Source organism: Pseudomonas sp. Irchel s3b2, from assembly GCF_900187445.1.
Classification (GTDB): Bacteria; Pseudomonadota; Gammaproteobacteria; order Pseudomonadales; family Pseudomonadaceae; genus Aquipseudomonas.
Window position 1 is genome coordinate 1 of record NZ_FYEB01000006.1, and the last position, 56204, is coordinate 56204.

The 56204-nt window shown below is 58.1% G+C and carries 55 protein-coding genes, 2 tRNA genes and 3 pseudogenes (1 of these 60 running past the window's edge); 32 read left to right on the plus strand and 28 right to left on the minus strand.

Features of this window, described 5'->3' with window-relative positions:
• Positions 1 to 286: 286 nt before the first annotated feature.
• Complete coding sequence (locus CKW20_RS15290) at positions 287 to 811, minus strand: DUF4946 domain-containing protein (protein WP_095053666.1); 525 nt, start codon at positions 809 to 811, stop codon at positions 287 to 289.
• 137 nt (positions 812 to 948) lie between these two features.
• Between CKW20_RS15290 and gloA the strand changes: the two genes are divergently transcribed.
• Complete coding sequence (gene gloA / locus CKW20_RS15295) at positions 949 to 1470, plus strand: lactoylglutathione lyase (protein WP_095053667.1); 522 nt, start codon at positions 949 to 951, stop codon at positions 1468 to 1470.
• A 102-nt stretch (positions 1471 to 1572) separates the two neighbouring features.
• Here gloA and ahpF read toward each other — a convergent pair whose 3' ends face one another.
• From ahpF to CKW20_RS15310, 3 genes are all read right to left on the minus strand, one after another.
• Positions 1573 to 3135: an alkyl hydroperoxide reductase subunit F gene (gene ahpF, locus CKW20_RS15300; protein ID WP_095053668.1), complete on the minus strand. Its 1563-nt coding sequence runs from the start codon at positions 3133 to 3135 to the stop codon at positions 1573 to 1575.
• A 136-nt stretch (positions 3136 to 3271) separates the two neighbouring features.
• Positions 3272 to 3835, minus strand: coding sequence for an alkyl hydroperoxide reductase subunit C (gene ahpC, locus CKW20_RS15305; RefSeq protein ID WP_030131433.1), 564 nt, complete (start codon positions 3833 to 3835; stop codon positions 3272 to 3274).
• A 138-nt stretch (positions 3836 to 3973) separates the two neighbouring features.
• Entirely contained in the window at positions 3974 to 4912 is a 939-nt protein-coding gene (locus tag CKW20_RS15310) for a site-specific integrase (RefSeq protein ID WP_095053669.1), read from the minus strand.
• A 177-nt stretch (positions 4913 to 5089) separates the two neighbouring features.
• Here CKW20_RS15310 and CKW20_RS15315 point away from each other — a divergent pair, with 177 nt between their 5' ends.
• Positions 5090 to 6109 carry a DNA-binding protein gene (locus tag CKW20_RS15315; protein WP_095053670.1) on the plus strand — a complete coding sequence of 340 codons (1020 nt, stop codon included), beginning with the start codon at positions 5090 to 5092 and terminating at the stop codon, positions 6107 to 6109.
• Here the strand turns inward: CKW20_RS15315 and gorA are convergent.
• Both gorA and galU read right to left on the minus strand, forming a co-directional pair.
• Positions 6106 to 7464 carry a glutathione-disulfide reductase gene (gene gorA / locus CKW20_RS15320; protein WP_095053671.1) on the minus strand — a complete coding sequence of 453 codons (1359 nt, stop codon included), beginning with the start codon at positions 7462 to 7464 and terminating at the stop codon, positions 6106 to 6108. The two genes, CKW20_RS15315 and gorA, sit on opposite strands and share 4 nt — an antisense overlap.
• A 129-nt stretch (positions 7465 to 7593) precedes the next feature.
• Complete coding sequence (galU, locus tag CKW20_RS15325; RefSeq protein WP_003182953.1) at positions 7594 to 8433, minus strand: UTP--glucose-1-phosphate uridylyltransferase GalU; 840 nt, start codon at positions 8431 to 8433, stop codon at positions 7594 to 7596.
• 241 nt (positions 8434 to 8674) lie between these two features.
• On the opposite strand from galU, the gene CKW20_RS15330 reads away from it, so the two are divergent.
• On the plus strand, positions 8675 to 8887 hold the full coding sequence (locus CKW20_RS15330) for a hypothetical protein (RefSeq protein WP_050683079.1): 213 nt from the start codon (positions 8675 to 8677) through the stop codon (positions 8885 to 8887).
• A 125-nt stretch (positions 8888 to 9012) separates the two neighbouring features.
• The gene (locus tag CKW20_RS15335; RefSeq protein WP_095053888.1) at positions 9013 to 9294 is read left to right on the plus strand and encodes a hypothetical protein; all 282 of its coding nucleotides are present in this window, start codon (positions 9013 to 9015) and stop codon (positions 9292 to 9294) included.
• Here CKW20_RS15335 and CKW20_RS15340 read toward each other — a convergent pair whose 3' ends face one another.
• Positions 9295 to 9525 (minus strand): hypothetical protein, encoded by a 231-nt coding sequence (locus tag CKW20_RS15340; protein WP_007935641.1) that lies wholly within the window; start codon positions 9523 to 9525, stop codon positions 9295 to 9297. It abuts the gene before it with no gap.
• Positions 9526 to 9597: 72 nt separating this feature from the next.
• The gene (locus CKW20_RS15345; RefSeq protein WP_095053672.1) at positions 9598 to 9954 is read right to left on the minus strand and encodes a hypothetical protein; all 357 of its coding nucleotides are present in this window, start codon (positions 9952 to 9954) and stop codon (positions 9598 to 9600) included.
• Between the two features lie 212 nt (positions 9955 to 10166).
• Here CKW20_RS15345 and CKW20_RS15350 point away from each other — a divergent pair, with 212 nt between their 5' ends.
• The 5 genes from CKW20_RS15350 to ada all read left to right on the plus strand — a co-directional run bounded on the left by CKW20_RS15350 (position 10167) and on the right by ada (position 13338).
• Positions 10167 to 10469 (plus strand): DUF1883 domain-containing protein, encoded by a 303-nt coding sequence (locus tag CKW20_RS15350; RefSeq protein ID WP_007900033.1) that lies wholly within the window; start codon positions 10167 to 10169, stop codon positions 10467 to 10469.
• Between the two features lie 28 nt (positions 10470 to 10497).
• Entirely contained in the window at positions 10498 to 10668 is a 171-nt protein-coding gene (locus CKW20_RS29595) for a hypothetical protein (RefSeq protein WP_176466905.1), read from the plus strand.
• A gap of 137 nt (positions 10669 to 10805) precedes the next feature.
• Positions 10806 to 11516 (plus strand): 2OG-Fe(II) oxygenase, encoded by a 711-nt coding sequence (locus CKW20_RS15360; protein WP_095053674.1) that lies wholly within the window; start codon positions 10806 to 10808, stop codon positions 11514 to 11516.
• On the plus strand, positions 11506 to 12186 hold the full coding sequence (gene alkB / locus CKW20_RS15365; RefSeq protein ID WP_095053675.1) for a DNA oxidative demethylase AlkB: 681 nt from the start codon (positions 11506 to 11508) through the stop codon (positions 12184 to 12186). The genes CKW20_RS15360 and alkB overlap by 11 nt, the downstream gene beginning before the upstream one ends.
• An 87-nt stretch (positions 12187 to 12273) precedes the next feature.
• A complete protein-coding gene (gene ada / locus CKW20_RS15370) occupies positions 12274 to 13338 on the plus strand; it encodes a bifunctional DNA-binding transcriptional regulator/O6-methylguanine-DNA methyltransferase Ada (protein WP_095053889.1) in 1065 nt (354 codons plus the stop codon).
• Here the strand turns inward: ada and CKW20_RS15375 are convergent, their stop codons facing one another.
• Entirely contained in the window at positions 13339 to 14319 is a 981-nt protein-coding gene (locus CKW20_RS15375; RefSeq protein ID WP_095053676.1) for an MDR family oxidoreductase, read from the minus strand.
• Positions 14320 to 14479: 160 nt separating this feature from the next.
• Here CKW20_RS15375 and CKW20_RS15380 point away from each other — a divergent pair, with 160 nt between their 5' ends.
• From CKW20_RS15380 to CKW20_RS15430, 11 genes and pseudogenes are all read left to right on the plus strand, one after another.
• On the plus strand, positions 14480 to 15544 hold the full coding sequence (locus CKW20_RS15380) for a nitronate monooxygenase family protein (protein ID WP_095053677.1): 1065 nt from the start codon (positions 14480 to 14482) through the stop codon (positions 15542 to 15544).
• Between the two features lie 142 nt (positions 15545 to 15686).
• Entirely contained in the window at positions 15687 to 16445 is a 759-nt protein-coding gene (gene modA / locus CKW20_RS15385) for a molybdate ABC transporter substrate-binding protein (protein ID WP_095053678.1), read from the plus strand.
• Positions 16446 to 17126, plus strand: a complete 681-nt coding sequence (gene modB, locus CKW20_RS15390) for a molybdate ABC transporter permease subunit (protein ID WP_095053679.1) — start codon at positions 16446 to 16448, stop codon at positions 17124 to 17126.
• 3 nt (positions 17127 to 17129) lie between these two features.
• Positions 17130 to 18209 (plus strand): molybdenum ABC transporter ATP-binding protein, encoded by a 1080-nt coding sequence (gene modC, locus CKW20_RS15395; protein ID WP_095053680.1) that lies wholly within the window; start codon positions 17130 to 17132, stop codon positions 18207 to 18209.
• An 87-nt stretch (positions 18210 to 18296) separates the two neighbouring features.
• Positions 18297 to 19334 carry a DNA topoisomerase IB gene (locus tag CKW20_RS15400; RefSeq protein WP_095053681.1) on the plus strand — a complete coding sequence of 346 codons (1038 nt, stop codon included), beginning with the start codon at positions 18297 to 18299 and terminating at the stop codon, positions 19332 to 19334.
• A 68-nt stretch (positions 19335 to 19402) separates the two neighbouring features.
• Positions 19403 to 19660, plus strand: coding sequence for a hypothetical protein (locus CKW20_RS15405; protein ID WP_095053682.1), 258 nt, complete (start codon positions 19403 to 19405; stop codon positions 19658 to 19660).
• A 131-nt stretch (positions 19661 to 19791) separates the two neighbouring features.
• Positions 19792 to 20022: a hypothetical protein gene (locus tag CKW20_RS15410; protein WP_008012835.1), complete on the plus strand. Its 231-nt coding sequence runs from the start codon at positions 19792 to 19794 to the stop codon at positions 20020 to 20022.
• A 304-nt stretch (positions 20023 to 20326) separates the two neighbouring features.
• The gene (locus tag CKW20_RS15415) at positions 20327 to 20611 is read left to right on the plus strand and encodes a hypothetical protein (RefSeq protein WP_095053683.1); all 285 of its coding nucleotides are present in this window, start codon (positions 20327 to 20329) and stop codon (positions 20609 to 20611) included.
• Positions 20612 to 20658: 47 nt separating this feature from the next.
• Positions 20659 to 21084, plus strand: coding sequence for a hypothetical protein (locus CKW20_RS15420; RefSeq protein ID WP_095053684.1), 426 nt, complete (start codon positions 20659 to 20661; stop codon positions 21082 to 21084).
• Positions 21085 to 21404: 320 nt separating this feature from the next.
• Positions 21405 to 21527, plus strand: a pseudogene (locus CKW20_RS15425) (LysR family transcriptional regulator); the annotation flags it as partial.
• Positions 21521 to 22888: pseudogene (locus CKW20_RS15430) on the plus strand (tyrosine-type recombinase/integrase); the annotation flags it as partial. The pseudogenes CKW20_RS15425 and CKW20_RS15430, both read left to right, overlap by 7 nt.
• A 324-nt stretch (positions 22889 to 23212) precedes the next feature.
• On the opposite strand, the gene CKW20_RS15435 reads toward CKW20_RS15430, so the two are convergent.
• The 10 genes from CKW20_RS15435 to CKW20_RS15480 form a co-directional block, all read right to left on the minus strand.
• Complete coding sequence (locus CKW20_RS15435; protein ID WP_095053685.1) at positions 23213 to 24586, minus strand: aspartate aminotransferase family protein; 1374 nt, start codon at positions 24584 to 24586, stop codon at positions 23213 to 23215.
• Between the two features lie 262 nt (positions 24587 to 24848).
• The gene (locus CKW20_RS15440) at positions 24849 to 26030 is read right to left on the minus strand and encodes a hypothetical protein (RefSeq protein ID WP_095053686.1); all 1182 of its coding nucleotides are present in this window, start codon (positions 26028 to 26030) and stop codon (positions 24849 to 24851) included.
• Positions 26031 to 26277: 247 nt separating this feature from the next.
• Entirely contained in the window at positions 26278 to 27516 is a 1239-nt protein-coding gene (locus CKW20_RS15445) for a serine hydrolase (RefSeq protein WP_095053687.1), read from the minus strand.
• A gap of 6 nt (positions 27517 to 27522) precedes the next feature.
• Positions 27523 to 28479 carry an ABC transporter ATP-binding protein gene (locus CKW20_RS15450; protein ID WP_095053688.1) on the minus strand — a complete coding sequence of 319 codons (957 nt, stop codon included), beginning with the start codon at positions 28477 to 28479 and terminating at the stop codon, positions 27523 to 27525.
• Positions 28480 to 28503: 24 nt separating this feature from the next.
• Positions 28504 to 29535, minus strand: coding sequence for an ABC transporter ATP-binding protein (locus CKW20_RS15455; RefSeq protein ID WP_095053689.1), 1032 nt, complete (start codon positions 29533 to 29535; stop codon positions 28504 to 28506).
• On the minus strand, positions 29535 to 30419 hold the full coding sequence (locus CKW20_RS15460; protein WP_095053690.1) for an ABC transporter permease: 885 nt from the start codon (positions 30417 to 30419) through the stop codon (positions 29535 to 29537). The genes CKW20_RS15455 and CKW20_RS15460 overlap by 1 nt, the downstream gene beginning before the upstream one ends.
• Complete coding sequence (locus CKW20_RS15465) at positions 30416 to 31432, minus strand: ABC transporter permease (RefSeq protein ID WP_095053691.1); 1017 nt, start codon at positions 31430 to 31432, stop codon at positions 30416 to 30418. The genes CKW20_RS15460 and CKW20_RS15465 overlap by 4 nt, the downstream gene beginning before the upstream one ends.
• 178 nt (positions 31433 to 31610) lie before the next feature.
• Complete coding sequence (locus CKW20_RS15470; RefSeq protein ID WP_095053692.1) at positions 31611 to 33155, minus strand: ABC transporter substrate-binding protein; 1545 nt, start codon at positions 33153 to 33155, stop codon at positions 31611 to 31613.
• Positions 33156 to 33377: 222 nt separating this feature from the next.
• Entirely contained in the window at positions 33378 to 34205 is an 828-nt protein-coding gene (locus CKW20_RS15475) for a helix-turn-helix domain-containing protein (RefSeq protein ID WP_095053693.1), read from the minus strand.
• Positions 34206 to 34907: 702 nt separating this feature from the next.
• A complete protein-coding gene (locus CKW20_RS15480; RefSeq protein ID WP_095053694.1) occupies positions 34908 to 35789 on the minus strand; it encodes a LysR family transcriptional regulator in 882 nt (293 codons plus the stop codon).
• Positions 35790 to 35889: 100 nt separating this feature from the next.
• Between CKW20_RS15480 and CKW20_RS15485 the strand changes: the two genes are divergently transcribed.
• Entirely contained in the window at positions 35890 to 37281 is a 1392-nt protein-coding gene (locus tag CKW20_RS15485; protein ID WP_095053695.1) for an aldehyde dehydrogenase family protein, read from the plus strand.
• Between the two features lie 311 nt (positions 37282 to 37592).
• Here CKW20_RS15485 and CKW20_RS15490 read toward each other — a convergent pair.
• From CKW20_RS15490 to CKW20_RS15505, 4 genes and pseudogenes are all read right to left on the minus strand, one after another.
• A pseudogene (locus CKW20_RS15490) lies at positions 37593 to 37901 on the minus strand (S8 family serine peptidase); the annotation flags it as partial.
• 133 nt (positions 37902 to 38034) lie between these two features.
• A tRNA-Leu gene (locus tag CKW20_RS15495) sits at positions 38035 to 38121 on the minus strand.
• A 195-nt stretch (positions 38122 to 38316) separates the two neighbouring features.
• Positions 38317 to 38390, minus strand: a tRNA-Cys gene (locus CKW20_RS15500).
• Positions 38391 to 38613: 223 nt separating this feature from the next.
• Positions 38614 to 39519, minus strand: a complete 906-nt coding sequence (locus tag CKW20_RS15505; RefSeq protein WP_095053696.1) for an AraC family transcriptional regulator — start codon at positions 39517 to 39519, stop codon at positions 38614 to 38616.
• A 324-nt stretch (positions 39520 to 39843) separates the two neighbouring features.
• Here CKW20_RS15505 and CKW20_RS15510 point away from each other — a divergent pair, with 324 nt between their 5' ends.
• Positions 39844 to 41154: a sugar ABC transporter substrate-binding protein gene (locus CKW20_RS15510; RefSeq protein WP_095053697.1), complete on the plus strand. Its 1311-nt coding sequence runs from the start codon at positions 39844 to 39846 to the stop codon at positions 41152 to 41154.
• Positions 41155 to 41345: 191 nt separating this feature from the next.
• Positions 41346 to 42119 (plus strand): L-iditol 2-dehydrogenase, encoded by a 774-nt coding sequence (locus CKW20_RS15515; RefSeq protein ID WP_095053698.1) that lies wholly within the window; start codon positions 41346 to 41348, stop codon positions 42117 to 42119.
• Between the two features lie 122 nt (positions 42120 to 42241).
• On the opposite strand, the gene CKW20_RS15520 is transcribed toward CKW20_RS15515, so the two are convergent.
• From CKW20_RS15520 to nirB, 3 genes are read right to left on the minus strand one after another with little or no spacing between them, the layout of a single operon-like run.
• Positions 42242 to 42682: a CBS domain-containing protein gene (locus CKW20_RS15520; RefSeq protein ID WP_095053699.1), complete on the minus strand. Its 441-nt coding sequence runs from the start codon at positions 42680 to 42682 to the stop codon at positions 42242 to 42244.
• A 31-nt stretch (positions 42683 to 42713) separates the two neighbouring features.
• Positions 42714 to 43100, minus strand: a complete 387-nt coding sequence (gene nirD, locus CKW20_RS15525; protein WP_030128788.1) for a nitrite reductase small subunit NirD — start codon at positions 43098 to 43100, stop codon at positions 42714 to 42716.
• A complete protein-coding gene (gene nirB, locus CKW20_RS15530; protein WP_095053700.1) occupies positions 43100 to 45661 on the minus strand; it encodes a nitrite reductase large subunit NirB in 2562 nt (853 codons plus the stop codon). Before nirB ends, nirD begins: the two co-directional genes overlap by 1 nt.
• Positions 45662 to 46521: 860 nt before the next feature.
• Between nirB and CKW20_RS15535 the strand changes: the two genes are divergently transcribed.
• The 5 genes from CKW20_RS15535 to CKW20_RS15555 all read left to right on the plus strand — a co-directional run bounded on the left by CKW20_RS15535 (position 46522) and on the right by CKW20_RS15555 (position 50600).
• Positions 46522 to 46908 carry a DUF6124 family protein gene (locus CKW20_RS15535; protein ID WP_095053701.1) on the plus strand — a complete coding sequence of 129 codons (387 nt, stop codon included), beginning with the start codon at positions 46522 to 46524 and terminating at the stop codon, positions 46906 to 46908.
• Between the two features lie 364 nt (positions 46909 to 47272).
• Positions 47273 to 47878, plus strand: coding sequence for an SCO family protein (locus tag CKW20_RS15540; protein WP_095053702.1), 606 nt, complete (start codon positions 47273 to 47275; stop codon positions 47876 to 47878).
• Complete coding sequence (locus CKW20_RS15545) at positions 47878 to 48351, plus strand: copper chaperone PCu(A)C (RefSeq protein WP_095053703.1); 474 nt, start codon at positions 47878 to 47880, stop codon at positions 48349 to 48351. Before CKW20_RS15540 ends, CKW20_RS15545 begins: the two co-directional genes overlap by 1 nt.
• A 138-nt stretch (positions 48352 to 48489) precedes the next feature.
• Positions 48490 to 49473, plus strand: a complete 984-nt coding sequence (locus CKW20_RS15550) for a TerC family protein (protein WP_095053704.1) — start codon at positions 48490 to 48492, stop codon at positions 49471 to 49473.
• Between the two features lie 182 nt (positions 49474 to 49655).
• Positions 49656 to 50600, plus strand: coding sequence for a bifunctional 5,10-methylenetetrahydrofolate dehydrogenase/5,10-methenyltetrahydrofolate cyclohydrolase (locus tag CKW20_RS15555; RefSeq protein ID WP_095053705.1), 945 nt, complete (start codon positions 49656 to 49658; stop codon positions 50598 to 50600).
• A 257-nt stretch (positions 50601 to 50857) separates the two neighbouring features.
• Here CKW20_RS15555 and CKW20_RS15560 read toward each other — a convergent pair whose 3' ends face one another.
• Positions 50858 to 51376: an SgcJ/EcaC family oxidoreductase gene (locus CKW20_RS15560; RefSeq protein WP_095053706.1), complete on the minus strand. Its 519-nt coding sequence runs from the start codon at positions 51374 to 51376 to the stop codon at positions 50858 to 50860.
• Between the two features lie 171 nt (positions 51377 to 51547).
• On the opposite strand from CKW20_RS15560, the gene CKW20_RS15565 reads away from it, so the two are divergent.
• From CKW20_RS15565 to CKW20_RS15580, 4 genes are read left to right on the plus strand one after another with little or no spacing between them, the layout of a single operon-like run.
• Positions 51548 to 52732 carry a sensor histidine kinase gene (locus CKW20_RS15565; RefSeq protein WP_095053707.1) on the plus strand — a complete coding sequence of 395 codons (1185 nt, stop codon included), beginning with the start codon at positions 51548 to 51550 and terminating at the stop codon, positions 52730 to 52732.
• Positions 52729 to 53382 carry a response regulator transcription factor gene (locus CKW20_RS15570; protein WP_095053708.1) on the plus strand — a complete coding sequence of 218 codons (654 nt, stop codon included), beginning with the start codon at positions 52729 to 52731 and terminating at the stop codon, positions 53380 to 53382. Before CKW20_RS15565 ends, CKW20_RS15570 begins: the two co-directional genes overlap by 4 nt.
• Positions 53379 to 55706, plus strand: coding sequence for an ATP-binding protein (locus CKW20_RS15575; RefSeq protein ID WP_095053709.1), 2328 nt, complete (start codon positions 53379 to 53381; stop codon positions 55704 to 55706). The genes CKW20_RS15570 and CKW20_RS15575 overlap by 4 nt, the downstream gene beginning before the upstream one ends.
• A complete protein-coding gene (locus CKW20_RS15580) occupies positions 55703 to 56167 on the plus strand; it encodes a response regulator (RefSeq protein WP_030128799.1) in 465 nt (154 codons plus the stop codon). Before CKW20_RS15575 ends, CKW20_RS15580 begins: the two co-directional genes overlap by 4 nt.
• On the opposite strand, the gene CKW20_RS15585 is transcribed toward CKW20_RS15580, so the two are convergent.
• On the minus strand, positions 56144 to 56204 hold the end of the coding sequence (locus CKW20_RS15585) for an alpha/beta fold hydrolase (protein WP_095053710.1). Its footprint extends 857 nt past the window's final position; 61 of the gene's 918 nt are visible here — the last part of the coding sequence; the start codon falls outside the window, past its right edge; the stop codon is at positions 56144 to 56146. The genes CKW20_RS15580 and CKW20_RS15585 overlap by 24 nt on opposite strands.

A 56204-nucleotide genomic window follows, 5' to 3' on the forward strand; every position in this document is an offset into this window, starting at 1 on the left:
AAAAAGGAAGGAAAGTATTAATATCGCGCATAAGAACGCCGGTTTGTTAGATGTGTTTGCTCGCACGAACATCATCAATCAAATCGGCGTTCTTGTTTCTGTGTTTCCCGGGATTCCGTGAAGAACCTTTTTTATGGACAGCATCTAAATGCAACGAAGGTCGTCGATCAACTCGTTACATGTCGATCAACTTTAGGCTTAATCCCTTTGGCTATCTAAAAAATGCCGAACACGTAAAGCTTCGCGGGCAAGCCTCGCTCCTACAGGGATCGCCGCAAACCATAAACTAAAGTTTCAAGCTGTTTCGAGCAGCCTCTATGTCATCCTGACTTGCCTTATAAACCTCTGCCTGCCCCGCATAGGAAAGAACATAGGCCTTATCGGCATCCACTGCAGCGACCAATGTTTGAGACAGCACATGTCGACCGTTCTGCGTAATCGTGCAGGTAGTTTCCAGCGCCGATAGCCGGCTCAAGGTCGTCGGGTGAATTTTGCTGCAGACGCTCTGATACCCACCCTGAAAAAAGTCCTTCTGCACCGATTTGCGCATTTCCAGCAACACACCTTCCAGATTCACCTGGTGACCGCTTTCCACTTGAGTCATGGTCAATTCCATGACCATCACCGGTGTACCATCCTGGGCGTTTTTTACTGCGCGTTGCCGGGAAACCTGTGGTTTGGCCTCGTCTTGCGGGACAGCTTCGACGGTCCATCCATTTGGCCAGGTGATGACCGGAGCCTCTGCATGAGCACTGGTAACACCTGAAAGCAAACACATCAGGACGAACATCAATTGACAGGATCGGATCATTGCGTTGAACACTCACAGATTGAGGGGCAAAGTCTGAGCCTCACCCGGCTGTCAGGCAAGCCTGCGGTTTTGGTTTGGCGATGCCAGAGCCGTTGCGTATCATTGTGAGCATTCTTAGCTTGTTTTCCGGAGGGCCCATGAGCCTGCACGAACTCAACACCTTTCCCGGTGTGACCGCCCAACCCGACACCGCCACCCAGAAATTCGTCTTCAACCACACCATGTTGCGGGTCAAGAACATCACTCAGTCGCTGGACTTCTACACCCGCGTCCTGGGTTTTTCGTTGGTGGAAAAACGTGATTTCCCGGAAGCCGAGTTCAGCCTGTATTTCCTGGCGCTGGTCGATAAAAACCAGATCCCTGCCGATGCCGCTGCTCGCACCGAGTGGATGAAATCGATCCCCGGCATTCTCGAACTGACCCACAACCACGGCACCGAGAACGACGCGGATTTCGCTTATCATAATGGCAACACAGACCCACGCGGCTTCGGCCATATCTGCATTTCGGTGCCGGACATTCGTGCCGCATGCGAGCGCTTCGAATCGCTGGGCTGCGATTTCCAGAAACGCCTGAACGACGGTCGCATGAAGAGCCTGGCCTTCATCAAGGACCCGGATGGTTACTGGGTCGAAATCATTCAGCCCGCACCGATGTAAGCCCCACCGCAGAACTGATCGTTCCCACGCTCTGCGTGGGAACGATCAGACACAAAAAACCCCATGATCGCTCATGGGTTTTTGTGTTTTCAGCATCGGCGTTTATGCCGGCGCCGAGGTGCGGATCAAGTGATCGAATGCGCTCAGGGAAGCCTTGGCGCCCTCGCCCACCGCAATCACGATTTGCTTGTACGGCACGGTGGTCACGTCACCGGCCGCGAACACGCCGGGCATCGACGTTTCACCGCGAGCATCGACAATGATCTCGCCGCGCGGCGACAGCTCGATGGTGCCTTTGAGCCAATCGGTGTTAGGCAACAGACCGATCTGCACGAAAATCCCTTCCAGCTCGACCGTGCGCAACTCGTCCGACTGGCGATCCTTGTAGCGCAGCCCATTGACCTTTTGGCCGTCGCCAGTCACTTCAGTGGTTTGCGCACTGGTGATCACGGTGACGTTCGGCAGGCTGTGCAACTTGCGCTGCAACACCGCATCGGCGCGCAGTTGTACGTCGAACTCCAGCAGGGTTACATGGGACACGATACCGGCCAGGTCGATGGCCGCTTCAACGCCGGAGTTACCGCCACCAATCACCGCCACACGTTTGCCTTTGAACAGCGGACCGTCACAGTGCGGGCAGTACGCCACGCCTTTGTTGCGATATTGCTGCTCACCCGGAACGTTCATTTCACGCCACCGGGCACCGGTCGCCAAAATCACGGTCCTGGCTTTCAAGAACGCGCCGCTGGCGAAATGGATTTCGTGCAGTTCGCCATTTTTGCCCGGCACCAGCTTGTCGGCGCGTTGCAGGTTCATGATGTCCACGTCGTACTGCTTGACGTGTTCTTCCAGCGCCACGGCCAGTTTCGGCCCTTCGGTTTCCTGCACTGAGATGAAGTTCTCGATGGCCATGGTATCGAGCACCTGACCACCAAAACGTTCCGCCGCCACACCGGTGCGAATGCCTTTACGAGCAGCGTAGATCGCCGCCGAAGCACCGGCCGGGCCACCGCCGACGACCAGCACATCGAAGGCTTCTTTGGCGCTGATTTTCTCGGCCTGACGCTCGATGCCACTGGTATCGATCTTGGCGAGGATCTCTTCCAGGCCCATGCGGCCCTGGCCGAAGCTCACACCGTTCAGGTAAATGCTTGGGACGGCCATGATCTGGCGCTCGTCGACTTCAGCCTGAAACAGCGCGCCGTCGATGGCGACGTGACGGATGCACGGGTTCAGCACAGCCATCAGGTTCAGCGCCTGGACCACGTCCGGGCAGTTCTGGCAGGACAGCGAGAAGTAAGTCTCGAAGTTGAACTCGCCTTTGAGCGAGCGGATTTGTTCGATCACTTCGATACTGGCTTTCGAGGGGTGGCCGCCAACTTGCAGCAGGGCCAGCACCAACGAAGTGAATTCGTGGCCCATCGGGATACCGGCAAAACGAAGGCTGATATCGGCCCCTGGGCGATTGATCGAGAACGATGGTTTGCGTGCATCATCACCGTTGTCGAGCAACGTAATCTGGGTGGAAAGACTGGCAACGTCTTTGAGTAATGCGAGCATTTCCTGGGATTTCGCACCGTCGTCGAGGGAGGCAACGATCTCGATCGGCTGGGTGACCCGTTCCAGGTACGATTTCAACTGGGCTTTAAGATTGGCGTCCAACATACGGGCGATTTCCATGTATTTGATAAAAAGAAGTCGAAAAAAAACGCCCGAGCGAATCTCGCCCGGGCGTTTTTTAAGGGCGGTGCAGCTTACTTAGAAGGTGCGGAGTTCCGCCCTGATGAAGCGCGTCACAGACTTAGATCTTGCCGACCAGGTCCAGGGACGGAGCCAGAGTAGCCTCGCCTTCTTTCCACTTGGCTGGGCAAACCTGGCCTGGGTGAGCAGCAACGTACTGAGCCGCCTTGATTTTGCGCAGCAGCTCGGAAGCGTCACGACCTACACCGCCATCGTTGAGTTCAACGATTTTGATCTGGCCTTCAGGGTTGATCACGAAGGTGCCACGGTCAGCCAGACCAGCTTCCTCGATCAGCACGTCGAAGTTGCGGGAGATGACATGAGTCGGGTCGCCGATCATCGTGTACTGGATTTTGCCGATGGCTGGCGAAGTGTTGTGCCAGGCAGCATGGGCAAAGTGGGTATCGGTGGAAACGCTGTAGATCTCAACGCCCAGTTTCTCGAACTCAGCGTAGTTGTCAGCCAGGTCTTCCAGTTCGGTCGGGCAAACGAAGGTGAAGTCGGCTGGGTAGAAGAACACGACAGACCACTTGCCTTTCAGGTCAGCGTCCGACACTTTTACGAAGTCGCCATTTTTAAAGGCGTCAGCTTTGAACGGTTTAACTTGGCTGTTAATGATAGGCATCGATGACTCTCCGTCAGGGGTTAAGAAGTTGATGGAGTGAATCCTACCCACCCGATCGCCGGTTGGCTCATTGGCAAACCTGATGCTGCTGATTGGTTTTCGCTATTAGCCGACAGTATTAATAGAAGAAAACGTGATCTACGGCGTCAACGGCTTTTCAGCGATTCGAGTCATCCCGATAAACGGGCTGGCTTCAACATAGCGCATGGCGGACTTCATATCCTTCCAGCCCACGTAACTCATCAACGACTTCAAATCCCAACCGCTCTGATGGGCCCAAGTGGCAAAGCCACGACGCAAGGAGTGACTGGTGTAGTGCTCGGCCGAAATGCCCGCACGCTCCAGAGCCTGGCGCAACAACGGGATCACGCTATTGGCGTGCAAGCCCTCCTCGCTCAAATGGCCCCAGCGGTCGATACCCCGGAACACTGGCCCGCGGACCAATGCGGCGTCAGTGATCCATTGGATATAGGCCTGCACCGGACACAAGCGCTGCAAGGCCGGCGTTTGGTACGTCTGGCCGAGGTTTTCTCGGTCGCTCTTGCTGCGAGGCAGGTAGAGGGTGATGCCTGAGCCGGCGTGGGCCTGCACATGTTCAATCTGCACGCGGCACAACTCATCACTACGGAAACCGCGCCAGAAGCCCAGCAGGATCAACGCCATGTCGCGCCTGGCCCGCAGCAATCCCGGTTGATCGCCCTGCGCCTTGGCGGTTTGCGCTTCTTGCTCCAGCCAGGCAACGACTTGCTCCAGATGCTGAAGCTGCAACGGCTCGGCCTGTTTTTCCTGGGCCGGGTGCAGCGCACGAATGCCCTTGAACACTTTGCGCACCACGGGCGCCTTGGTGGGATCGGCGAAACCCTGACTGTTGTGCCACTGCGCCAACGCGGACAAGCGCAACTTCAAGGTGTTGATCGAGAGCACGCCCGCATGAGCCACGAGATAGCGCGCCACGCTATCGCCGGTCGCCGGCAGGAACCCGCCCCAACTGACTTCGAAATGCTCGATGGCCGCGCGATAGCTGCGACGGGTGTTGTCGCGCGTGGCGGCTTGCAGGTAACGATCCAGCTCGGTCATGGGCTCACTTCTCAAAAACGTACCGCTCTGGCGGGTGAAACCCGGATTACAGCTCATCACACGGGGTAATACCAGTATATCCCGCATGATTAAACATAGAATTTTAACTTTGTTCGCATCATGGTACAGTGCGCAAATTGGTGGTACGTACCACAGTATCAAATCGTAGGAGAACACATGGCACGTGGCGGCGTAAACAAGGCACTGGTGCAGGCGGCACGCTTGGCAATCCTCGCCCGGGGCGAACATCCGAGCATCGACGCGGTGCGGATAGAAATGGGCAATACCGGTTCAAAAACTACAATCCATCGCTATATGAAGGAGCTCGATGACGGCGCCGAACCCGAGCAAGCACCTTCCGAACCTATCGATGATGAGCTGACAAGCTTGGTATCACGCCTGGCGCAACGCCTGAAAGAACAGGCGCAAGAGCCCATCGACCAGGCACGCGCACAGTTCGAGCAACAACGAAAAGACTTGGAAACGCAGCTGCATGAGGCCCGCGAGGCCAATACCGAATTGCAGCAGCAATACGAAATTCAAAGCCTGGCGCTGACCCAGGAATCAGCAGAACTGCACGACACCCGCTCCACGCTGCAAACCGAGCAAACACGCAATGCTGGACTGAACCAGGCGCTGGCAGATTTCGAATTACGCTTGCAGGACAAGGACGAGCAGATCCGCTCACTGGAAGAAAAGCACCTGCACGCCCGCGAAGCGCTGGAACACTACCGCAACGCCGTCAAAGACCAACGCGAGCAGGAACAGCGCCGCCACGAAGGTCAGGTGCAACAGATTCAAATGGAGTTGCGTCAGGCGCAGCAAAGCGCACTGGTTCGCCAGGATGAAATCACCCAACTGCATCGCGACAACGAGCGCTTACTGACGGAAAACCGTGGAACGCTGCGGGAGTTGAGCACGCTGCAAGAGCAACTCAAGCACACCAACAGCCGACAGGATCAGCTGCTGGAACAGATCAACCGTATCGACAGCGAACGCACCCTCCTCCAGGAACGCTTGCGCATTGCCTTATTGGAAAGCCAATCACTCAAGCAGGCCAACGAAGAGCAGTTGCACATCAACAAAGCGCTGGAAGTTGAACTGATCAAGCTGCAGGCCAGCCTGGATGAAAGCGTGCGTCTGGCCGCCGTCGTTGCGACAGAGCCAGACGCATCAGCGCCGCGAAAAGACGATTAACCCGCAACCGGCGTACGCATGGTGACGAACTCTTCGGCGGCCGTCGGATGTACGCCGATGGTTTCGTCGAAATCGCGCTTGGTCGCGCCCGCCTTCAGGGCAATCGCCAATCCTTGCACGATCTCGCCGGCCTCCGGGCCGACCATGTGGCACCCCAAGACTTTGTCGGTCTTGGCGTCCACCACCAGCTTCATCAACGTGCGCTCCTGGCATTCGGTCAGAGTCAGCTTCATCGGCCGGAAACGGCTTTCGAAGATCACCACATCGTGTCCGGCCTCTCGCGCCTCTTCTTCGGTCAGGCCGACAGTGCCAATATTCGGCAAGCTGAACACCGCGGTCGGGATCATCTTGTAATCCACCGGGCGATATTGCTCGGGCTTGAACAAACGTCGCGCCACGGCCATGCCTTCGGCCAGCGCGACCGGCGTGAGCTGCACCCGACCGATTACATCGCCAAGCGCCAGGATCGATGGCTCTGCGGTTTGATACTGCTCATCAACCTCGACAAAACCTTTCTTGTCGAGGTTGACGCCGGTGTTTTCCAACCCCAGGTTATCGAGCATCGGACGCCGGCCGGTGGCGTAGAACACGCAGTCCGCCTCCAGTACGCGACCATCCTTGAGCGTGGCTTTCAGGCTGCCATCGGCTTGTTTATCGATGCGCTCGATGTCGGCATTGAACTGCAGGTTCATGCCGCGCTTGGTCAGCTCTTCCTGCAAATGCTTGCGCACCGCACCGTCGAAGCCGCGCAGGAACAGATCACCGCGATACAGCAGCGTGGTCTCGGCACCCAATCCGTGGAAAATCCCGGCAAACTCCACCGCGATGTAACCACCACCGACCACCAGAACGCGCTTCGGCAACTCTTTAAGGAAGAACGCCTGATTGGAACTGATCGCGTGCTCGTGCCCCGGAATCTCCGGAATCTGTGGCCAGCCACCGGTAGCGATCAGAATGTTTTTGGCGGTGTAGCGTTTGCCATCGAACTCGATGGTATGCGGATCGACGATTTTCGCGTGGCCTTCATGCAAGGTCACGCCGCTGTTGACCAGCAGATTGCGATAGATGCCGTTCAGGCGATTGATCTCGCGATCCTTGTTGGCAATCAGCGTCGCCCAGTCGAACTCTGCCTCACCCGGGGTCCAGCCAAAACCTTGCGACTGCTCGAAGTCTTCAGCGAAGTGCGCGCCGTAGACCAGCAATTTTTTCGGCACGCAGCCGACATTCACACACGTACCGCCCAAGTAGCGGCTCTCGGCCACGGCGACTTTCGCACCAAAACCAGCCGCAAATCGCGCAGCGCGCACACCGCCGGAACCGGCGCCAATTACATACAGGTCAAAATCGTAGGCCATTTCAATCTCCTTGGCAGGTGACCAGCATACCTGCGGACGGTCTTTGGGCAAGCGCTGCAGACTATTTGGGGCCAGAAAATGAAAAAGCCACCCGAAGGTGGCTTTTCAGTACAAGCAGCTCAGGCGCTATCAGTAAGCCTTGCCAGTCTTGTAGAAGTTCTCGAAGCAGAAGTTGGTCGCGTCGATGTAGCCTTCGGCGCCACCGCAGTCGAAACGCTTGCCTTTGAACTTGTAGGCCATGACGCAGCCGTTTTGGGCCTGCTTCATCAGGGCGTCGGTGATCTGGATTTCGCCGCCCTTGCCTGGCTCGGTCTGTTCGATCAGGTCGAAGATGTCCGGAGTCAGGATGTAACGGCCGATGATTGCCAGGTTCGACGGCGCATCTTCAGGCTTTGGCTTCTCGACCATGCTGTGAACGCGATAGATGTCGTCGCGAATCATCTCGCCGGCAATCACGCCGTACTTGTTGGTTTCTTGCGGGTCGACTTCCTGGATGGCCACGATCGAGCAGCGGAACTGCTTGTACAGCTTGACCATCTGGGTCAGTACGCCGTCACCTTCGAGGTTGACGCACAAGTCATCCGCCAGTACCACGGCGAACGGTTCGTCACCGATCAACGGGCGGCCCGTCAGAATTGCGTGGCCCAAGCCTTTCATTTCGGTCTGGCGAGTGTAGGAGAACGAGCACTCGTCGAGCAGTTTACGGATACCGACCAGGTATTTTTCCTTGTCGGTGCCCTTGATCTGGTTTTCCAGCTCGTAGCTGATGTCGAAGTGGTCTTCCAGGGCGCGCTTGCCACGACCGGTAACGATCGAGATTTCGGTCAACCCGGCGTCCAGTGCTTCTTCGACGCCGTACTGGATCAGTGGCTTGTTTACCACCGGCAGCATTTCTTTGGGCATGGCTTTAGTCGCTGGCAGGAAGCGAGTACCGTAACCGGCTGCTGGGAACAAGCATTTCTTGATCATATAAGTCCTTGAAAGGGCTGTGTGTACGAGTTTCGGCGCAGTCTAATCAGGCGGCGCGCACCTTACAATGCCCCGCACTGGCTAACCGATGCCATCATAGAGAAATAAACCGGCGAATAGTTCAATCGCCTTCCGGTTCGACGGATCGACGGATCGAGCGGTCCCACTCTACGCCCATGAGCGCCGTTTGCGTGCATTTGACGTATCATGGCCGCCTTGATCCCGCCAACGAGGCAGTTATATGTCGGCAGCACAAAACGCAAACGGTTATTCGGTCAGCCAGGACGAGGACGGTCAGTGGTGGATAGTCAATTACCACGGCGAACAGGTCGCCGGCCCATTGCCCAGCAAGGCGATGGCGGTGGAAGTGGCTGCGGTGTTCCAGGACGACCGCTCTGCCCCGGCCGCACCCCGTGAAGCAGCGCCAGCTCGGAGCCCCCGCCGCAAGAAATGACCAGGACCGGCCCCGGCAAATGCCGTTCGAGCATTGAACGGGGACTCGGTGATGGGTTTATCTGTACCGAAATGGCCATTCGCTATACCCTCGCGCCAGCCCTTCCCCTCCCGATGACTGATTTCATGAAAACGATACTGGCGCTGTTTGCAGTTCTGGCCTTGGCGGGCTGTGCCTCGGCTGAAAAAACCTACCTGGACAATGGTGAACAGGGGCTGACCATCGATTGCTCCGGCGAGGCCAATTCCTGGGCCACCTGCTACGAAAAAGCCGATGCCTCTTGCGCCGGAACCGGCTATCGGATTGTCGGTACCGATGGCACACCGTCGCCCCAGGAAAGCGACAAGACCCTGGGCGTCGACGTCGGCAACTACAAAAATCGCAGCGTGGTGGTGGTCTGCAAGTAGCTACATATGAATTTCGGCGAATTTGATCCCGAGCCCGCGCACAGTCTCGATCAAATCATCGAGGCGACTGAAGGACTCGACTTCATCGTTGTCATCCACCAGGAAAAAACTGCGCCCGGCGCTTTTCTTGAAAAACACGATCCACTCCCCCGGATTCGCCGGGTTCTGAATCACGTGGGTGGCAGAGATATGACCCTCTGCATGGCGCTCCCGCACCTGCTCTCGCTTCATGCTCGACTCCAGAAATGACAATGCCGTCAAAGCGCGACTTTGACGGCATCAATGCTGACTGGGGGTAGTTTATCAGCCGGATATGCACGCGGTGGCGGCGTTGCGTACATCCCATGGGCGCAAGGGCACATTGGAGATGCGTTCATGCAGCTTGATGCTGCTGCCGCCGGAGCGGTCTTCGATGTCAAACACCGCTGCCGGCCCCGATGAGAGCTTCTGCGGCACGATAACCCGCACGCCTTCTTTGTGCGGCTCGACTTGCAAGGCTCCACGGCTAGCGGCCAATTTCTCGACCAGACACTGCGCGTATTCATGGGGCTTCTTGCCTGAAATCACGCTCATGGTGGGCAGTGATTCATTGATGTCCGAGACATTTGCACATCCACTCACTGTCAATGCCAACGGCACGACCAGAACCCCCCACTTCATACAAAACCTCCGATAAAGACCCTCCGACAGCACAAATACTGTTTTTCTCCGAGACTCACTGCTTTTATCGCTCATAGAATTCCGAATAACTGTTTTTAATTGTCAAAGCGGACCCCGACAGCCGGATAATAACCTGTTCGGGCTGATAAACTGCGCCAATCGCCCATGCTATCGTTTTGATTTTGTAGAAAAAGCCCTTCTGGAGGCGCCTCATGAAATTTATCCACCAGCGCGAGCACCTCAACGAAGACGACATCGTCGTCATCCAGTGCTCGCAAATGTGCAACATCCGCTTGATGAACGACGCCAACTTCCGCAGCTTCAAGAATGGCGGCCGTCATACTTACCACGGCGGCGCATTCGACACCTTCCCGGCCCGGATCACTGCGCCAAGCACTGGCTTCTGGAACATCACCATCGACACGGTCAATCGCCGGCCGATCAGCGTGACTCGCAAACCGACCCTGACGCACTCGATCAAAATCATCCGCCGCTCTAGCTCGAAACTGAGCTGAGCCCACACCAAAACAGGCAGGTATGACCGTGGCTCAGACGACCAAGTACGTCATCAAATACAAACTCAACGGCGAGCGCCGCTTCGAATTCGCCCAGCTTGAAAACGGCACCGAAGAAGAAGCCAGGGCTGCACTGGACGTTATTCATGGCCAGACTGAAGATGTCATCAGCGAGATCAGCGTGAGCAAAGCGCTGTAAAGCGATCTGGAGCGATCTGGAGCGACAACATGGACGTCTGCTCCCCTTTCGAATTCGACCGCAAGCGCCGGAGTGTCCACTCCCCAAACACACATTAAACTGGCCGCCTCGACCTTTTGGTCAAGGAGTCAGAACCCTTGTTTACCGACCCGATTCGCAACGATTCCCTCGACTGGGGCCGGCTTGAGCAGCGACTCGATCAGGATGGCTGCGCAGTTATCAGCTCGCTGTTAAGCCCTGAGACCTGCGATGAAATAAGCGCCCTGTACGAGCGGCCCGAACCCTTTCGCTCGAAAGTGGTGATGGCTCGCCACGGTTTTGGCCGTGGCGAGTACAAATACTTCCGATACCCGCTGCCGGATCCGGTGGCCTCGTTGCGTAGCGCGCTTTACCCTCGACTGGTTCCCATTGCCAATCGCTGGTACGAATCCATGGGCCTGCCGACCCGTTTCCCCGAATCGCACGAAGCGTTTTTGCAACGCTGTCATGCCGCCGGTCAGGAACGCCCGACACCTTTGTTGCTGCAATACGGCCCGCAGGATTACAACTGTTTGCACCAGGATCTGTACGGCGAACACGTCTTTCCGCTGCAAGTGGCGATTCTTCTGTCAGAACCGGGTGAGGATTTTACCGGCGGTGAGTTTGTGCTGACCGAACAACGTCCACGGATGCAGTCGCGCCCGCAAGTCATCGGTCTGAAGAAAGGCGACGCGCTGATTTTTGCCGTGAATCAACGCCCGGTAAAAGGCGTTCGTGGCTATTACCGAGTGACCCTGCGTCACGGCGTGAGTCGCCTGCACAGTGGAAAACGGCATACCCTTGGAATCATCTTTCACGATGCGCTATGACCCCATGAGCCCGATCACCCTCGATCTGTTTGCCGACGCTGAACCCGAGCAGCAACCCAGGCGCGAGCAAATCGGCGAACAATCCTGCGTTCTTAGAGGCTTCGCCCTGCCTTGGCTCGAGCGGTTGCTGCCGACGCTGGATGCGGTTCTGGCAGCAGCCCCTTTTCGGCAGATGGTCACACCCGGCGGCTTTACCATGTCGGTGGCCCTGAGCAGTTGCGGCACCTGGGGCTGGACGACTGACCGTAGCGGCTACAAGTACACCCGCAACGATCCGCAGACCGGCCTGCCCTGGCCTGAAATGCCCGAGGTGTTTTTCGAACTCGCACAAGCGGCGGCGCGAGAGGCAGGGTTTATCGATTTCGTGCCTGATTCCTGCCTGATCAACCGCTATATTCCCGGTGCCAGAATGTCGTTGCATCAGGACAAAAACGAAGGTTCCCACACCGCCCCCATCGTGTCGGTGTCCTTGGGGTTGCCGGCGACATTTCTGTTCGGCGGCTTCGAACGCAGCGCCAAAAGCCAGCGGGTGCCGTTATTGCATGGCGATATCGTGGTCTGGGGCGGCGTGGATCGTTTGCGTTATCACGGCATATTGCCGATCAAGGAGGGTTATCACTCTCAGTTGGGCGAACAACGGATCAACTTCACCTTTCGTACTGCTGGATGAAGCCGTCGAATTCGACCGCAAGACCCGGAGTGTGGCGCCCCTGCCGGCTAGTTAATCTGCATGAAACGGGTCAACGGACATGAAGCCATGACAACTCATTCGAAAAACATCGCCACCGAAAACGATCCTCGCTGGGCCGCTGTGGTCGCGCGCGATCCCCGCGCCGACGGGCAGTTTGTATATGCGGTGAAAACCACCGGCATCTACTGCCGTCCCAGCAGTCTGGCGCGCTTGCCGAAGCCGCAGAATGTCGAGTTTTTTGACACGGCCGAGCAAGCTCAGGCGGCAGGGTATCGTCCCAGCAAACGGGCCGCTAAAGATCAAAGCGACGTCGCCGCACAGCATGCCACGACCGTAGCCGCCGCATGCCGTCACATCGAATCCGCCGAGACCTTGCCGGCGCTGAATGAACTGGCGGACGCAGCCGGCCTGAGCAGCTTCCACTTCCATCGCGTATTCAAAGCCGTCACCGGCCTGACGCCCAAGGGCTACGCGACGGCCCACCGCTCGCGCAAGGTTCGCGAACGCCTGGCGGACGGCAGAACGGTCACCGACGCGGTGTATGACGCCGGCTTCAACTCCAACAGCCGTTTCTACGAGGCGGCGGATCAACTGCTGGGCATGAAGCCCGGCGACTACCGCGCGGCCGGGCAGAATAACGACATTCGTTTTGCCGTCGGCCAGTGTTCCCTCGGGGCGATTCTGGTGGCGCAAAGTGAGCGCGGCGTCTGCGCGATTCTGCTGGGGGACGACCCGCATCAATTGGTCTGTGATCTGCAGGACAAGTTTCGGCGCGCCAACCTGATTGGCGCCGATCATGAGTTCGAACAGTTGATCGCCAAAGTGGTGGGTTTTATCGAAGCCCCGGCCCTCGGCCTGGACTTGCCGCTGGATGTACGCGGCACGGCGTTTCAGGAGCGGGTGTGGCAAGCCTTGCGGGAGATTCCCGCCGGCAGCACCGCCAGTTATGCCGATATCGCTCAGCGCATCGGCGCACCGAAAGCCATGCGCGCCGTGGCCCAGGCCTGTGGCGCGAACAGCCTCGCGGTGGCGATCCCTTGCCATCGTGTGGTGCGCAGCGACGGCAATCTGTCGGGCTATCGCTGGGGCGTGGAACGCAAGCGTCAGTTGCTGGAACGCGAGACCCGCTAATCAGCGATTCACATCCACCACCCGACCGCGCAACTGGCCCGCGAGCAAGCGCGGTGCGGCATCGATGGCTTCACTCAAGCCGATTTCGTGACTGATCAGCGGCAGCAAGGCGAAATCCAGATCCTTGGCCAGGCGATTCCAGGCCAGTATCCGCTTGGCTTTGGGTTGGGTCACGCTGTTGATGCCGGCCAAGGTCACACCACGCAAAATGAACGGTGCAACGGAGGCCGGGAAGTCCATGCCTTGGGCCAGACCGCAGGCAGCGACGGTGCCGTTGGCTCGGGTGCTGGCGCAAGCGTTGGCTAGCGTGTGACTGCCGACCGAATCGATCACCGCCGCCCAGCGCTCTTTGGCCAGCGGTTTGCCCGGCTCGGACAATATGGCGCGATCGATGATTTCACAGGCACCCAATTGCTTGAGGTACTCGTGTTCAGAGGTGCGGCCGGTGGAGGCCACCACGCGATAGCCGAGCTTGCTCAGCAACGCGATGGCGAAACTGCCTACGCCACCGTTGGCGCCTGTCACCAGCACTTCGCCTTGCTCGGGATTCACACCGTTGTGTTCCAGCGCCAGGATGCTCAGCATCGCCGTGTAGCCGGCCGTCCCGATAGCCATCGCTTGCGCGGCGGTGAATGCTTCGGGCAACGGGATCAGCCAGTCGCCATTCAGGCGAGCTTTCTGCGCCAGTCCGCCCCAGTGTCCTTCGCCCGCACCCCAACCATTGAGCAGGACTTGATCGCCAACCTTGTAGTCCGGATGACTGCTGACTTCGACAGTGCCGGCCAGATCGATCCCCGGCACCATCGGGAATTTGCGCACCACCGGGCTGGCGCCGGTAATCGCCAGGCCATCCTTGAAGTTCAGCGTGCTGTACGCCACACGCACGGTCACATCGCCTTCAGGCAATTGATCGTCATTGATCTCTTGCAGGGTGGCCCGGTAACCGCTGTCGTCCTTGTCGATCAAAATGCCTTTGAACATCACTGCCTCCCGATGGAATCGCTCAGTTGTCGTGCTGTTGAAATAACACATGAAAACACATCGCCGTAGCCGACTTTAAGCCAATCCTCAAACTCGGCTGGCCTTGTGTCAGTCATTACTGATACAAATTCGCTTCTACCGACGTCGGAGAACACCGCACATGAGTCAATGGCCAGACACCCGCATTCTTGACCTGCTCGGGATCGAACTGCCGATCATCCAGGCCCCGCTGGCTGGCGCGACGACGTCGGCCATGGTGATTGCGGTGAGCAACACTGGCGGCCTGGGCTCGATGCCCGCCGCAATGCTGAGCATCGAGCAGTTGCGCGAGGAGCTGAAGACGATTCGCCAACACACCCAACGCCCGTTCAACGTCAATTTCTTCTGCCATCAGCCTCCTGCGCCCGATGAGCAACGCGCCCGAGACTGGAAGAATCTGCTGGAACCGTACTACCGGGAATTGGGGGTCGATTTCGACGCACCGACGCCGGTGTCCAATCGTGCACCGTTCGATAATGCAGCCTGCGAAGTGCTCGAAGAGTTTCGTCCTGAAGTGGTGAGTTTTCACTTCGGCCTGCCGGAAAAGTCGCTGCTGGATCGGGTAAAAGCCACCGGGGCGAAAGTGCTTTCCTCGGCAACGACAGTCGAAGAAGCCGTCTGGCTGGAGCAGCATGGCTGCGATGCGATTATCGCCATGGGTTACGAGGCTGGCGGCCACCGGGGGATGTTCCTCAGTGATGACTTGAGCAGCCAGGTGGGGACCTTTGCCCTGGTGCCACAAATCGTCGACGCAGTGAACGTGCCGGTGATTGCGGCGGGCGGGATTGGCGATGCGCGGGGCGTTGCGGCGGCATTTCTGCTGGGCGCCTCGGCGGTTCAGGTGGGAACGGCTTATTTGTTCACGCCGGAGGCCAAGGTCAGCGCTTCTCATCGCAAGGCATTGCGCACGGCCAAGGAAAGTGAAACGGCGGTCACCAACATTTTCACCGGGCGCCCGGCACGCGGGATTCTCAATCGGGTGATGCGTGAACTGGGGCCGATGTGCGCCAAAGCGCCAGCCTTCCCCCTGGCCGGCGGTGCGTTGATGCCATTGCGGGCCAAAGGGGAAGCGGATTTCAGCAGCCTTTGGGCCGGGCAGGCGTTCACGTTGGGCGTTGAAATGACTTCGGCAGAGCTGACCCGGCGTTTGGCCGAGGAAGGACTAGCGAAGTTGGTCCGTCAGTAGGAAAGGTCCCTGTAGCAGCCTGCGGAAGCTGCTACAGGAGCGCGCATGATTCAATGTGTGCATCTCATTCATTCCGTTTACAGGCGATTCGCTATATATTCCACTATATAGCGTTTCATCTCGCCTGCCACGGAGCCGTTTCATGATCATTCGTGCCTCACGTATTGCCCCCGCGTGCCTGTTCACCGTGTTCGCTTTCGGGTCCGCCCAGGCGGATGAAGTCCAGGTCGCTGTTGCCGCCAACTTCACCGCGCCGATCCTGGCCATCGCGGCCGATTTCGAGAAAGACACCGGGCACAAATTGGTCACATCCTTTGGTGCAACCGGCCAGTTCTACACCCAAATCAAGAACGGCGCGCCGTTCGAAGTATTCCTCTCGGCAGACGACACCACTCCGAAAAAGCTCGAAACTGAAGGCGACACGGTCAAAGGCTCGCGCTTCACCTACGCCATCGGCACCCTGGCGCTGTGGTCGGCCAAGGACGGTTACGTCGACGCCACGGGCAAAGTGCTGAGCGACAATCAATATCAGCATCTGTCCATCGCCAACCCGAAAGCTGCCCCATATGGCCTGGCCGCCACCCAAGTGCTGGCCAAGCAGAGCCTGACCGACAAGGTCAAAGGCAAGATCGTCGAAGGCCAGAACATCACCCAGGCCTACCAATTCGTCTCCACCGGCAATGCCGAACTCGGTTTTGTGGCCTTGTCGCAGATCTACAAAGACGGCAAAGTCACCAGCGGTTCGGCCTGGATCGTTCCGGCCGACATGCACGACCCGATCAAACAAGACGCGGTGATCCTCAACAAGGGCAAGGACAACCCGGCCGCCAAGGCGCTGGTTGACTACCTCAAAGGTCCGAAAGCCGCCGCTGTTATCAAATCCTACGGTTACCAACTCTAAATGACGCTATCGAGTGCCGATTATTCCGCCATCTGGCTGACCCTCAAACTGGCGTCCCTGACGACCGTGATCCTGTTGGTCATCGGCACTCCGATTGCGTTGTGGCTGTCGCGTACCCAGTCCTGGTTGCGCGGCCCGATCGGGGCGATCGTCGCCCTGCCCCTGGTGCTGCCGCCCACGGTTATTGGTTTTTACTTGTTGCTGGCGCTCGGCCCGAACGGCTGGATCGGTCAGTTCACCCAATCGTTGGGACTTGGCACCTTGACCTTCAGTTTTGCGGGGCTGGTGATTGGCTCGGTGCTGTACTCGATGCCGTTTGTGGTACAACCGCTGCAAAATGCTTTTTCCGCCATCGGCACTCGCCCATTGGAAGTGGCTGCCACCTTGCGCGCCAATCCCTGGGACACGTTCTTCAGCGTGATTGTGCCGCTGGCCCGCCCCGGTTTCATCACGGCGGCTATTCTCGGTTTCGCCCACACCGTCGGCGAGTTCGGGGTGGTGCTGATGATTGGCGGCAACATTCCCGACAAGACCCGCGTGGTCTCGGTGCAGATCTACGATCACGTCGAAGCCATGGAATACGCCCAGGCTCATTGGCTGGCCGGGGTGATGCTGGTGTTCTCCTTTGTGGTATTGCTGGCGCTCTACTCCAGCCGTAAAACCAAAGCGGCCTGGAGCTGATCGATGATTCATACGCGCTTGAAACTGAACTATTCGGGATTCGCCCTGGATATCGATCTGCAACTGCCCGGCCGTGGAGTGACCGCGCTCTACGGCCATTCCGGCTCGGGCAAAACCACATGCCTGCGTTGCATCGCCGGTCTGGAACAGGCCGAGCAGGGTTTTATTCAGGTCAACGATGAAATCTGGCAAGACAGCGACAAACGGATTTTTGTCCCACCGCATAAACGCGCCTTGGGTTACGTCTTCCAGGAAGCCAGCCTGTTCCCGCATTTGTCGGTGCGGGCCAATCTTGAGTTCGGCCTCAGACGTATTCCCCGCCAACAGCGCCGAGTCGACATGGCGCATGCCACTGAGTTACTGGGGATTGGCCATTTGCTGGGCCGTGATCCGCAAAATCTTTCGGGCGGCGAACGCCAGCGGATCGGCATTGCTCGCGCCCTGCTCACCAGCCCGAAACTGTTGCTGATGGACGAACCGCTGGCGGCGCTCGATAGCCAGCGTAAAAACGAAATCCTGCCTTACCTGCAGCGGCTGCACGATGAGCTGGACATCCCCGTGCTGTACGTCAGCCATTCTCAGGATGAAGTCGCGCGGCTCGCCGACCACCTCGTCCTGCTCAGCAACGGCAAGGCTTTGGCCAGCGGCGCCATCGGCGAAACCCTGGCTCGGCTCGATCTTCCGCTGGCGCTGGGCGATGACGCCGGTGTGGTTATCGAAGGGCACGTCAGCGCCTATGACGCTGACTACCAGTTGTTGACCTTGCAACTGCCTAACACCGACCTGAGCATTCGGGTCGCGCATTCGCCGATGGCTGAAGGCCAGGCACTGCGCTGCAAGGTCCAGGCGCGGGATGTGAGCCTGAGCCTGCAAGGCGTTGAGCAAAGCAGCATTCTCAATCGCCTGCCGGTCACGGTGATCAATGAAATCGGTGCTGATAACGCCGCACACGTATTGATCCGCCTGAACGCGGCCGGCACACCGCTGTTGGCGCGGATCACCCGCTATTCCCGGGATCAATTAGGCGTGCATCCCGGACAGCAACTCTGGGCGCAAATCAAAGCGGTGGCGGTGCTGGCCTAAAATCTGTCGGCACTCTCTAGGCACCCCGGCAACAGCGCGCGGTCAATGGCTTAACGTCCCATGATTCGTCGTCCTGGATTGCCCGCCATGCCAGATACCGCGTCGCCCGATGTTCTGCCGCCTGACCTGCATTACGTCGATGACAGCCAGCCCGGCATTACCCGCAAGCTCCTGCGCGGCAAGTTTTGCTACTTCGACCCGGCGGGTCAGCACATTACTGATCCGGATGAAATCAAACGCATCAATGCACTCGCGGTGCCGCCCGCCTACACCGACGTGTGGATTTGCCCCGATCCGCGTGGCCATCTGCAAGCCACCGGCCGCGACGCTCGCGGCCGCAAGCAATACCGTTATCACCCGCGCTGGCGAGAAGTGCGCGATGCCGACAAATATTCGCGCTTGCGGGACTTCGGCCAGGCCCTGCCGAAACTGCGCAAACAGCTTGAAACTCTGTTGGCCGCGCCCGGCTTCAGCCGCGACAAGGTCATGGCCACGGTGATTACCTTGCTCGATGCGACGCTGATCCGGGTCGGCAACACGCAATACGCCCGGGACAATCGCTCCTATGGCCTGACGACCCTGCGCAGCCGTCACGTCGAGGTCAACGGCAGCGCGATTCTGTTTCAGTTTCGCGGCAAGAGCGGCATCGAGCACCAGATCACCGTAAAAGACCGACGCCTGGCGCGGATCATCAAGCGGTGCCTGGAAATCCCCGGGCAAAATCTCTTTCAGTATCTGGACGAAAACGGCGAGCGGCACACCGTCACTTCCTCCGACGTCAACGCCTACTTGCAGACGTTGACCGGCGCCGATTTCACCGCCAAGGATTATCGCACCTGGGCCGGCAGCGCACTGGCGTTGGCGGTATTGCGCGAGCTGCAGTGGGAATCGGAAGCCGATGCAAAGCGGCATGTGGTGGAAATGGTCAAGAACGTCGCCCGGCAGTTGGGCAACACGCCGGCGGTTTGCCGCAAGTGCTACATCCACCCGGCGGTCGTCGATGGATTTATGCAGGGGGCATTGGCCCAATTGCCTCGAACGAGGGGACGCAAGAGGCTCAGGGCCGAAGAAGTCGCGCTGGCTGTGCTTCTGGAGAAGCTTATCGAGACGACCGAGACCCCGTGAGACCTCTTGGAGGTGAACTTAACCGACGAACTGACTAGCCGTTTTTTGCATGATCGCAAGGGGCTTCTATGCTTGATCTGAACACGAATAGCTTCGGTGCCGCCATGGAAGACATTTTCGTCGTGAAACGCTGCAACAAGATCATCGTTCATGGCCGCCGGGCCGGAGAAGCCGATCATTCACCACCCGACGCCGCTGTCTGGTATCGCATCGCCGATACCCGTACTCGCGGCTTCATCGGTGACGGCTTCGATCTTGAAGAGGACGCCGTGCGCGAATGTCGGCGGCTTAACGCGGTCAGCTCGCCGAAGTCCTGGCACGCCTGAAGCCGACCTGTTTTATTTCCGGGTCTATACTTAAAGGAGCTGAAGGATCAGCGACCCATCGGCAGAAAGCTCGCTCCTTCGCGGGCTTTTTGTTGCCCTTTACCCGATTTCTTTGAACGGAGGTGTATGTCATGTCCGAGAAAGAGTCCATCACCACCCTGCTCACCCTGCTTGACTCCCGTCAGGCGCGCCTTGCCGCCGCGTGCAAGGAAATCGCCGATTGGGTTGATAATCAAGGAGGGCATCCGACAGCCCTCAGGATTCGCGATCGTCTGAACGACATCGAGAAAGACACGCCACAGATTCGCAGTGCTCTGTCTTCACTCAAACCTGTCGAGCCGCCGCTGCCTCGGTTCAGATGAGCCGACCAAGGTACTCAAACCAGGGACAGAGCCCGAGTCAGGACGCCTGATCGGTGACATCATCGTCACCAGGCTTATGCCTGTCTGCGTTACACACCAACCCGGCCAAGTTTGCCGGGCTTTTTTTGTTTGTGCCCTTTTCCATTTCACACCGCCTTCACAACTCCCCCTCTACAGTGCATCTACTCCTTTTCAAGAATGCCCATTGGCCCGCCCGCATGCGGGCCTTTTTTTGCCTGTTATATAGCGAACGAACGCCTTCGCCCGCCTGTCGAACGATTACATATCAAGAAGGAGATACCCCATGGTCACTCACTTCAAAATCGGCGGGCACCTGGCCTGCGGACACAAAGGCAGCAACCTGACTTCAAGCAGCATACTGACTCGCGTGAAATGCAGAAGCTGCCGCAACACCGATGCGTTCAAAGAAGCACGCAAAGCCGAACGCAACGCTGCACGTCGGGCCGCACGCAAGGCCAAAGCCACCCACACCGCCAATGACTGGCGCGCAGCCTGGACCCAGCGGCTGATCGAAATGCCCGGTTTACAAAGACTGCCGCGTGGTTTTACCGGCCAGCCATTCGTGTAGCTGACTCCCTGATCCCAACATGGGGCGCTATAGGAGAGGAAATACCGATGAACAGACCTCTTCTGCTTCTGATCGTCTGCCTGTGCCCCACGTGGGTGATGGCGCAAGGGTGCGACGTCAAAACCCGATCCCAAAGCCCTTCAGTTCCCGTGATCGAAACACACTCCTGCTACGAGTACGATGGCATGCCCGTGGACTCTATTGATTGGTCCTGCAGCAACGAGAGCAAGGAAATGCTGACCAGCACCAAGAAAAAAGTCCAACAGTGCGGCGATCGCTATCGGGCCACCTGCCTGGGCACATTGACTGCAGAGGCGCTGGCCAACCCTCTGTCCATCAGCAAGGACAAGAACAGCAAACCGCTGAACATCCCCGACGATGCCCAGGTCATCACGTATTACTACACCGTCGAGAACCTGCCGCAGGCCAAGATCGATTGCGAAACCGGTGGGGGGAAATGGACTGAGAAGTAGTGAATGGTTGTGCAACGAGATCTATCTATCCACGTATTTGGTCAAAAATAGCGGATCAGAAACAAACAAGGGTTTGCATTAGCTTTCGCTTGCAAACCCTTGATTTTAAATGGTGCTGAAGCCGGGGTCGAACAAACAACCTAAAGACCTCTATATTACTGGTTTTCTCTAATATCAGATTCGTCACATATACCTAAACGTATACCTAAAACGGGAAGTACCCTGGTCTTCTTCGTCTCCAGCCGGTCGCCTATCGTGCAGATGCCCTCCCCCGTTTTGCCGTCGCCGGGTGGCGCTTGTGATCATCATTGCTCTCCCCGCTTCCTGTGACTGGCTACGCGCAGGCCAGCGACGGCGAGGCCTTGTGTCACCTGGCACTGGCTGGGCCGGGCTTGGCGCGTCAAGCAGCCTTCCAAGTGCGTGAGGACATTGCCACCGACCGCGAGCCCGCAAGGACGGCGTATCGGTCAGCTTTTTCTATCGCTATCGGTGGGGCGACCAGAACAAAGAGTACGCCTGCGGGTCCTGGCCGCGCAAATCCCTGACCGACATCCGCAAGGCCCGCAACCAGGCCCGAGCGCTCATTGATGAGCAAATCAATCCCAACGAGCAAAAGAAAACCGCCAAGGCACAGGCTCATGCCGCGACGAACGCAGAAGCCGAGCAGGAAAAGTCGACGAAGGTGCAAATACTGACCGTCCAGGATCTGGCCAAGGCCTGGCTGCTGGATGGCGTCGCGCGTAAAGATGGAAATGCCGAGTTGCAACGGCGCTTTAACAAGGACCTTTTGCCAGCACTTGGTAGGACAGCGGTGAACAATGTTTCCGAACACGATGTTCGGGCGCTGATCCGGGCCGTGGTCAACCGAGGTGCTCACCGGCAAGCCATCAGCTTCTTCGCCGACCTCACCCAGATGTTCAGCTAGGCTAGAAAACGCCAACCTTGGCGGGCCTTATTGATCGAGGGTGATCCAACTGAGCTGGTCGACATCTCCCCGTTGATCCCTGCCGACTACGAAGCGGAAAGAAGCCGCATCCTTTCCCCGGCTGAGCTGTTGGAATTGCACAACCGCTTCCAGCAAATGACCGCCGATTACAACGCCCTACCCGCTGGTCAAAAGTACGAGGGTATTCGTCCATTAAAGAAGGAGACTCAACTCGCGCTCTGGATCAGCCTGGGCACCTTGTGCCGGATTGGCGAGTTGCTGCAGGCCGAATGGAAAAATGTCGACCTGGACCAGCAGACTTGGTTTATTTCCAGCGAGAACGTCAAAGGCACCCACGGCAGGAAACAGGACCACCATGTCTTCCTCTCGCCCTTCGCCCTGCATTTCTTTCAGGAACTCAAGACCCTGACGGGAGATTCCCTGTGGTGCTTTCCCAACAAGCAGGATGATGGGCATGTGGACGTGAAAGTGGCGAGCAAACAGGTGGGCGATCGCCAGGCCCGGTTCAAAAACCGCAAGGCCCTCTCCAGACGGCGTCACGACGATACGCTGGTGCTTGCCGACGGCCAAAACGGCGACTGGACACCGCATGACCTGCGCCGCACGGGCGCGACCATGATGCAGGCTTTGGGGGTCAGCCTGGACGTCATCGACCGCTGCCAAAACCATGTGCTGGCAGGCTCGCGGGTGAGGCGCCATTACCTGCATCACGACTATGCCGAAGAGAAGAAGCGCGCCTGGAACCTGTTGGGCGATCGACTCAGTGCCGTATTGTCCTCGACCTACGAGCATCCTCCGGCCGAGTCGATGATGTCTTTTCCAGCGTATACCGCGACTGGATCCCTACCGCCTTCATAAGTCGGCGTCTTTAGTGCTGCGTGTGGGCGCCGATGCGATTTTGACCCAAACCGTCGGAAATCTTTGACCCATTCGAATACTCAGCAATCGATGTCCTTGCGTGGGATTTCAGAAGCTGCACATGGGTCAGCTAAAATCAGCAACCCAGGTCAAAATCGCATCAGCGCCAACACTAATAGGATAAAAAGGTGCTTTGTCCTGATGAGACTCCATCCTGACCAAGGATGCCGTCTTGAGCCTCATTTGGCCAAAGGACAAAGCGAGTATGAAGCTGCTGGCCGGAGGACTCCACATTCCGGCTCTGCCTGTAGTGAGTGGCGTTAACTACTGTGCAGTGTGTTTGAGGTACCAGTGTTGTGTCGCATCCAAAGAAGCCGCAAAAACTCCAAGGATTTCATTGATATCCTTCTCCGTTGAGATCAACGGAGGACAGAATGCCAATGCATCTCCCATGACTCGGTTGATCATTCCACGCTCCTGGGCCTGAGAGGACAGATACCGCCCGAGTCTGCCAACAGCCTCAAAAGGCTCTTTTGTGTGCCGGTCGGCTACCAACTCAACGGCAGCAATCAACCCCACACCACGAACCTCTCCAACCATAGGATGATCAGCAAACTGCTGAAGCCCCTTGCGAAGGATAATCCCCATTTCAGCAGCATGCTGAACCAGGCCCTCCTCTTCGATAATTTTAAGATTCTCCAGGGCGACTGCAGTAGCTACCGGGTGCCCGCTACCAGTGAAGCCATGCCCTAACGTGCCGATCGACTGGCTCTGGTCGGCAATGTCTTGGTAAACAGCGTCGTTAATCAATATGGCTGCAATGGGCTGATAGGAGGACGACAGCTGTTTGGATACCACCATGACGTCTGGTTTGATATCAAAGGTCTCGCAACCGAACATATTGCCGGTTCGACCGAAACCACAGATGACCTCGTCCGCGACAATCAAGACGTCATGCTTGCGGCACACCTTCTGGATCTTTTCCCAGTAGGTCTTCGGCGGAATGATCACCCCCCCCGCTCCCATCAGCGGTTCGCCATAAAACGCTGCGACCGTCTCAGGGCCTTCCTTGATGATCAGATCATCCAGTTCTCGGGCGAGGCGATCGGCGAACTGTTCTTCTGTTTCACCTGCTCGACCATATCGGTAAAAGTGCGGGCAGCTGACATGCAGGAAGCCCGGCAGGGGAACGTCAAAACCGCGCTGATTTGCCGGCAGCCCAGTGAGGCTCGCACTTACGGTAGTGATACCGTGATATGCGTTCTGCCGACTGATGAACTTTTTCTTGGTGGGCTTCCCCAGAGCATTGTTCCGGTACCATAAAAGCTTAACTACTGTGTCGTTTGCCTCAGAGCCGGAGTTGGTGAAAAACACTTTGCTCATCGGCACCGGAGCCATCTTCACCAATTTTTCGGCGAGCTCGATGCTGGGGCGGTGTGCCTTGCTGGAAAACACATGATAGAACGGCAGTGTACGTAGCTGCTTTTCGGCAGCCTCAATCAGCCGCTGGTTGCTGAAACCAAGCGCTACACTCCATAGCCCTGACATCGCCTCGATGTATCGCTTATTTTGATTATCATAAACATGAACTCCTTCTCCACGTTCTATAATGAGGGGGCCATCCGCCTCATGAAGTCGAGCATCCGTATAAGGATGGAGGTGATTTTTAACATCTTTTTGTGCAAGCAAATCCGTCATGATTTTGCCTCGAAGTGAGAGAGGATTCGTTAAACCAAGGGCCGTGTAGAAACCCAAATTAAATACCCAGGCAACCGCACCAGGCTCCACAACTACAACAACTACTTGTCGCCAATAGCCACGGAGCAAAAAGCGGCATAAACACCGTAATCGGTGTCCGGACTTACTTGACCAATTCAGGCTCGCCTACAGGTTATGCGCTAAACCTGTGGGCGAGCCCGCTCGCGAAGAGGACTTTAGGGCTGTTGCCAAAAAATCCGGATCAGAAGTAATAACCGATGTTCATGTACAACTGGTTTTCCCACTGGTTACTACCACCAGCCCCCAGGCTCTGGGTGAGGCTGCCGCCACCGATGACCGGATCATTCTTGCCGTACAACCATTCCGTGGCGATCCACAGCTTGCTGAGGGAGAACGATGTGCCGAATATCATCCGTTGCGAGGTCTTGAAATCGTCAGCAGATTTATCGAAGGCGCTGTAGTTGGCGTACAGCTTCACACCGCTGATCTGATCGAACAGATACTTGCCGCTGACGTCATAGCTCACATCCGCCACGTACAAGTTGCCGCGACTGGCGACGTTGAAGGTGGCGTCGTAACTGCCGAAAGTCACCAGTTCATCGGTGCCGGGGTTGCGCGGGGACATCTGCTGTCGCGCGGCTTGCAGTTGCACGCCCCATGGGCCGTTCTTGCCGATGTAGTGCACCGCCATGGCATTGCGCCGGCCATCGTTGTTGGTGTCGCGGTTCTCCAGGGACGAGGTCAGGCCAGAGATCCCGACTTCGGACTTCCACGGCCCCAGGTCCAGCGCCTTGGCCACCCGCAGGACCACGGTGTTGCGTTCCTGGTTGTTGCTGCCGTCGGTGACATAGCTGTCCGCTTCGGAGACCACGGTGGAGTAGGTTTCACCGTTGCTAGTGCCTTTACCCTGCCAGGCGGGGCGCAGGTAGTAACCGGCCTGAATATTCCAGTCGCCGCTTTGCTGGATGTACTTGGCGCCGACTTCTTCCACGTCTTCCAGTCCTATGACGCTGCCCAGGGTTTGGTAGAACGTGCTGCCGAAGTACGGCTGCAAACCGAACGGCAGCTGGTTCAGGCCGACTTGAACCTGCTGGTCGGGGTTGAACTTGTAGCCGATCCACGCCAATTCGGCGAACTGGACGTCACCGACATTCTCTGTGTACTCGTAAGGGTAGGCTCGACCGTAGAAACGGTATTGGGCCTCGCCGATCCAGGTATCGGAGTTGTACTTGGCGCTGAGGATCGCGGTGTCGAAGTTGAATTTCTGGATGTCGCGATCCGGGTCATAGTCCCAACGCGCCCGGACGGCACCGCCGAGATCGAGGTTGTCGGTGACCTGGATCGCCATCGCAGGGGTGGAAAGGGCCCCCAACAGCGCCAGCGGGGTCAATGAGCGCAAGGCCCGGGTGGTGTTCAAGTTCATGGTCGCTCCGTCTCTTGTTTATTTTATTGTTGGCAACACTCATCCCGGCCACGGCAAAAGCGCGGTCTGGATGAAAGGGGTAGGGCCCACCAGAACGAAGGCTGCAAACAGCGTCCAAGTGAGGGCCGGGAGGTTCAGCCGCCGGCGGCCAGCCGGGTCTGGGTGTAGCTATGCCGAGCCTGCACACCGCACCTCTTCACCAAGGCTGGGAGGTGCCTGACAAGCCGCGGTCATTCACACTCCCGCGTCAGCTGCGTTGCAGTTCTTCAACCACAGCGGCACAAGCACGGAAGGTATTCAACGTCCACTCTGCATTGATAAAGTCCGGCCAACTGGAAAGTTTTACGATTGCCACTTCAGAAGCCGGATCCCAATAGATACTCTGCCCAAATACTCCGCGCGCCGAGTAGGTACCCTGTTCACTGTCCAGCACCCAGCACTGATTGCTATAGGCGCTGTTAGGAAAGTGTTTGACATAGAAGCCATAGAGGACTTCAAAAGCCGGTGTGGAACCACGGCCGCATGCGCGCACAAACTCCTCTGGAACAATCTGTTGGCCGTTGAAACGTCCCCCCTGCAGATACATCTGGGCAAAGCGCCCCAGATCACGCAGCGTGGCGCTCATCCCGCCATCGGCCAATGCAGTTCCAACGCAATCGAGGGTGATATTCGCGTCTTGTTCTGCCCCCAGTCTTGACCAGATCTCCCGGCTCAGTAAAACGGGGAGCCGCTCGCCGCAGGCCCGCTCACAGACCCAGGCCAACACGTCGGTATCCACTGAGCGATACTCAAAGAACTGGCCATGTTCACGGTCTTTACTCAGCGACTTCAACAAACCATAAATGCTGTCAGGCGACTTTAGCTCTCCCCGTTCACGCCAACCGGAGGCGATATCCAACTGGATGAATTCAGCATCCGGATCGGTGTAGTCCTCCCTGAATCTCACTCCCGTGCGCATATCCAGCAGATCCTGTACCCGGGCGTCGCCATAACCGCTTGCCGAAAGTTCGGGCACATAGTCGCTTACAAGCGCTTGGGGATCGATTCTGCCCTGGCCGATCAACCTGCCGACCAGGCTACCGACGACGGTCTTGGATACCGATTGCAACAGATGCAACGTGTGCGGCTGCATACCGTTGAAATATTGCTCCGAAACCACCTTGCCTTGATGAAGCACCAAAAAACCATCGGTGTAGCTATCGGTCAAGAAGCTCGCCAGATCGGTTTGCCCGCCGTCGACCCGCTGGAAACGTACGTCGTCCAGTGAGCGTTCGTTGCGCTCGAGTTCGGTGACCGTCCCGGGACTGCGATGAATAGCGGCCACCGGAAACAGCTGGCTCATGTGCTGAAACGACCAGCGGTTATAGGGCGGACTGTCCCAATTATGCAGGCCAACTTGCTTTTGCCGGGGCGGCGGATAGCCCTGCATTAGCCTTAAGTCCTGATAACCAATGCCGGGGGCGGTCATGTCTTTTTTATTGTACATAGGGGTTCAGCTCTCATCGTTCAGAGGGTGGTGGCAAGAAAAGCGGTGGCCGTGATCCTGGGTCTCGACTGGCACCTCTCGGCGACAACGCTCACTGGCCCGCGGGCAACGAGGCGCGAAGTGGCACCCGGCAGGCCGGTTCAAGGGGCTGGGGATCTCGCCACTCAAGACTTGCAACTGGTCACGGCGTTCCGGGTCGATGGAGGGCACTGAATTGAGCAGCGCACGAGTGTAGGGATGACGCGGTCGGCCAAACACCTGCTCCACAGGCCCGGCCTCGACGATGCGCCCCAAGTACATAACCAGCACCTGCTGCGCCAGATACTCGACCGTCGCAAGGTCGTGGCTGATAAACAGGTAGCTCAGGCCATTGCTGGTCTGCAGCGTCTTGAGCAATTGCAGCACTTGGGCCTGGACCGACACGTCGAGCGCCGCCGTAGGCTCATCGAGGATCAGCAGTTTCGACTCCAGCGCCAGGGCCCGGGCGATAGCGATGCGCTGCAACTGGCCACCGGAGAATTCATGGGGATAGCGCTCCATGTGCTCCTCGCCCATCCCCACATTTCCCAACAGCGTGAGAATGCGCGCGTGCAAGGCGCTACCGCGCAAACCAAAGGCAACCTTCAGCGGCTCGGCAACAATTGCCTTAATCGTCATTTTCGGGTTCAGCGAGGCGTAGGGATTCTGGAACACCATACTCAAGCTCCTGCCCCGCTCCCTGGCATCAGTGGGCAGCGGCCGACCTTCGACCAGAATTTGCCCACTATCGGCTGGCAGCAGACCGAGCAAGGTCGCGGCAACCGTACTTTTGCCACAACCGGATTCCCCCACCAGCGCAACGGTCTCACCGACCTTCACCTCCAGGCTGATGTGGTCAATGGCGGTCACCAGGCCGTCGCGGCTGGCGTAGGTCTTGTGCAGCTGATTGACACTCAGCAGTGCGGGCTGTTTGTTGTTATTCATAGCCGTTTACCTTTCAAAGAAGCCTCACACCTTGACTAACGTGTTGTGGCAAGCTGCCCAGTGTCCCTCGCCGATTTCCACCCTCGGCGCAGCCTGATGGCAGCGTCCGGTGGCGCGTTCACAACGTGGGTTGAAGGCACAGCCAGCCGGGGGAGCCGCCATGTTCGGCACCTGCCCCGGGATGAAGCCCAGGGTCTGGGGTCCCTGCCCCAACTTGGGCACGGTGCCCATCAACTTCAGGGTGTAGGGGTGTGCAGGTCGCTTGAACACCTGGCCCACCGGACCGCTCTCCACCACTTCGCCGGCATACATCACCGCCACCCGGTCACAGAGCGAAGCCACTACCCCAAGGTTGTGGGTGATAAACAGAATCGCCAGGTCCTGCTCCCGTGCCAGCTTGCGCAGCAGGGCGATGATCTGCGCCTGCACTGTGACGTCCAGCGCCGTGGTCGGCTCGTCGGCGATCAGCAGTTTTGGCCGGCAGGCCAGCGCCATCGCAATCACCACTCGCTGCAACTGACCACCAGACATCTGGTGCGGATACTTGGCTAACGCCAGAGGGGGGTCGGGCATGCTCACCGCTTCCAGCGAGCTCAGCGCCTCGGCGCGGATTTGTGCCTTACTCAGTTGCCGATGGCAGCCAATGACATCGAACATCTGCCGCCCGACAGTGAAGAACGGGTTGAGCGCCTTCATCGGATTCTGGAAGATCATCGCCGCGCCACCGCCACGCAAAACCGCCAGCTGCGACGCCGACGCGCCGTTGACCTGCTGTCCGGCGACCCTGACACTGCCTCCCAGCCGGGCGGCCTCAGGCATCAATCCAAGGCAGGACATGGCCGTCATAGACTTGCCCGAGCCCGACTCCCCCACCAACCCGAGGATCTCGCCGCGCCTTACCTTAAGGTCGATGCCGCGTACGGCCTTTACGGTCTTGAACAAACCAGGGAAAGACACCGTCAGCCCTTCCACTTCCAGCACCAGGTCTTGAGCTGCGTCGTTATTCGAAGCGGCGAGACGCTCGATAGCAGAATATTGCAAGGATTCGTCGATCATCAGCGCGTCCCCTTCTTTGGATCGAGCACATCGCGCAGCCCGTCACCCACCAGGTTGACGGCCAGCACCAGGACAAAAATCGCCACTCCGGGAAACAGCACCGTCCAGGGATTCTCGAGCAACTGCGAGCGCGACGCCGCGGCCATCAGCCCCCATTCGATCATGGGCGGCTTGGCCCCCAGCCCGATAAAGCTCAGCGAGGCAGCGGCGAGAATGGTGTAACCAAAGTCCATGGAGCCCTGCACGATCACAGGCGTGGTGGCATTGGGCAGTACATGGCGAAGCAAGATACGGCAGTGACTGACGCCCATGGAACGGGCAGCATGGATATAGGTTTCTGACCGAACCCGCACTACCGCACCGCGCATGATCCTCGCGTACCAGGGAAACCAGGAGACAGCGAGCGCTAACATGGCGTTGGCCAATCCCGATCCCAGCGCAGCGGTGATTGCGATCGGCAACAACAGCGGCGGAAAGGCCAGAAACACATCTGAGAAACGCATCAGCAGCGTATCAACTCGACCACCGAAGTAACCGGAAACAAGCCCAATCGGAATCCCGATCAGCATCGCAATCAGAGTCACGCTCACTCCGATGATCAGCGAGGTGCGTGCGCCATAAAGCACCCGTGAAAGAATGTCGCGACCAAACTCGTCGGTGCCCATCCAGTGTGCCCAGTTGGGTGCCAGCAATTTCTGGGAAAAGACAATCTTGTTCGGTTCATAAGGTGCAAGCCAGGGGGCGAAGACTGCCGCCAGGATGATCAGCAGCAATAACAGCACGCCGAATACAAACAACTTGTTATCGCTGGCAAACGCCAGGGCCTTTATACGCCACGATGGGGCTCGCGAGGGCATGGACAGGGATACGTCTTGGATACTCATTGGACTCGCAACCTCGGATCAACAAGGTGATACAAGAGATCAACGATCAGGTTGATCGACAGATACGTCGTGGCCAGCACCAGGGTGGCTCCCATCACAGCGGGGAAATCATTCTGGGCAATCGAAAACACCACGAAGCCGCCCAGGCCAGGCCAATCGAAAACGAACTCAACGACTACCGCACCACCGAGCAGGTAACCGAAGGTCAGGCCCACCACTGTCAGAAGCGGAATCATTGTCGCCTTCAGGGCATAGGCGTAATGGATACGCCACTTGGGTACACCGTAAGAAACGGCCGTGCGGATGTACTCCTCGGATAGCACCTCCACCATCATGTTGCGGGTGATCCGGGTAACAGTGGCCAAGGTCACAATGACCAGGGTGAGCACGGGTAGCGTCAGGTGTTTGATGGCGCTCCACAGTGCTACGAAATTACCGGCCAGCAGAGTGTCGATCAGGTAAAAGCCTGTCACACGCTCAAAAGGGCTATCGAGAAGAATGGAAGCATCGATACGTCCTTGCAGGGGCAGCCAGTCGAGCTTGCCGTAGAACAGCAACTGCAAGCCCATGGCCAGGATGAAAACTGGAAACGCCGTCCCGGCGATGGACCCCGCTCGTGCCATATTGTCGACCACTGAGTTCTGCCGCGCCGCTGAGATGACACCGATCGGTACCCCTAGCACCACCACCCAGAACATCGCCAGGAATGTCAGTTCAAAAGTCGCGCCAACCCGCCTGACCACCTCCTCCACCACCGGCCGCCCGGTGCGCAGACTAGTGCCAAAATCACCTCGGAGAAGATCGCCGATGTAATTGAAGTATTGGATCGGCAGAGGCTTATCCAACCCCAGATTTTCCCGTGCGACGGCAATCTGCTCCACCGTGGGGTGATTCCCCAGCATCATTTCTACCGGGGAACCCGGAAGAGCTCGGCTCAGAACGAAGGTGATGGTCAACACTCCCAAAAGAATGAAGAACATCACTATCAATCGCTGAGCTATATACTTCGCCATTTGGAATACCCCTTGTGGCTAAAAAACTTGACCCTGACTTCTTACGCCCTACATAAAAACCCCAAAAGCGGATTAACCCTTGAGGGAATAACCAGACAAATTAACTAACTGCCTGGTTATCGATTTACATGGCAAATCAGGTATTACACGTACCACTTGATCAAGGACGACTCAGCATTCAGCGATTCAAGTTGTAGTAGAGAATCGCCTCATAAGCAGGATTCAGGCTCTTTTCCATACCCTTAATGTCTTTGCGGGAGACACGTATCTGCTGCACGTCGGCGTACCAGATCGCAGGAGCGTCCTTGGCCAGTAGCTGCTGGGCCTGCACGTACTTTTCAGTGGATTGGGCCCGATCACTGCCTTCTAGCGCCGCCGCCTCTTCGATCAACTGATCAAAGCTTGGGTTGCTGTAGTGAGACAGATTGAATAGCGTGGTTTTCTCTGTATGGAACTCACTGAAAAGCCAATCGCTGGGTGTCGGATACGTCGGCCACCAAGCCATAGATTGCATGTTGGGAGCGGTATCCAGCTTCTTTGCCTTATCCCAGATCACACCCCACTCGCCGGGGCGTAACTCCACCTCAACGCCAACCTGAGACGCCGTCGCCTGGAATAGTTCAGCAGCGTTTGCATAGATGCCACTGATGTATTGCATCGAGACCTTCCAGTCCTGCTTAGGTACACCGGAGGCTTCCAACAATTGTCGGGCTTTATCCAGATCGTAAGAGGCCATAGGCACGCTGGCATGCCCCCAGATACTGGTGGGCAAAGGCCCCTTGGGAACACTGCCGTAGCCATGCAAAATATCTTTGGTGACACTTTCATAGTCCCAGAGGTACTGCAGCGCCTGACGAAATGCCAGGTTGTTCGTAGGGTACTTCTGGGTATTGATCAAAAATTGGAAGTTCTTCCACGAAGGCGCGGTGCTCACCTTGATGGAGGGGTCCTCTCCCAACACCTTGAGCTGATCAAGAGGGATATCCCAGGCAACACCGGCCTCGCCATTTTTGATCATCTGGGTACGGGTGGAGGCTTCGGACACGACCTTCACGATGACCCGATCAAATTGCCCTTCTTTCCAACCTCCCCAGTAGCCATCGAATCGCTCAAGCACCACTTGCTGGCCCTGTTCGACCTGCCCAAGCTTATAGGGACCGGTACCGATGGCGTTGGGAGCCATCATCCAGTCATGCCCTTTCTCCACCGCCGCCGGGGCAATGATGTAAGCGGCATACTGACCTGCCGCGATCAGATTGGCCGGAGTGGGACTCTTAAACTTGAGCACTACCGTATCGTCAGCGAGGGCCTCGACGGTATCCAGACCGTTCCATACAAATGCAGCGCCCTGTTTCAGCTGCTTGACGTAATCAATGGACTTTTTGACCGCTGCGGCATTAAAGGCCGAACCGTCATGAAATTTAACGCCGTGCCGCAGCTTGAAGGTCCAGGTCTTGCCGTTGTCGCTGCTTTCCCAGGACGTGGCGAGCCCGGGGGAAAACTCCTCAGCACTGCCTGGCGCGTTATATACCACTAGTGTCTCGTAGATATTGCCAAGTACCCGAACTTCCTCCGAAAAAGCCGAGGCAGGATCCCAATCCTTGAAAGAGGCTCGATCAGCGACAACCAAGGTATTGTTTGCCGCATACACCAAACCACTGGTCAATGGCGCAGTAATGGACAGCGCCATCAACCCCGCCATCAATGTTCTTTTTAACTTCATCGGTGTTCCTCTTATTTTTATGGTCGGCGCAGCGGATCACTTGTAGAAACAGGCACTCATTCAACTGAAATGAATGATGTGATTCACCGTTAACGAAACTGACTTCTGAGTGGTGTATGGCATTATCGATCTGCCGCACGGCCAGCTCAATTTCGCGAGCACGAAGAAAAAAACGCTAGGTGACGCCCAGAAGCGTCACCTAGCGTCTATTTCTAAAAAAGACTAAAACAGCGGAGGGACAAGGTTGAACTCACCTTCTGGTGGATGTACCAGCAGCCGCGCCCTCACCTCATTGGGAATCTCAGGGGCATCAATCGGAAAACAGCTGCAACTGGTGAGAGCGTTACGCAGGTCGATCGACTCGCCTAGGTGCTCAAATACAATATGGGCACCAAAAGGACGGCGGAAATTGTCACCCGAAACGCCGAGTACCAAGCCGTTGAGAAAACGAAAACGACTGCGGTAGGAGGGATAAATCGCTGACCAGATATAGCCCCGGGACGAGAGGTACTCGCGCTCGACGATGTAAATCAGATCCGATGAGGCAAAGCAGAACCCACGATATTTATTGATGCCGAAACTCTTCAGCTGGTCATCGCCCAACCTCATCCGCTCGTAGGTTTTACTCAGGATCTTTTCGCCGGAGCGGGTCAAGCGGGTAATCGACTTGATCACCTCCCCCGGCGCGGAAGGCGACATCAAATAGACAAAGTAGTAACCCTGGTACTTCGACAACTCCTGCGCGGAGCTCGGGAAAAAATCGGCTGGTACCGCACTGTCTGGCTCTCGCGCCGTGCGTTGCCTGTTGAGCAGAGCGCGGAAGGATTCATGCTCGGAGAATATTTCATCCTCATCCACCCCAAAAAAAGTGCAGATCTTGCGCAGGGTAAAGGATGAGGGAGTCGCTTGCGCCCCCAAGTATTTGTTGAACTGCTGGCGGTTGATATCAAGGGAGCGGCACACCTTCGCCACCGACTTATAATATCCGCAGAGAAGGCGCAAGTTTTGACTGAAGTCTTGCATCGACTGGGATGAACTGGAACTGACCATAAAGAGTATTCCTAACGCCAGAATTGACAACATGCTGAACTAATCGTCGCTTGGGGTCACGGCTTCAAAAGCTCAGTGCAAGACAGTGACTGAAAGTGGCGCAGAAGCTCGGCATTGCCAACCCGTGATAGACGCGAGCATTGAGCCCGACCATAGCGACTATGGTGAGGAAATATTCAACAAATACACAAGCTTATCCAGCGATTCCTGACGCCTCGGTAGAATTACCATCGGCTGCATATTTGTAATTCGCGCCTATAACTACCCAAGAGCCGACTGCTCACTTGAACATCGCGTGAGCTCTTGGTCACGATATCCTCCCTGTAACCTGATGAATCGATGTGGTCGAGGCGGCACGAACGCGAAACAAGCACGCTACCTCAATACTGCTATATCAGTTCGCTATGCGCCACTCCCGGCCATCCGCAGAGCAATGCCCTTCCAGGCGCCACAGTCGTTGACTAACGAACAGGTATACGCTGTCACCGGCTACATCCTGCACATGAACAAACTGATTGAAGCCAATACGACCGTCAATGCATCGACATTGGCAGCCGTAAAAATGCCGAATCGAGACGGTTTTTTTATCGATGATAGACCCGACAGCAAAGCGGTTGCCTGCATGACTAACTGCTTGAAGGTCCCTAGATAGAATCCTACCTGACCGGGCTGAATCTGCTAATCGATGGCGGTTCGATTCGCTCAAGTCAGTCGGCCCGACGCTGTGCATCGCTCTTCGAGCAAACGCACGAACATGGTCAGGCTTTGCGACACCGTCCCCCGGCGCCACACCAGCCAGGTTCGCAAATAGCGAAAGGACTCCGACAACGGCCACACACTCACCGTGGTGCAGCCCGGCATGCTTTCGAGCATGCTGCGCGGCATCAGCGCCAGGCCAGCACCGGAGCTGACACAGGCCAGCATGCCGTGATAGGACTCCATTTCGAAAATCTTGCCGGGCACCGCAGCATCCTTGGCGAACCAACTTTCAAAGTGATGGCGGTAAGAGCAATTGGAGCGAAAGGCGTAGATGTTTTCGCCGTTCACATCCTGCGCACGGTGGATCGGCAAATGGTTGAGCGGCGCGATCAGCACCATCTCTTCCTCGAATGCCGGCACGCCCTCCAGTGCCGGGTGCAGCACCGGCCCGTCGACAAACGCAGCGGCCAATCGACCCGACAGCACTCCGTCGATCATGGTCCCGGAAGGACCGGTGGACAGGGCCAGTTCGACCTTGGCGTGCTTCTGGTTATAGGCGGCCAACAATTCAGGAATACGCACCGCCGCCGTGCTCTCCAGCGACCCCAGGGGAAACGATCCTTGCGGCTCTTCCCCGGCAACAGTCGCGCGCGCCTCCTGGACCAGATCGAGAATGCGTCGGGCATAGTCGAGAAAACTCCAACCGGCCGGCGACAGCCGCAGGCGGCTTTTCTCGCGGATAAACAGGTCAACGCCCAGATCCAGCTCCAGCTGTTTGATCCGCGTCGTCAGGTTCGACGGCACACGATGGATGTGCTGAGCGGCGACGCTGATGCTGCCGTGCTCGGCGACCGCTTTGAAAATCTCCAGCTGAACCAGATCCAAGTCATTCTCCATACGTGAACGATACGATCAGCATTATTCAGTTTTAAGAAACCAAAAGCCACCGTAGTCTGAACGCATTCCCACCCCGCAGGACGATGCCATGACCAACATTTCCAGCCTCACTCATGCCATTTCGATCAATCCCGTCAACGGCGAGCAGATCGGTAACTACCCTTTTGAATCCGAAGCGGCGCTGCAAACCGCACTGTCACGTGCCACGGCCGGGTTCCGTGTCTGGCGCGGCACACCGGTTGCGCAACGCGCGCAACGGCTGATCGCCCTGGCCAACGTCTTGCGCAACAACGCAGAAACGATGGCGAACATGATCACCCTGGAAATGGGTAAGCCGATCACTCAAGCACGTGGCGAAATCGAAAAGTGTGCGCAGCTCTGCGACTGGTACGCGGAACACGGCCCGGCCATGCTCAACGCTGAACCGACATTGGTTGAGGGCGGAAAAGCACGCATTGAATACCGCCCACTTGGCCCGATTCTCGCGGTGATGCCGTGGAACTTCCCGATCTGGCAGGTCCTGCGCGGCGCCGTTCCGGTATTGCTCGCCGGCAACACCTACGTGCTCAAACACGCGCCGAACGTGATGGGCAGCGCTTACCTGTTGCTGGACGCCTTCCAGCAAGCCGAATTTCCTGAAGGGGCTTTCGAAGTCATCAACGTCACGCCGGAAGGTGTTTCCACGGCGATCAAAGACTCACGCATTGCAGCCGTCACCCTCACCGGCAGCGTGCGAGCCGGCATGGCCATCGGCGCGCAGGCCGGTGCGGCGTTGAAAAAATGCGTCTTGGAACTGGGCGGCTCCGACCCTTTTATCGTGCTCAACGATGCCGACCTCGACGATGCGGTGAAAGCCGCCGTGATTGGCCGTTATCAGAACACCGGGCAAGTCTGCGCGGCGGCCAAGCGCCTGATTGTCGAGCAGGGCGTTGTCGAGGAATTCACGCGCAAATTCGTTGAAGCCACGCAAAAACTGGTGGTCGGTGATCCACTGGCCGCCGCCACGTACATCGGCCCGATGGCTCGCTTTGATCTGCGTGATGAACTGGATCAGCAGGTGCGCGACACTCTGGAGGAAGGTGCTACGTTGTTACTGGGTGGCAAGAAGGCCGAGGGTAGCGGTAACTTCTACGAGCCAACGGTTTTCGCTGATGTCACCGACCAGATGACCTCGTTCAAGCAGGAACTGTTTGGCCCGGTCGCTTCGATCATCACCGCACGCGATGCCACCCACGCCATGGCACTGGCAAATGACAGTGAGTTCGGCCTCGCCGCAACGATTTATACAGGCGACGTGGAACGTGCCCAACAGATGGCCGGTGAACTGGAAACCGGTGGTGTATTTATCAATGGTTACTGCGCCTCCGATCCGCGTGTCACCTTCGGCGGTGTGAAGAAGAGCGGTTTTGGTCGCGAGCTTTCGCACTTCGGGGTACGCGAATTCTGCAACGCGCAGACGGTGTGGCTGGATCGGCATTAAGTGCATGGACGAAGACCGAGTGCGTTGGAAACCACGTTTTCTAAAGAGCTCATTGCAGCTTACAAAAATAATACCCCGACTAAAAATCGCGAAATATTTCGTGAAGTTGGTGGATACGGCCAGGTAAGCGAAAGTGACTTGTTCCGATCCTCAGACCACTGCGTGGTTCTGACATCCGAAGAAGAGATAGAAAGGGACTCTACCCAATTCTTCGAATTACCGTTGCCTGCCTCGTTCCTCCGCTCAGCTCTCGCTACGCGTGAGCTGAGCGTGACGTTGGCCTATTCACCAGCTGTGCGAACGGCTCGACACGACGCGTGGTTGACCAACATTGCTCTGAGTAGGTTTGCCGAGGCCGAAGGGTATTCGTTAAGAAGCCGACCGGCTAAATGGGTTACGAAAGGGGCAGAGAAGCTGGTGCCGCTGATCTCTTTGAAGATTCTGTGACCTTGGAACTGATTGTTGAATGTGAGCACACCGAGGCCACGCATATCGGGCTTCCACTGCTCACGGTCTTGTCGCATTGGACAGGCCAAATTACCACCAGGAGCCACGAGCTCTGGCTTAAGAGCTCCTCTGACTGTTGGAGCATGCCGGGTACGCCTCGATATCGAACCGATGTATACCTAAACGCATACCTAATTCGTGGGGCTGTACAGGAACATACGGGGATATTCAGACACAAAAAAACCGGCTATAAGGCCGGTTTCTCTAGGTTTCAGGTGTTTACGGGAACATCTGAAATCATACTATTGGTGCCCGAAGCCGGAATCGAACCGGCACGCCCTTACGAGCGGGGGATTTTAAGTCCCATGCGTCTACCAGTTTCGCCATTCGGGCGGTAGCGCGGTAAAGCAGTCTGAAGACTGGCCAATAACGATCTGGCAGTTCTGACGCTTGTGCAACAGAGGGGGAAATATATACATCCCGCCCCGGTGAAGCAAGTTCGCAAAGATCCTTTTCAAGACTAAATCTTGCAGGACTGCGAAAATAAAAAAGCTCCGTAGATCATGGATCTACGGAGCTCGTTTAAAGTGGAGGCCGAGGTCGGAATCGAACCGGCGTAGGTGGATTTGCAATCCACTGCATAACCATTTTGCTACTCGGCCTCAAACATCTGATGTCAGTAGCACAACATCAAACGTGTAAACTCGCATCTGGAAACAAGATTCTAATCTAGCTTCCAACCCTTTGAAATCTAAGGGGTTTTCGTGTTCCCTAAGCAGGAATGGACGCAATTCTGGACTGGTTCGAAAGGCATGTCAAGAACTGGAGGAAAATAATTCCAGATCGTTTCGAGTCGAACGCTGGAACCTCCAAAAGATCGCCCCTTCAATGACTCGCCGCCACCGTCCGCTGCAACCGCTGCCGATACTCGCTCGGTGTCTCGTGCATTTCATGGCGAAAGTGCCGATTGAAATTCGATAAGTTGGCGTAACCCACTTCAAAGCAGATATCGGCAACGCTGAAACTGCTTTGCGCCAGTAAACGGCAGGCGCGCTGGACGCGCAGTTTGCGCGTCAGGTCGACGAAGGTATGGCCAGTGGCGCGTTTGAAGAATTTGGAGAAAGCCGGTTCGTTCATATCCAGACGCTGGGCGATGACGGACATGCGCAGCTCATCAGCCAGATCGTTCAGAATGTAGTCGAACACAATGCTCATGCGCTGGGCCGTCAATGCGTCGAGCATCGGCGCATATTGCAGGCTGGCGAGCGTCTGTCGCTCGCTGTCAGGGGCAGAGGCCAGCAACTGCAGCAACGACAGGAACAGGCACAACCGCTGTAATCCGTGACACTGACCGATGTCTTCCAGCAGTCGAGCCGCCTTTTTGCGGGTAACGCCGTGAAATTCAATGCCCTGGGCCGCCTGGCGAAACAGGCTTTGCAATTCACTGAGCTCAGGGAACTTGTCGCGCAGTTGCATCAGCATCTGACCATCGAATTGCAACACGACGTCGCGGCCGGCAATCACCTCCCCTTTGCCCAGATCGCTGATCCAGTCATGAGGCAAGCCAGGGCCGATCAGGGCGACATGCCCGGCCTCGAACAGGCCGATGTAGTCACCTGCCAATAGCCGGCCACTGCCTTCGCGAATCAGGTGGATCTCGAATTCCGGATGATGGTTCCAGCGAGCAAGGTCGAAGGGATAGTCATGCTCATACCAACGAAAGCTGTGCTGGGGCTCGTTCAGAATGACTTCAAGCGCTGGCGGCTTGTCTGCAGTTACGTGATGGTTCATCACCCTGGCGATTCCATTTTTGTTGGTTTTATCAAGGCTACCGCGAAGCCCCGGACGAGTCGAAGCTGATTCGAAACTCCAAGGCGCTGTTATCAGATTCGCCCTAAACAGACAGTACGCCTAGCGCGCTATATGGCGGCCACTGATACTTTTTTTCCATGGCCCTGCGTGGTTAAAAAAGTATCAGTGCCGCGTATGCCATTCATTTGTTCACCGCTTGGGTTGCTGTAATCCTGTGGTCATCCCGTTGCGGCGATGACTCGCACCGTGGACTGTAACAACAATAAGAGCCTCTGCCGCCCAAGGCGCAGAGCGGAGAACACGATGAAGATCATTCCAAGCGCGTTTTTTCTGTCCGCCGGCCTGTCCTCTGCCCTGCTCTGCCAGGCTGCCGAAACGGTGACGATCGCCACCGTCAACAACAGCGACATGATCCGCATGCAACGGCTGTCCAAAACGTTCGAACAGCTGCATCCCGATGTGAAGCTCAACTGGGTGGTACTCGAAGAGAACGTTTTGCGTCAGCGCCTTACCACCGACATTGCCACTCAGGGTGGTCAATTCGATGTGCTGACCATCGGCACCTACGAAACACCACTGTGGGGCGCCAAGCATTGGCTGGAGCCGATGAAAGACCTGCCCGCCAGCTATGACCTCGAGGATATTTTCCCCTCGGTTCGTCAGGGCCTATCGGTCAATGACACGCTCTATGCCCTGCCGTTTTATGGCGAAAGCACCATCACCTATTACCGCACCGACCTGTTCAAGGACGCTGGCCTGACCATGCCCGAGCACCCGAGCTGGACGCAGCTCGGCGAGTTCGCCGGCAAGCTGCACCAGCCGGATAAAGAGCAGTATGGAATGTGCTTGCGCGGCAAGGCCGGTTGGGGTGAAAACATGGCCCTGCTGACCACGATGTCCAACGCTTTTGGCGCGCGCTGGTTCAACGAGCAGTGGCAGCCGCAACTCACCGGGCCGGAATGGAGCGCTGCGGCCAACTTCTACGTCAACACCCTCAAGCAGTACGGCCCGCCGGGTGTTTCGAGCAATGGCTTCAACGAGACCCTGGCCCTGTTCAACAGCGGCAAATGCGCGATCTGGGTCGATGCCAGCGTCGCCGGTTCCTTCATCACCGACAAAACCCAAAGCAAAGTGGCTGACAACGTCGGCTTCGTCGCGGCGCCCACGCAAGTCACCGATAAGGGCTCGTCCTGGCTCTATGCCTGGTCGCTGGCCATCCCGGCGACGTCCAAACACAAAGAAGCCGCCAAAGCCTTTGTGACCTGGGCGACCTCCAAGGAGTACATCCAACTGGTCGCCGAGAAGGATGGCATTACCAACGTACCGCCGGGCACCCGCATGTCCACCTACAGCGACGCCTACTTGCAGGCCGCGCCTTTCGCCAGTGTCACGCTGAAAATGATGCAGCACGCCGACCCTGCGCACCCTTCAGCCCAACCCGTGCCCTACGTCGGTATCCAGTACGTGACCATTCCTGAGTTCCAGGCCATCGGCACGTCGGTTGGCAAGCTGCTGTCTGCGGCGCTCACCGGGCAGATGCCGGTCGAGCAGGCCCTGGCCTCTGCCCAGCAAACCACCGAACGCGAGATGAAACGCGCGGGTTATCCCAAGTAGCAACGACTTGATGCAGAACCTGTAGGAGCGAGGCTTGCCCGCGAAGAACGATGACGCGTAATACCTGAAAAACCGCGGTGCATCCTTCGCGGGCAAGCCTCGCTCCTACAGGGGGGCTTCGCAGACTGACGACCGCTTTTAATGCCCTCAATGGGGGGCGTCTCTTTAGCTCTAACGATTGGATGGAAAAAATGAAACGTCTGGAAGGAAAAAGCGCTCTTATCACCGGTTCTGCCAGAGGCATCGGGAGAACGTTCGCGCAGGCCTATATCCGCGAAGGCGCTACGGTCGCAATCGCAGACATCAACCTGGAACGTGCGCAAGCCACCGCAGCCGAACTGGGACCGAATGCCTATGCGGTCGAGATGGACGTGACCGATCAGCAATCAATCGACGGTGCCATCGCGGCGGTGATCGCCACCGCAGGCAAGCTCGATATCCTGATCAACAACGCGGCACTGTTTGATCTCGCGCCTATTAGCGAGATTTCTCGCGACAGCTACGAACGGCTGTTCTCGATCAACGTGTCCGGCACCCTGTTTACGCTGCAGGCCGCGGCCAAACAGATGGTCCGTCAGGGCCACGGCGGCAAAATCATCAATATGGCCAGTCAGGCCGGTCGACGCGGTGAAGCGCTTGTTGCGGTGTATTGCGCGACCAAAGCGGCGGTGATCAGCCTCACGCAATCGGCCGGGCTCAATCTCATCCCGCATAAAATCAACGTGAATGCCATCGCGCCGGGTGTGGTGGATGGCGAACATTGGGATGGCGTCGATGCGCTGTTCGCCCGCTATGAGAACCGGCCGCTCGGAGAAAAGAAACGGCTGGCGGGTCAGGAGGTTCCGTACGGACGCATGGGCACGGCAGAGGATCTTGTCGGCATGGCGATCTTCCTGGCATCGGCCGAAAGCGATTACATCGTGGCCCAGACTTATAACGTCGATGGCGGTAACTGGATGAGCTGACGGGCATTGGGCCCGTCTTGAAGACCGTAACGAACAGGCCATTTCTACTGCACTGAAGATATGGCCTTTTTTTGTTTCTTCCAGACAATCAGTACGGATGCGCAACGTCCACCCCGAAGTCCTCAGTGCCCGCGAATGTAATGCTCCAGTTGCCGAATCAAATCGGCCTGCTCGACGATGGCTTCCTTGACCAGATCACCGATCGACAACAGCCCGATCAGTTCGCCGCTCTCCAGCACGGGCAAATGGCGCAAATGGCTGTCGGTCATGACCGCCATGCAACGCTCGATACTCTGCTGACTGTCGGCGGTCACCACCGGCGCGCTCATGATCTCGCGCACTGGCGTACCGACCGAAGATCGTCCCTGCAGAACCACTTTGCGCGCATAGTCACGCTCGCTGACGACGCCGACCACCTGCCCGTCTTCGATGACGGGCAACGCGCCGACGTTCTTCTCGGCCATCATTTTCAGGGCGTCGAGGACCATCTGATCCGGTGCGATGCTGTGCACCTGCTGGTTTTGCACGACTTTGAGTTTCAGCAACTGTGCGGCTGTCTTCATCAACGTTCTCCGATACGGTTCAGGGCGGCAGTCAAGCCGCCGCGACTTCCACGATGCCGGCATTCAGGCGCACCGGCCAGACCCGCAAGCGCTGCTCCGGATACTCCAGGCAACTGCCATCTTCGAGACGGAAATGCTGCTTGTAGATCGGCGAAGCTACCACCAGATCCCCCTTGAGGCTGCCGATCAGTCCGCGGCCGATAACGTTCGCGCCGGATTGCGGATCATGGTTGTCGATCGCGTAGAGGGTGCGACCTTCGGCCTGCGGCAGGTAGAACAGCGCCACCTGCGCGCCGTCGAGCCAGACGACGACGCCGGAGTTGCTGACCAGATCCTGCTGGCTGCACACCGCTTGCCAGGCCTGAGCATTGGCCGCGGTTGCAAGGGCATCGACACGCTGGGTAGTGGGCTGGCTCATCAGGCATTCTCCTCGGTGACAGGGATAAGGTTGAGTTCGGCGGCCATGATCGGCCGGCGTTGACCGCGTTCCTGAACAAAATGGATGTCCGGGTCCGGGCGTTGATCGTTGACGAAGGTGCGGAAGCGCTTGAGTTTTTCCGGGTCTTTGAGGGCATTGGCCCATTCGCATTCGTAGCGGTTGACCACCAGTTGCATCTGCGATTCGAGTTCCGCGCCGAGCCCCAGGCTGTCGTTGATAACCACGTCCTTGAGGTAATCCAGGCCGCCCTCCAGGCTTTCGCGCCAGACTGAGGTGCGCTGCAATTTGTCGGCGGTGCGGATGTAGAACATCAGGAAACGGTCGATGTAACGGATCAGGGTTTCATCGTCCAGGTCGGTGGCGAACAGCTCGGCGTGACGCGGACGCATGCCGCCGTTACCGGCCACATAGAGGTTCCAGCCGTTCTCGGTGGCGATCACGCCCACGTCTTTGCTTTGCGCCTCGGCACATTCACGGGTGCAGCCAGAGACCGCGAACTTGAGCTTGTGCGGCGAGCGCAGGCCTTTGTAGCGGTCCTCGAGGGTCAGGGCCATTTTCACGCTGTCCTGCACGCCATAACGGCACCAGGTGCTGCCGACGCACGACTTCACCGTGCGGGTCGATTTGCCGTAGGCGTGCCCGGTTTCGAAACCGGCCTCAATCAGCTCGGACCAGATGTCCGGCAACTGATGCAGCTGCGCGCCGAACAAGTCGATGCGCTGACCGCCGGTGATTTTGGTGTAGAGGTCGTATTTCTTCGCCACCACGCCGATTGCGATCAGCTTGTCGGCGGTGATCTCGCCCCCGGCGATGCGCGGCACCACCGAATAGGTGCCGTTTTTCTGCATGTTGGCCATGAAGGTGTCGTTGGTGTCCTGCAACGGTACCAGCGAGACGTCCATGATCGGCTGGTTCCAGCACGAGGCGAGAATCGAACCCACCGCCGGTTTGCACACGTCGCAACCGGTGTGGCCGCGGCCGTGCTTGGCCAGCAGTTCTTCGAAGGTGATCACCCCCTCTACCCGCACCAGCGCATAAAGTTCCTGACGGGTGTAGGCGAAGTGTTCGCACAGGCTTTTGTCGACACTGACGCCGCGAGCAATCAATTCATGCTCGAACACTTGCTTGAGCAGCCCTGCGCATCCACCGCAACCGGTGCAAGCCTTGGTCTGCGACTTGAGCAGGCCGAGGTCGGTGCAGCCACCGTCGATGGCCGAGCAGATCGAGCCCTTGGTGACGTTATGGCACGAGCACACGGTCGCTGACTCGGGCAACGCGCCCGGGCCCAGGGTTGGTGCGCCGGAGGACGATGGCAGAATCAGGCTGGCCGGTTCCGACGGCAAGGCAATGCCGTTCTGCATGTATTGCAGCAGGGTGTCGTAATAGCTGTTGTCGCCGACCAGCACCGCGCCGAGCACGCGCTTGCTGTCAGCATCCACCACCAGGCGACGGTAGCTCGCGGTTGCCTCATCGATGAACTGATAACTGCGCGCACCCGGCGTCTGGGCGTGAGCATCGCCGATGGAGCCAACATCGACGCCGAGCAGTTTGAGCTTGGTCGACATGTCGGCGCCCTGGAACGGCTCCGCGACTTGATCGCATAGCAGCGATGCGACACCACGGGCCATCTGGTAACCGGGGGCGACCAGACCGAAGAGGCTGCCATTCCAGGCGGCGCACTCGCCGATGGCATAGATGTTCGGGTCGCTGGTCAGGCATTGATCGTCGATCACCACGCCGCCACGTGGACCGATGTCCAGCGCACATTGGCGGGCCAGCGCGTCTTGCGCGCGGATCCCGGCGGAGAACACGATCAGGTCGGCTTCGAGGAATTCGTCATTGGCAAAATTCATCCGGTAGCGGTACTGCTCGCCAGCACTGATCGACTGCGTGCCACGGGACAGGTGCACACCCACGCCGAGCCGCTCGATTTGTGCCTTCAGTGCCAAGCCACCCTGCTCGTCCAGCTGCACCGGCATCAGGCGCGGGGCAAACTCCACCACATGCGCTTCCAGGCCCAGGCTTTTCAGGGCATTGGCGGCTTCCAGACCGAGCAGGCCACCGCCGACCACTACGCCACGTCGGGCATTGGCCGCTGCGGCGCGAATCGCGTCGAGGTCTTCGAGGGTGCGATAGACCAGGCGCGAGTCACCTTCCGCACCTTCAATAGGCGGCACGAAGGGATAAGAACCGGTAGCCAGAACCAGTTTGTCGTAAGCGACGCAACCTTGCGCGGTAATCACCTGGCGTCGCGCTCGGTCGATTTCCAGCACTGGCACGCCCAGATGCAGGATGACGCCCGGCGTCTGGTACAGAGAGGCTTCGCCCAGGGCCAGCGACTCGGCATCGCGACCACCGAAATACTCGGACAGATGCACACGGTCGTAGGCGCGCATCGGCTCTTCGCTGAAGACATGCAGGCGGTAATGGTCGAGGGCGCCGCGCTCGATGAGCTGCTCGACACAATGATGTCCGACCATGCCATTGCCGATCACGATCAGCGTTTGCAGTTTGTTCAATGCGGCAACATTGGAATTCATAGTAAGCACCCAGCCAAAGCCAATCACGGTTAAAAAAAGCAAAAAAAAACGCCTGAAACCTCTCGGTTTCAGGCGTCTTTGCCTGTTCTTCGCGGTGTTCGACCTGGCGTCTTCGCCTGATCCACCGATGTTGCCCACGACCTGCTCGGCCGGTCGATCTTCGTTGATCGAGTGGGCTGCCCATCTGTTTTCGATGGGCCTGAGGGGATCAATGCAGCCTTTGTGCCAGTCGGTGGATCGATACTTCATTCGCGCTACAAAACTTGCGACTGAACAATCGGGAAACAGGCTGGCGACCCAGAACAGACGTGTTTTGACAGGACTTCAGACGTGGTTGCGCGGATCATTGGCAACAGAGGATGTGGGTACTGACAGAGGGAAAAACTCAGGGCACCGCTCGCGGCAGGTGCACGCTTTTATGGCATCGCGCTTTATAAAAGTGCATGTAGCGGTTTTTTCGAGGCTTTCACCGCTTGTAGGACGTGCGCGTCAGATCATTCAACATTGATTAAAGGAGCCTGTTTAATCGTCCTCAAGGTTACTTCCTGCAAGCTACAAGATCTTGCGCCGTTGCCTACGCTTACGCCAGAATCCGCCGGCTTGTGCGCCTTGGGGTTGCTCGGTAACTTGATTCGTGTCACTGCCCATCAGTGATCGGGTTTAGCAGCCTGGGGTTACAAGCAAGGTGCACAAGCTCTTGTCAGTCAGGCATTACCATGCCTGCACTTGATGGTGGTTGTGCGCAGGGCGCCTTCGGGCGCGCCGGCTTTGCTAGCTTCCCCGGTCTGCTAACCTGCGTACAGCTGCCTCCCTCTCGTTTAGCAGCAGAAGGGTTGGCACCCAATCAGAGAAGCCAGCTTATGTTCAAGGTTACGCCAAACCCACCGGACACCGATCCGATATCCCCCTACGAACCCGGTTCAAAAAAACTCAACGAGGCCGCCGAACGCGCCCTCGATTATCACCTCAACTCGATTGCCGACATCAAAGCCACCGCGCGTAAACCGAGCAAGCTATTTGCCGTGGACCCAGAAGCGACTAGCGAAACCCTGGCGGTTTTTTTGGTCGAGACGCTGGCTTCGGTCGATGTGATGGTCCATCAGTTGGTCGATCATCTGGAGGGTGAGTCGCGTCACGCCCTGCTGGGTATTTCGAACAGCATCATGGTGGCGGAGATCACGGCGAACCGGGTGCTGGATCAAATCGAGCCGCCTGTAGGAGCGAGGCTCGCCCGCGAAGAACGATAACGCGGTGTGCCAGACCTGACGCCTTCGCGGGCAAGCCTTAATGCCAGTCAGTTAAGCGTGATACTGAACCTGTGGCGAGGGTGCTTGCTCCCGTTGGATTGCGAAGCAGTCCCTTATTGGGGCCGCTGCGCGGCCCAGCGGGAGCAAGCTCCCTCGCCACAGGTTTCTCGGTGCTTGCTCTGGCTGTGTCCCTGCATGTGGCATTTGTACTTTCATGTATCCCGAGGCCGCGACCTTTTGGCGCATGCCGACTGGCCATCGATTGAGCGCCACAGGGCAACAGTTTGTTAACATCCGTGCGCTTTTTTTCGTCTGATTGATCAGCCACTGTAGATTCCCGTCGCTACACAGGATGCTTTTTTCCATGAGTACGTTGTATACCCGTCGCACGGTCCTGCAAGGCATGAGCCTGCTGAGCCTTGGCCTGCTCGCCGGCTGCGATGACAGCAGCAAGCTGTCGTTCAAGTACGGCAAGGACCTCAGCGACAAGATCATGGGACGTACCTTCAAGCTCAAGGACGCCCAGGGCGAGTATCGGATGCTCGGTAGCTACCGTGGCCTGATGCCGATGATCTTCTTCGGTTTCACCCAGTGCCCGGCGGTCTGCCCGACGACGCTGGCCCGTGCGGCGCAGGCGAAAAAACTGATGGGCCGCGATGGTGAGCGCCTGCAAGTGATCTTTATCACCCTGGACCCCGAGCGCGATACGCCGCATATGCTCGACGCTTACGTGAAGACGTTCGATCCGAGTTTCGAGGCGCTGTACGGCACGCTGGAAGAAACCGCCGCCACCGCCAAGGAGTTCGGCGTGTTTTATGAAAAGGCCCCGAGCGGTTCGACCTATACCCTCTCCCACACCGCGACCAGCTTCGTTTTCGACTCCCGAGGCAATTTGCGCCTGGGGCTGTCCGCGTCCCTTACCGCTCAAGAGTGCGCAGAAGACCTGCTCACCGTCATGGAGGTCTGCTGATGACTTCGTTCTGCGCACCACGTATTAAACAGCTGGCCTTGGCCCTTTCCCTGATCGGCACGGCCTGGCAGGTGTCCGCCCAACCCCAGGTAAACGACGCCTGGGTTCGCGCGACAGTGGCCGGCCAGCATTCGACCGGCGCCTTCATGACCCTGCAGGCCGACAGCGACAGCAAACTGCTCAGTGTGCAGTCGCCGGTAGCGAACACCGTGCAAGTTCACCAATCCAGCATGAAAGACGATGTGATGAGCATGAGCCAGGTCGAATCCGTCGCGCTGCCGGCCGGCAAACCGGTGAGTTTTGATCCCCATGGCTACCACATCATGTTGATGGACCTGACGGCCCAGGTTAAGGAAGGCGATAAAGTGCCCCTGATCCTGACCGTGGAAAACGCCAAGGGCGAGAAAGAGACGATCAAGGTTGACGCCGAGGCGCGGGCGCTCGGCATGCAGGATCACAGCAAGATGCATTGAGAGCTTTGCTGAGGATTTGTCAGCAACACTTCGTAAATTACGAATTGTCGGTGAAGAATAATCGATTTTTCTTCACCGCAGTCTCCCCGCTAGCATGAACTCGTCGGCTCCAGAACAAGTCCAGACAGGGAGAGCGACATGCAACCCATGAACATCGGTGAGCTTTGGATGTGGGTCGCCTTCATCTTCTTCATCATCGCCATGCTGGCCATGGATCTGTTTGTCTTCGGCGGGCGCAAAGCGCATCGGGTATCGGTGCGCGAGGCGTCGTGCTGGGTGATTGCCTGGTGCGCGCTGGCGCTGGCCTTCGCGGGATTGCTCTGGTGGTACTTGAATGGCGAGTTCGGGCGCGAGATCGCCCAGCGCAAAACGCTGGAATTTCTCACGGGTTATTTGATCGAGCAGTCGCTGTCGATCGACAACATGTTCGTCTTCGTGATGATTTTCGGCTACTTCGCCGTGCCGCCGGAGTTGCAGCGCCGGATGTTGCTGTACGGTGTGCTCGGGGCAATCGTGATGCGTGGGGCGATGATTCTCGCCGGCGTATGGCTGGTGTCGCAGTTCGCATGGCTGTTGTATGCGTTCGGTGTGTTCCTGATCATCACCGGGTTCAAGATGCTGGCATTCGCCCATCAGCGGCCTGACCTCGATAAAAACCCCTTATTGCGCTGGATACGCGGCCATCTGCGCGTCACCAATGGGTTTCATGGCGAGCGTTTTTTTGTGGTGCAAAACGGTCGGTACTGGGCGACGCCGATGTTTCTGGTGCTGGTGCTGATCGAGGCCAGTGACCTGATGTTTGCGGTCGACAGCATCCCGGCGATCTTCGCCGTCACCACCGATCCGTACATTGTGTTCACATCGAACATCTTCGCGATCATGGGCCTGCGGGCGCTGTACTTCCTGCTGGCCGACATGGCTGATCGCTTCCACCTGCTCAAATACGGTTTGGCGATCGTGCTGGTGTTCATCGGCGCCAAGATGACACTGATGCCGTGGTTTCACATGCCGGTTGAATGGTCGCTGACCGTTGTCGGCGGGATCATTCTGAGTTCGGTGCTGTTGAGCCTGATCATGAGTCGGAAAAAATCGTCTGAGAAAGATCGAATGCGATCCCTGTAGGGGCTGCGATGCGGCGTTCCGACTTGCCAGCGAAAACGGCCTCACGTCAGGCAGTGCCCATGAAATCGCCGTCGTCGGCAAGCCGGGCTCCTACGGGTTCGACGACATTCATGACATCCTGCCCATCTGCTGCGGGTGGTACAGGGTAGTCATCGACTGGTAACCTGCGCCCTGCTCTTTCAATGACGACGGTGACGCATTTGATCAGCAGTACCCCACCACTTGCCCGCGATATCGATGGCAAAGCCATTTCTGCCAAGGTCCTCGACGAGGTCCGGGAAGAGGTTCTGGCCCTGGCCGGCCAGCAGATCTATCCCGCCCTGGCGGTCGTGTTGGTCGGTGACGACCCGGCCAGCCACGTGTATGTGCGCAATAAACTGCTGCGCGCCAAGGAAGTCGGCATCCGCTCCCTTGAACACCGCCTGCCGGAAACCGCCAGCCAGGCCCAGGTTCTGGAACTGATTGCGCAACTCAATGCCGACGCCTCGGTGAACGGCATCCTGGTGCAACTGCCCTTGCCGAACGCTATCGATGAACAGGCGGTGATCCATGCCATCGATCCAATCAAGGACGTGGATGGTTTTCATCGGGAAAACGTCGGCGGGCTGGTGCAAGGCATGGAGGTATTGACCCCCTGCACGCCCAGCGGATGCATGCGCCTGCTGCACGAGACCTGCGGTGATGACTTGAGCGGCTTGCACGCGGTGGTCATCGGCCGTTCGAACATTGTCGGCAAACCGATGGCGACCTTGCTGTTGCGGGCCGACTGCTCGGTCAGCGTGGTGCACTCGCGCAGCGTCGATGCCCCGGCGTTGTGCCGGTTGGCGGATATCGTGGTCGCTGCAGTGGGTCGACCGGGGTTGATCGACGCCAGTTGGCTCAAGCCCGGCGCGGTGGTGATCGATGTCGGCATCAACCGCATCGCCGACGAGTCCGGCGACCGTCTGGTAGGCGATGTCGACTACGCCAGCGCTCGCACCGTCGCCCGTGCGATCACACCGGTTCCCGGTGGCGTTGGGCCGATGACTATTGCCTATCTGCTGAAAAACACCCTGATCGCCACCCAGTTGCAACGCGCCGCGCAGGCCCGCGGGCAGCAGCCTGTGGACGACCTGGCGTTGAATTGAGCACAACGCACACGGCCCACTTCAAGGTGGGCCGTGTCGGTAATGCCAAACCTGTGGGAGCGCTTCTGTGGCGAGGGGGCTTGCCCCCGTTGAGGTGCGAAGCGCCCCCGGCATTTCAAAGTTAAACCGCATCTACAGGGTTTACGACTGCTTCGCAGCCGAACGGGGCGATGCGGCGTTCCGACAAGCCCCCTCGCCACAGAAGCCCGCTCCTACATGGATTGTGACGGGCATTTGGACCGTGTCGATCAGGTCCGTTACTTCCCGGCGTGCAGTACTTGCGCCTGCGGCATCGCCGAAGAATGGTGGTTGAGAATCTTCCACTGCCCCCCAACCTGCTCATAGACGAAGGTGTAGCGCGCCTGCACCTGGCGGGTTTTGCCATCGGCCTCGGTCAGGAAAAAGGTGTAGACGCCGCTGTCCATGGCCACGTTAGCGCCCAATGGACGGATCTCACGGAAGTTGATCTGGCCCACCGGCTTGAGCGCCATGAAGTGATCGAAGTAGTCCTTGATCTGAGCCGGCGTGGTGCGCACCTGATTGGAAACCGTCGGCTGCAACACAGCGTTCGGCGCATACAGGTCGACCACGCTCTGAACATTGCCGCTCTTCAATGCGCTGTTCCAATGGTCGAACAGTGCGGCGATTTCGCGGTCCTTCACGTTAGCAGGCTGCTGCGCCACGCTGCTGTAAACGTAAGGCACAGCCTCTAAGGCTTGGGCCAACGGTGCGGTCAGGGCGAACAACAGGGCGATGGCCGAGGTCTTGAATTTCATTGCGCTATTCCAATGGTGGTCGATGGCCCTACTGTGCCGCTCGGAACGCCACCCGCCATCGGCCAACCGGAGTCATTTGCCTATGCCATTCGGCAGATGGCGCCCTGCCCTGTTAACAAGGTCTAATAACGCCCCTGCCCGAACGGGCGTGCCTGCGCCGGAACCAGTCCCATGCAAAACCCTGATCATGACCCCGGTAGCGCCCTGGCCATTCGCACCCAATATCGGCAGTCGCAAAGTCGCGCCGCGCGGCTGCGGTTGCTGGTGGATACCGGCCAGGAATTGACGCAACTGCCCCCGGAGGCGATGCGCCAACGCGTGCTGCAACGAGCTTGTGCCTTCCTGGCGATGGACCATGCGCTATTGCTGGAATGGAACGTGGATGCGCAAGTCAGAACCACCGCCAGTCACGGTAGCCGTGATCGTTTACACAGCCTCGAGCGCCTCGCCGATACCGCGATGCGCACTGCGCAATGGCAGGAGCAGCCGCATGCGGTCCTGCCCAACGTACTACGGGTGCCTTTGCGCGGCGGCGATGGCGCGGCCTTCGGTGCGTTGGTGCTGGCCAATAGTGTCAGCATCAGTGCGCCGGACACTGAGGACATCGAATCCCTGCAATTGCTCGCCACCCTGCTGGCCGCGCACTTGGAAAACCAGCGGTTGCTGGATGCCTTGGTTGCGCGTGAACGCACCATGTCCGATCTGGTGCATCGGCTGTTCAAGGCACAGGAAGACGAACGCAAACGCATGGCCTACGACCTGCACGACGGCCTGGCCCAAACCCTCGCCGGGTTGCATCAGCGCCTGCAAGGTTTTGCCGGTCGCTGCCCGCCACTGCCGGACGAACTCGGCGCGGACTTACAAACGATTCTTGCGTTAGCCCAGCATTGTGTCGGTGAAGGCCGACAACTGATCAGCGGCCTGCGCCCGACCGTGCTCGATGATTTTGGCTTGCTGAAGGCGGTCGACAAAGAAGCGGATCGCCTGCGCGACGCCGGAATCAAAGTGAACTGGAGCACGCGTTGCGAAGCACGCTTGCCCAGCCAGGTGGAGATCGCCCTGTTCCGGATTGCCCAGGAAGGCATCAACAACATTCTCAAGCACGCGCAGGCCAGCCACGTCGTCCTGACGCTGGAATTGCACGAAGGGCAAGCCTCGCTACGAGTGGACGATAACGGCAAAGGCTTTGCCATGGAACAACGGCTCGACACCTGCGGCACCCGGCATTTGGGGCTCGCCGCGATGCAAGAACGCGCGAGCCTGCTGGGCGGTGATTTCTCCTGCGTCAGCCATGCGCATGGCGGAACGCAACTGCGCGCCACCGTCCCTTCCGACCTCAATGGAACAGCTCAATGACTGAAGTTTTACGTCTGGTTCTGGCGGACGATCATGAGGTCACTCGTACCGGTTTCGTCGCGCTGCTGGCGGGCCATCCGCAGTTCGAAGTGGTTGGCCAGGCCCGCGATGGCCAGGAAGCGGTGGACGTGTGCGAGCGCCTGCTGCCCGACATCGTCATCCTCGACATTCGCATGCCCGTGCTCAACGGGCTGGGTGCGGCGCGAATTCTGCAGCAGCGCCTGCCGGCCCTGAAAGTGGTGATCTTCACCATGGACGACAGCCCGGATCACCTGGAAGCGGCGATGAACGCCGGCGCCGTGGGTTACCTGCTCAAAGACGCCAGCCGCGATGAAGTGATCAATGCCCTGCAACGCGTCGCCGCGGGCGAGGAAGCCCTCAATAGCGCGGTCAGCGCGCGTCTGCTGCGGCGCATGACCGAGCGCAACGCCAGTGGTGCCGCGCCTGCCGAAACCCTGACCGCCCGGGAACGCCAGGTCCTCGGGCTGGTGGCCGGCGGTTGCAGCAATCGTGAAATCGGCGAAGAACTCGGCATCACTACGGGCACAGCCAAGGCCCATGTGGAACGGGTTATCGGCAAACTCGGCGCCGCCGACCGAACCCAGGCCGCTGTCCGTGGCATCGCCCTGGGCCTGGTGAGCCAGTCATGAATGTTTCAAACGCTCGCCGTTGGGCCGATCTGCCGTTACGTGGCAAAGCCCTTGTGGTGATTTCCCTGCCGCTGGTGATTCTGTTGCTCTCGCTGGTGCTGATCTACACCACCGAACGCCAGACAGCTCGCGCGGAAGAGGACGTGCGCCGTGTGCTGCTGGTGCAAGGCGATATTCAGGCGGTACACACGCTACTCGCCGAGGCCGCCGCCAGCGTGCGCGGTTATCTGCTGACCCGCCGCGAGGATTTCCTGCCGGGTTATCGACAAGCCAAACCCTTGATCGAGTCGGCCCTGCGCCGGCTCGACAGTAATGTTCGCGACGTGCGGGTGCGCAAACATCTGGAAGCCATCACCCCACTGATTGACACCAAGGTCCAGGGCCTGGTTGAACTGCTCGATGATCGCAGCGCCACGCCCGAATCGATCACCACGATCCTGATCAACAACAAGCACATCCTCGACGAATTGCGCGAACGCATCAGCGCCATGCGCACTCTTGAAGACACGCTGCTGGCCGAGCGCACCGCAGCGGCCGCCTCGACTCGACAGCGTTTGTTGTTCTCCACCTTGCTGGCCGCGGCCTGCGGGCTGTTTGGCGCCATTGTGGCGGTGCTGTTTCTGTCCAAGGGCATCGTCGCCCGGGTCAAACAGGTCCAGGGCAACGCACAACGCCTGGCACTCGGTCAGCCGTTGTTGCCGCAACCGCCAGAGAATGATGAGATTGGTCAGTTGGGCACACGCCTGGTCGAGGCTGGGTTGCTGCTGGCAGAACGTGAACGGGCCTTGCGCGACAACGAAGAACGCTTGCGGCTGATCATTGACGGGGTGAAGGACTACGGTATTTTTGCCCTCGACACACAGGGCTTCGTCACCAGTTGGAATGCGGGCGCCGAACGGATCAAGGGTTACACCGAGCAAGAAATCGTCGGCCAGCATTTCTCGGTGTTTTATCTGTCGCAAGAGTGCCCGCAGCATCCAGAGATGGCGCTACGCGAGGCCACTCGCGATGGTCATTACATGGAAGAGGCCTGGCGTTGTCGCAAGGATGGCAGCCGCTTCTGGGCCAGCGTGGTGATTACTGCGCAATATGACAGCAGTGGCGCCCTGCGCGGGTTCTCCAAGATCACCCGCGACATCACCGACCGCCGTGCCGCCGAGATCGCGCTGAGCACCGCACGCGAAGAAGCCGAACGCGCCAGCCGCGCCAAAAGTGAATTCCTGTCGCGCATGAGCCACGAACTGCGTACCCCGCTCAACTCCATTCTCGGCTTCGCGCAACTGCTGGACATGGACTCGCCCAAGGGGCAGCGGGCGCAGATCGGTCACATCCTGCGGGCCGGACAACACCTGCTGACCCTGATCAACGAAGTGCTGGACATCGCCAAGATCGAAGCCGGGCGCCTGCCATTGAATGTCGAAGCGGTGCCCCTGGCGGTGGTGCTGCAAGAAGCCCTGACGCTGGTGTCCCCCATGGCTTGCGACGCGGGCGTTCGGCTGGTTGAACTGCCGATGCTGGCCGCCGACAGCGGGATCGTCGCCGATCGGCAACGTTTGGTTCAGGTGCTGCTGAATCTATTGTCCAACGCGATCAAATACAACCGACCCCAGGGTCAGGTGCACATCGAGGTCAATGTTCATCAACAACGAATTGCCGTGTCGGTCTGCGATACTGGCAAGGGCATTGCAGCCGATCGACTGGATCAACTGTTCAAGCCGTTCGAGCGCTTGGAGACCGATCCGAACGTGGAAGGCACCGGCCTGGGTCTGGCCTTGAGCAAGAGTCTGCTGGAAATGATGAATGGCAGCCTGACCGTCCGAAGCCAGCCCGGCGCAGGCTCCAGTTTCACCCTGGAGCTGCCCTTCGAGCGCTTGAAGCCAGCTGCCGAGCCACCTGTTGCACGAATCAGCCACCCAACCGTCGCTGCCGCCCTCACCGTTCCCGATTACCAGGGCAAAGTGCTGTGCATCGAAGACAATCTCTCCAGCCTGGCCCTGATCGAAACCCTGCTGCAACGGCGACCGCACATCCAATTGCTCTCAAGCATGCAGGGGCAGATGGGTTTGGACCTGGCCCGTCAACATGCACCGCAGCTGATTTTGCTGGATGTGGCGCTGCCGGACGTAGATGGCTTCAATGTTCTGCAACGCTTGCGCCAATCTTCTATCACCCGTGCCATTCCAGTGCTGATGATCACCGCCGATGCCAGCGACCTCACTCACCTGGCCTTGCTGGAAGCGGGAGCGACCGCCGTGCTGACCAAGCCGATTCACATTCCTTCCTTCCTCGCCCATCTTGACCAGCATCTACCGGAGCCCGCGTGAACACCGACCTGCGTATTCTGATCATCGACGACCAACGGCCCAACCTCGACTTGATGGAGCAATTGCTTGTCCGCGAAGGGCTGACCAACGTACTGAGCAGCACTCAGCCGCTGCGAACCCTGGACCTGTTCAACAGCTTCGAGCCTGACCTGGTGATTCTCGACCTGCACATGCCGGAGTTCGACGGCTTTGCCGTACTGGAACAACTCAACCGGCGCATCCCGGCCGGCGAATACCTGCCGATCCTCGTGCTCACCGCCGACGCCACCCGCGATACCCGGCTGCGCGCGCTGGCCCTGGGCGCCAAAGACTTCATCAGCAAGCCACTGGATGCCCTGGAAACCATGCTGCGGGTCTGGAACCTGCTCGAAACCCGCGCACTTTATAAAGCTTTGCGCACCTTGGTCCCGGCAGATCAGATCGAGTTGCTGCGTCAGTTAAAGCCGCACCCAGTTAGCTGACTGAAGGGGCGGAATCACTGACGCTTTGCTACTGAAT

Excerpts from the sequence above, each read along its gene's own strand:
- CKW20_RS15565 (WP_095053707.1), top strand. The coding sequence starts at position 51,548 with ATGCAAAACCCTGATCATGACCCCGGTAGCGCCCTGGCCATTCGCACC.
- CKW20_RS15335 (WP_095053888.1), top strand. The coding sequence starts at position 9,013 with ATGAAAACGATACTGGCGCTGTTTGCAGTTCTGGCCTTGGCGGGCTGT.
- gorA (WP_095053671.1), bottom strand. The coding sequence starts at position 7,464 with ATGGCCTACGATTTTGACCTGTATGTAATTGGCGCCGGTTCCGGCGGT.
- ada (WP_095053889.1), top strand. The coding sequence starts at position 12,274 with ATGACAACTCATTCGAAAAACATCGCCACCGAAAACGATCCTCGCTGG.
- CKW20_RS15340 (WP_007935641.1), bottom strand. The coding sequence starts at position 9,525 with ATGAAGCGAGAGCAGGTGCGGGAGCGCCATGCAGAGGGTCATATCTCT.
- galU (WP_003182953.1), bottom strand. The coding sequence starts at position 8,433 with ATGATCAAGAAATGCTTGTTCCCAGCAGCCGGTTACGGTACTCGCTTC.
- CKW20_RS15415 (WP_095053683.1), top strand. The coding sequence starts at position 20,327 with ATGGTCACTCACTTCAAAATCGGCGGGCACCTGGCCTGCGGACACAAA.
- alkB (WP_095053675.1), top strand. The coding sequence starts at position 11,506 with ATGCGCTATGACCCCATGAGCCCGATCACCCTCGATCTGTTTGCCGAC.
- modB (WP_095053679.1), top strand. The coding sequence starts at position 16,446 with ATGACGCTATCGAGTGCCGATTATTCCGCCATCTGGCTGACCCTCAAA.
- CKW20_RS15435 (WP_095053685.1), bottom strand. The coding sequence starts at position 24,586 with ATGACGGATTTGCTTGCACAAAAAGATGTTAAAAATCACCTCCATCCT.
- CKW20_RS15485 (WP_095053695.1), top strand. The coding sequence starts at position 35,890 with ATGACCAACATTTCCAGCCTCACTCATGCCATTTCGATCAATCCCGTC.
- CKW20_RS15410 (WP_008012835.1), top strand. The coding sequence starts at position 19,792 with ATGTCCGAGAAAGAGTCCATCACCACCCTGCTCACCCTGCTTGACTCC.
- CKW20_RS15510 (WP_095053697.1), top strand. The coding sequence starts at position 39,844 with ATGAAGATCATTCCAAGCGCGTTTTTTCTGTCCGCCGGCCTGTCCTCT.
- CKW20_RS15550 (WP_095053704.1), top strand. The coding sequence starts at position 48,490 with ATGCAACCCATGAACATCGGTGAGCTTTGGATGTGGGTCGCCTTCATC.
- CKW20_RS15420 (WP_095053684.1), top strand. The coding sequence starts at position 20,659 with ATGAACAGACCTCTTCTGCTTCTGATCGTCTGCCTGTGCCCCACGTGG.
- CKW20_RS15475 (WP_095053693.1), bottom strand. The coding sequence starts at position 34,205 with ATGGTCAGTTCCAGTTCATCCCAGTCGATGCAAGACTTCAGTCAAAAC.
- CKW20_RS15315 (WP_095053670.1), top strand. The coding sequence starts at position 5,090 with ATGGCACGTGGCGGCGTAAACAAGGCACTGGTGCAGGCGGCACGCTTG.
- CKW20_RS15400 (WP_095053681.1), top strand. The coding sequence starts at position 18,297 with ATGCCAGATACCGCGTCGCCCGATGTTCTGCCGCCTGACCTGCATTAC.
- CKW20_RS15520 (WP_095053699.1), bottom strand. The coding sequence starts at position 42,682 with ATGAAGACAGCCGCACAGTTGCTGAAACTCAAAGTCGTGCAAAACCAG.
- nirB (WP_095053700.1), bottom strand. The coding sequence starts at position 45,661 with ATGAATTCCAATGTTGCCGCATTGAACAAACTGCAAACGCTGATCGTG.
- CKW20_RS15380 (WP_095053677.1), top strand. The coding sequence starts at position 14,480 with ATGAGTCAATGGCCAGACACCCGCATTCTTGACCTGCTCGGGATCGAA.
- CKW20_RS15560 (WP_095053706.1), bottom strand. The coding sequence starts at position 51,376 with ATGAAATTCAAGACCTCGGCCATCGCCCTGTTGTTCGCCCTGACCGCA.
- CKW20_RS15405 (WP_095053682.1), top strand. The coding sequence starts at position 19,403 with ATGCTTGATCTGAACACGAATAGCTTCGGTGCCGCCATGGAAGACATT.
- modA (WP_095053678.1), top strand. The coding sequence starts at position 15,687 with ATGATCATTCGTGCCTCACGTATTGCCCCCGCGTGCCTGTTCACCGTG.
- CKW20_RS15545 (WP_095053703.1), top strand. The coding sequence starts at position 47,878 with ATGACTTCGTTCTGCGCACCACGTATTAAACAGCTGGCCTTGGCCCTT.
- CKW20_RS15575 (WP_095053709.1), top strand. The coding sequence starts at position 53,379 with ATGAATGTTTCAAACGCTCGCCGTTGGGCCGATCTGCCGTTACGTGGC.
- ahpC (WP_030131433.1), bottom strand. The coding sequence starts at position 3,835 with ATGCCTATCATTAACAGCCAAGTTAAACCGTTCAAAGCTGACGCCTTT.
- CKW20_RS15555 (WP_095053705.1), top strand. The coding sequence starts at position 49,656 with ATGACGACGGTGACGCATTTGATCAGCAGTACCCCACCACTTGCCCGC.
- CKW20_RS15465 (WP_095053691.1), bottom strand. The coding sequence starts at position 31,432 with ATGGCGAAGTATATAGCTCAGCGATTGATAGTGATGTTCTTCATTCTT.
- modC (WP_095053680.1), top strand. The coding sequence starts at position 17,130 with ATGATTCATACGCGCTTGAAACTGAACTATTCGGGATTCGCCCTGGAT.
- CKW20_RS15330 (WP_050683079.1), top strand. The coding sequence starts at position 8,675 with ATGTCGGCAGCACAAAACGCAAACGGTTATTCGGTCAGCCAGGACGAG.
- CKW20_RS15570 (WP_095053708.1), top strand. The coding sequence starts at position 52,729 with ATGACTGAAGTTTTACGTCTGGTTCTGGCGGACGATCATGAGGTCACT.
- CKW20_RS15445 (WP_095053687.1), bottom strand. The coding sequence starts at position 27,516 with ATGTACAATAAAAAAGACATGACCGCCCCCGGCATTGGTTATCAGGAC.
- CKW20_RS15450 (WP_095053688.1), bottom strand. The coding sequence starts at position 28,479 with ATGAATAACAACAAACAGCCCGCACTGCTGAGTGTCAATCAGCTGCAC.
- CKW20_RS15290 (WP_095053666.1), bottom strand. The coding sequence starts at position 811 with ATGATCCGATCCTGTCAATTGATGTTCGTCCTGATGTGTTTGCTTTCA.
- CKW20_RS15375 (WP_095053676.1), bottom strand. The coding sequence starts at position 14,319 with ATGTTCAAAGGCATTTTGATCGACAAGGACGACAGCGGTTACCGGGCC.
- CKW20_RS15350 (WP_007900033.1), top strand. The coding sequence starts at position 10,167 with ATGAAATTTATCCACCAGCGCGAGCACCTCAACGAAGACGACATCGTC.
- CKW20_RS15440 (WP_095053686.1), bottom strand. The coding sequence starts at position 26,030 with ATGAACTTGAACACCACCCGGGCCTTGCGCTCATTGACCCCGCTGGCG.
- CKW20_RS15345 (WP_095053672.1), bottom strand. The coding sequence starts at position 9,954 with ATGAAGTGGGGGGTTCTGGTCGTGCCGTTGGCATTGACAGTGAGTGGA.
- CKW20_RS15515 (WP_095053698.1), top strand. The coding sequence starts at position 41,346 with ATGAAACGTCTGGAAGGAAAAAGCGCTCTTATCACCGGTTCTGCCAGA.
- CKW20_RS15455 (WP_095053689.1), bottom strand. The coding sequence starts at position 29,535 with ATGATCGACGAATCCTTGCAATATTCTGCTATCGAGCGTCTCGCCGCT.
- ahpF (WP_095053668.1), bottom strand. The coding sequence starts at position 3,135 with ATGTTGGACGCCAATCTTAAAGCCCAGTTGAAATCGTACCTGGAACGG.
- CKW20_RS15460 (WP_095053690.1), bottom strand. The coding sequence starts at position 30,419 with ATGAGTATCCAAGACGTATCCCTGTCCATGCCCTCGCGAGCCCCATCG.
- gloA (WP_095053667.1), top strand. The coding sequence starts at position 949 with ATGAGCCTGCACGAACTCAACACCTTTCCCGGTGTGACCGCCCAACCC.
- CKW20_RS15470 (WP_095053692.1), bottom strand. The coding sequence starts at position 33,155 with ATGAAGTTAAAAAGAACATTGATGGCGGGGTTGATGGCGCTGTCCATT.
- CKW20_RS15505 (WP_095053696.1), bottom strand. The coding sequence starts at position 39,519 with ATGAACCATCACGTAACTGCAGACAAGCCGCCAGCGCTTGAAGTCATT.
- nirD (WP_030128788.1), bottom strand. The coding sequence starts at position 43,100 with ATGAGCCAGCCCACTACCCAGCGTGTCGATGCCCTTGCAACCGCGGCC.
- CKW20_RS15535 (WP_095053701.1), top strand. The coding sequence starts at position 46,522 with ATGTTCAAGGTTACGCCAAACCCACCGGACACCGATCCGATATCCCCC.
- CKW20_RS15310 (WP_095053669.1), bottom strand. The coding sequence starts at position 4,912 with ATGACCGAGCTGGATCGTTACCTGCAAGCCGCCACGCGCGACAACACC.
- CKW20_RS15540 (WP_095053702.1), top strand. The coding sequence starts at position 47,273 with ATGAGTACGTTGTATACCCGTCGCACGGTCCTGCAAGGCATGAGCCTG.